Below are 57671 nucleotides of genomic sequence, written 5' to 3'. Positions count from 1 at the left end.
AGAAATGCTATCGTTGTAATTATTAAGATGAAGTCGCATCTCTATCGGAGAATTGCCAACCGAGCCAGTAAAATTTATAATAGATGTAACTCTTGCTTTTTGTGCATAAGTTTGGCTGAAAAACAGCACAAACCATAAAATGGTTAACATTCTTTTCATTTATGATAATTTTTAATACATAAAAGTATATGGCTCAAAAACAGTCAGGTTTGGCAAATATTTAATTAGTTCTTTGCTTTTGGTTTTATCCAGAATTTTATCATTTCCTATAGTTGTGTGTGTAATTACTTTATCTCCGGTTGATAAATTGAAATCCGTTTCTTCTATCATACCACCAGAAACACTTGCAGAACGAAAGCCAATCAGTTCGAATTTCTTGTTTTGATACCTGAATTGATGTGAAAAACTACCTCTTGTAAGCTCATGACTGATTATCAATGTTCCTTTTTTAATTTCTATGCCTGTAAAAGGTGCATCATTAACAGCATTATATTTTCCATTCGGATAGCGAACTACAATTGCACTATCTGATGACAGTATCAATTTAAGTTTCCGATTAGGCTGACTGAGGTAAGCCTGCAATCGATATGGTCTGTTGTCGTTTACAGTATCTTGCTTTACGCTTACTAAATCTGCAATACCATCTTTATTAAGGTCACCCCTAACTTTTTCAATAACTACATTAAAATTGTTAGGTTGTTCTTCTTCTAAAGGTTCTGTTATTGGTAAATTTTCTTTTACTTCAACCGTTGTTGTATCAACATTGGTCACATTTGCAATAGGCTTTTTATTACCATTTTTACATGATGTGATGAGTAAAAGAAATAGTACAATGTATATTTTCATAAATTCAATCTAAAACTATCTAAGGAATGTAAATATAGATGAGGTGATAGCTTATTAACTTACCCTTCCTTTTTTAATTTAACCCAGGTATTATAAGTTGCTTCGCCCCCAGTTCCTCTTATAAAATAAGTTTTGCCTTGTTTTTTAATCATAAAAGTTGGCTTTACCGACTTGCAATGGTCTTCTTTTCCATTATAGAAGAGTGTTAGTACATTATCTTTCTCTACTGTTTTGTAATTTCCATTGCACCTAATTGGTTCGTGATAAGTTGTTGTTATTAAGGTTGCATTGTCCTTTTTAATTTTAAAGAGATAGGTAATACTTGCAGTACCAGTTGTTGTTTCATCCGTTTCTACATATACAGAGTAACTACCTTCAAAATTTGACTTAATTGTTTGCGCATTAGAACTCATCATCGCAAAAAATAGGATAATAGTGAGTTTATAAAATCGTTTCATTTCTTAATTTTTAATACGCTGTAAAATTTAGCCCCTCATCGCTTTCGAAAAAGTAAGGCTTGTGTTTAGGTATTTTTTTTTGGCTAATCTTGCTCGGCATATCTTCTAACATGGTATTTACATCTTCAATCCTAACTATATTTTTTAGGTAATCAACATCAATGTAGGTTTGTCCGCCTGCACCTGCATTGTATAAATTCAAATTAATGAGTACCAATTTATTATCCTTGAATTTATAAGTATTAAACTGATTACCAATTGGTCCGCCATAACCATAAAGATTTACTTTTAACTTAGCGCTGTCTATTTCTACACTTTCTTGTACGTACTGCTGGAAATCGCCGTTTATATAAGCCGGACCAACCGTATGCCACGATACCCCGTACAATAAATAACCGCCAGTTTGCTGTTTTAACAATACCAAGGTTGGTCGTAAATCGGTGCTGTCGTTTTTGTTTGTGAGCACCAAAACTACATCTTCCAAACCATCATCATTAAGCAAACCTTCATCTTCCATGGCAATTTCATAGGGTTCCATTACAAAATCAGAAGCATTGCTTCCCGTTTTTGGGAAATTAGCATCAATAGGTATGTAGTTGTTTTTATTTAGAGCTGTATCCTCAACAAGGCTATTTGTATCAATCGGTTTAGTATTCACCAATTGCTTATTTTTATTTGTCCTTACTAGATAATCTATTTTACTCATTTTGTAAAGAAAAACACTCGCCAATATTAAAATTACGGACGTAACTGCAAGAATTATTTTTGTGCTTTTTTTCATTTTCTATTTTTTTGAAGCGCAAAACCTGTGGTGCTTTGGCTGGCGTTGTCCCGCCAACATTTCAATTTTTTTGTTTTTTCCTTCAACAAGCTCAGGATGTCAAAAAGCAAAAAGGATTTCCATTTTTGTCGGGGCTACTTAACTTCCTTTTATTGCTTTTGGGTTGGTTTTAATAGCATGTTTTAAAACATATAATTCTATTAAAACACCCCGGCCTTCGACCACCCCAATGGGTGGGGTGTTTTTTTTAAAAAAAAAAACTATTTCTTTCGCTCGTACTTATCAAATTCGGTTTGGGTAACTTTTTCGCCATTAAGGTAATAACTGGTAAAAACCACCGAGCCGTCTGGTTTGTACATGTGGCCAATGCCATGTTTTTTTCCATCTACAAAGATAAAATCCATGGTTTTATTGCCCATTGCAAACATGGTGGTTAAACCATGTTGTTTATCAGCCTTGTAATTAATTTCAGTAATCATTTTGCCATCTAAACCGTAAGTTCTACTTAAACCATCTCTCAAACCATCTAAATATTCGGTTTCAGAAAGTAATTTACCACTGCTATAACTTAATTGTTTGCCATGTTTTTTGCCATTTTTATATTCGGCTTCATTATTAAGTTGTCCGTTGCTAAACATTTCGCTCTTGCCGTTTTGCTTGCCATCTTTATATTCTTGACGAAGCCAAACCTTGCCATTGTTATCGTAATTTTCTTTTAAACCATTGCGAACGCCACGTTTATATTCCAATTTACATTCAAGCTGTCCGCCGTTGGTGTACCAAAATGCATCGCCAGTTATCATTCCATTTTTAATGTTATAAAGGGCATAACTTTTCTCATCCAAAGGGATTTTATATTTGCCATCTAAGTTTTTCCCATTTAGGCTTAACATCATATCGCTACTATCTGCAGTGTAGGTTTTAAGCAAATGTTTCCATTGTATTTCTTCTGGTATTTGAGCATAAAGCGATGTAGAAAGCAATATAAATGCTAAAATAGCAGTGAGTTTATAGGTGTTTTTCATAGGTATAAAGTTTGTTTTTTAATGGTTATGAAGTCATCATGATTTTATTCATTGGTGTTTGTGATAAAAAAAACCATGATGGTTTAATAGGTATAGTGAGGTTAAGGTGTTTCAGTATTAAATCGCATACTGTTTATTAATTTTTTCTTCGGGTTTGCTAGAGCAGAAATATAAAACCGTCAGAAAAAAATATTCTAGAGGTTTCATCAACCGATAAACCAGGTTAGAACTTTCTGGCGTGGTAATCTTTTTAGAAAGTGGATAGCCATATTTATCGTAAGCATTTCTAATAATTCGATGCAAACGAGGTGCATTTTCTTGTATCAATTCTTCGAAAGCATTAGCAATTAATAACTGACGGTTCACAACAATTTCTTTTCCATGCCTTTTACCCAAACGTAAAGGTTTTACGATTTCAGGATTACCACAAACAGCCACCGTACACAAGTAATGGCCTTTATGGTCTAAAGCTGGTGGGTGTGTTTTTTGCGAGAAATTCCAGGTTGTTGTTTCTGTAAAAACTTTGGTTATAGAATTATAATCTTGACCAAAAACCATTAAGATGGCTACAATTAAGGTAAATACAGGGATTAGTAAAACCAAAACATAAGCAGGCTGCAAGTTGGTTTTAGCTAATTTTGTATTCAGGTAATTTAAAAACTTGTTTTTGTAAACTCTAGTCGCAGCAATTTGGGCTTCGTTATTTGCAACCTTAAACATTAAAACAACCGAAATTAACAGGTAGCAAATTGGTAGTGGAAAAAGTATAATTTCTGTATCATTTCCACCAATGTTTACAGATAGCTGCAAAATTACAACAAAGCTGATAACCATACCAATGATTAAAAAAACAAATGCCAAAACAAATAGCAAAGGCGGTAACTGATTTCCTTTTAGCCACAAGGCAAAAATTGACCAAATAGAAAGCGCAAAAAATACAAGTAGTGTTAATACATGTTTGGAGGCAAATGGCGTATAGCCCTCATCAACAATATCAATAGCGGTATAATAATCGGCACTGCTCATCGAGTAGCCAAAACCAAATGCAAGTAAAGAAACTATAAAAAAAGTAATTAACAAAAACTCTACAATACGTGTTCTGGTACTTACTTTAGTACGGAAGTTCTTGTAAACAAAATAACCCAAAATAGGTGTTAACAGTAAAATAAGAAAAATGCCTGTCATGATTTACATTTGATTTTAATAATGCTACAATTAAAAATAGGTATATCTTTCTAGTCTGCTGAAACCTTTTATTATTCGTTAAAGTTTTACAATAATTTGGTGCAAATGGATTATTATTTGTTCGCTAAACATCATAAATATTTCCTTCTTTAGCTGCTAGTTTTTCACTTTGCATATTGTTTTCAACTAATTTTTTATAATTGAACATTAATGCCAAAGCTGTAACTGATACAATACTAATTACAATGCAAAATATTTTGTAATACTCTAATTCTATCATGTAAAACAGTATTATCAACGGAAAACTTAATAAACTACTAAAAATGCAAACCCCAGCCAGGTATTGAAATACTTGAGAAAACCAGTCTTTTTTATCTCTTCCAATTAGAAAAAACACCACAAATAATACGGGCAAACCGAATATAGATACAAAAGCAAAAACATCACTTTTAGGCATATCATTACTTGGTGCAAAAAAGAGGAAATAATTTACAATTAGATATAGCACACACATCCATGGAAATAACCTTACTAAAATTTGATAGTTTATTTTCTGGTCTTCGATTTTATTTCTTGTTGTTACAAAAAACAGTTCGTTGTTAAGCTTAGCAATTTCAAATCGCTGATAAATATTTTTGATAGCTGTGCCTATAATTACAATTTCATCATTGTTTTTCAGCAGGTATTCTGCATGGCCAATATCATTAATTTTTGGTTTCAAAGAATGTTCAGTGTATGTTCTTGGTTTTAATTTTTTAAAATCTAGCTCATTTCCTTTTATTTTTATGGTACCTGAGCTGGTACTTAAGGTAAAATCATTACATGCTGTTTTTGTTACTTTTAACTCTTCGTTATAATCGTCATCAGTAGGCACATACTCAATTTCTTTATATAAATAACCAATACAAGTTTCCCTAAAATAAGGGCTAATCAATTCAGCCTCTAATTTGATTACAGTACCCTCCACCAATACTTGCCCTTCGTTTAATTCATAAATTTTTTGCGGTTTTCCAAATGTTGATGCTCGCAGTTTATTAGTGGTGTAATAAGCTAAAAGACCGAGTGCAATTGGTACTATGGGAACCAAAAATTTGGCATAAAAAACACCAAAACCAATAATAAAAATGATTATTACGCAGCCTATATTATTAAGTTTATGCATCAATCATATTTTGATTAGTTAACCAGCAATATCCATTCTTACCAATGTTAGTTTTTTATTATCTATAATTTTAAAACGGTAAATGATATTGTGTTCGCCTTCGCTTACATAATCTCCGTTTTCATATTTATCGTTATTGCCAAAAGCCATGTTCAATATTAAAGTTTTGTCAGCTTCGTTATAATCAGCATGCATTTGGTAAATAATATCTTTCTCTATAAATGTTTTAGTGCTGCATGTATGTTCTGAAAATAATGCTTCCGATTTTATTTTTAAAACGGCATTGGTAAACCTACTATCGAAAACCTTTTTGTAATATTTTTCTAAATCAGTTTCGTAAAACAACTCTGGGTTTTTAAATTTCTTTTTCCTTAGCAACCAATCTTTTTCTGTTAACTCACAAACATGTAAAATTGTCTTTCCTTCATCATCAAAAGGAAAGACAAAATAGCTTTTTAGTCTGGGCAAATCGTTATTATAAATCGCCATGCGGAAGTTCTTAAAATCGTCTATCCAAGTATTAACCGCTATATATTTTAAAACTCCACTTCCCGAACTGCTTGTCTCATCAGTAATTGTCATCTTACTTAATCCCGTGGCTTCTTCCAGTGCTTTCTTGTTAGATTTATCACTCTTTTTTGTTTCGCTACAACTAAATATTAAGCCCAACAAACAGCTAATAGTTATAACATTTTTCATGCTTTTAAACGTAGATTTATTTAGCATAATTAAATTCATTTCTTATTCTCCTTTAAAATCTCACCTATCTTTTTATCTAAATCAAGCTCATCGGTTTCTTTAAATGCATTGCCAATTTGGTAAGGTTTATTGTTTACATTCAGTTTGTAAATGCTGTAGTAGTTTTCGCCAGACAAGGAATAACTAATAATTATCTTATGCTTTTTATCGTAGCTTGGATTAACGATTCTATTAAAATCCTTTACTTTTGTAAGGGTGTGATTTTTGTGATTTATTAAGTATAAATTATAGAAAGCATTACCACCACGAGCGCCAGTATCTTCAAAAATTAAGAGGTCTTTTACACCATCGCCATTAAAATCTTCGTAATTAACATTATCTTTCATGAGGCGCATAACGAGTTGTTCTTTCCAGAATATTTTATCTGTTTTACCGATTTTGCCGAAATAAAGATTGGTGGTTTTTGCACCATCTTCTTCGTTGTCTTTAACTCCATGCTGTATTGCCAAAACATAACTTTTATCAGCAAAAGGATAAATATATTGCCAAGTTCCTTTTGTATTAGGCTGATTAAAAACCTTCTTTTGCGCCATTAAATGCGTACTGTAAAGCATTAAAAATAGATACAATATCAACCTCATAGCTATTTGATTAGTTTTTTTTGTTCATCATTTTTGCCTTGGCTTTTTCGTATAAAGCTACACACTTATCTTGATATTGATTAAAAATGCCATCATCAAAATTGCTGAAATAGGTTACTGGAAATATCATTTTTTGCTTTATTGCTGGAATTTTAATCAATTCATCCTTGTTTAAATCCCAATAGTTCCAATTGCCAATATAACTGTTGGTGAGCAGGTTAATGCTACTCTCGCCACTACCATCGTTATTTGCCGGACCAAATTCGTATCGGCTCATACCAATTAATTGAATTTTTTTCTGATTTGGGTTGTACCTAAATTGAAAGGCGTAGCCGGCACGCATCCAGTTATTAGCAAATTCGAAACCTTCTCTTTTAGGCCTAATTCCGGCAGAAAATGGGTCGAATTCTAATTGCGTACTTTTTATTGGTTTAAACTTCTGTGTAGATAATTTAACTATGATAACTGCATTATCTCTATCAAAAATAACGAAGTCTTTTTTTAAATCTTTATCCAAATCGATGTTTAACGTATCAGACCTTTGCTTGTCTTGGGCCTTAGCAAAAATTGCAGAGGCAATTAAAAGAAGAGTTAAAAATGCTTTTTTCATTCAATTATATTTTTTGGTATTAATCACACTCCGATATGAGTTTTCGTCACCCTTGAATTCATTTCAGGTTTTTTTATACAAATAAACAGCGAAGCGCTCTTGATGCAAAAATCAATAAAAGCTACAGAAGAATTCAGCATGACGGCAATTCTTATTTCGTCAACTCCAACTCATCTAAATTGCCTTTGGTTTCTTTAAGCCCTTTAACTTCTTCTTGTAATTGTTTAATTTCTTTATCCAAAATTTCTAAGTTGGCTACCCTAACTAACTTCTCTTTTTTGGTGATGATTAAGGCAGGAAAGGCCTTAATGACCAAATCGAAGGGTTCGAAATTAGTTATAGGATATTTTGCAGTTTTCCAAAGGGTGCTATGATTTTGCGCCTTATTTAAAAGTGGTTGCGACCAAAAATATTCTTCATTAGGTTTAATGCCTTCGCCATCTTTATAATCATCACGTTTCTCAGAACTAGTGCCTTGTTGTTGCGAAGCGATTAATTCACCTGTTTTTTTTGAATAAATATTAATCTGTATCATATAATCGAAAATTTCAGCGCCAGTTTTATTTACAAAAGTTAAATCTAAAAAAGGAGATTTTTCATCAAAATACTCTTGTTCACTAATGCTTGTTTTGGTAAGTTTAAAATTATCTATAGCCTTGTTTTGCTCAATAAATTTGGCTTTTTGTATGGTCAAGCTATCAATTTCTTTGGTTTTATTTTCAATATTTTTGTCTCTATCCTCTTTTAAAAAATCTTCGGCATAACTTACAATACCAGAAAAAGTTTTACCATCTATCATCGTCATTACAATTACATCGAAAGACTTACCTTTATATTTAGCATCATCTGGGTTGTTCCACTTTTCTTTCATCGCTTTTGCAACTATAACCCGAAGTGCTATTTCTAACTTTTCTTTATCTTCCTTATCTAGCTTTTCTTCCATTTTAGCTTTCGAAGCCTTGAAAGATTGCTCATCCTTGCCAGAAATTGTTGGCCCACAGCTTGCAAAAAGCATAATTGCAAATAGTAGTAGTGTTAATTTAGTTTTCATATTTATGGTTTAATTTCAATCTTGGTTCCAATTTTTACGCTTGCATAAAGTTCATCAACCTCGTTATTGGTTACCGCAATACAGCCATTTGTCCAGTTTATCCACCGCTGAAATTTATTGATAAAGCCGATACCATTTTTAAGCGCATGAATTTTAACATCGCCACCAACAGGCTTGCCAATTGCTTTGGCATAAGCGCTATCTTTATCATTCGGATAAGAAATACCTAAGTTTTTATGGTAACCGCTTTTATCATTTTTGGCGTTAATAAAATAAATTCCTTCGGGTGTTTTTTCATCACCTTCAAATTCTTTATGACCAATTGGTGCATCTCCAAAAGATACTTTATAGGTTTTTAACAATTTTCCATCCGCGTAAGCCATCATTTTATATTGGCTCTTTTGCACCACCAATAAATCTACATTGCTATTTGCTGGCAGTTTTTGCTCAGGATAGTAATTGTAAATTAATGCAATAACCATTAGAAAGAAACCTATTAATATTATCTTTTTCATTTCTATTCTTTTTTGAAGCGCAAAACCAGTATACAACAATAAATTGGTTCCCGTTTTCCGCTTTACTTCGTGTTCGCTACAACCGGGGCTAAATGGCCAATGCAGTTTTTCATTTTATTGGTTTGCAGGGTGTGCAATCCTTTGTTCTTAAAACCCAGTTGCAATGAAAATCTTCCGATTTTTTATTGCGAATTGTCCCAAAGGGCAATGTCATTGAGTTAAGCAAAGTCCATTGTCAGTCTGAGCCTGTCGAAGACCTTTTTATAGTCAAAAATATTTGTCCTTTGACAAGTTCAGCATGGCAATATTTTTTGTTTTATCCTTAGCTTAATGACATTGAATGCCTTTAACTTAATTAAAACCGGAGCTATAAACCGCCATTAATAAAAACCTTTCATTTCCAAATCCTATTTTTTAAAATCTATAAATCCATTTTTCTGTTGATATTCCCATAACTCCCTATTTTTTTCTATGTACCGAGAAGGAGTATCAATGTAATTTGCATTTGCATCGAAGCCATTTTTGTAAACCGTTTTTAAGCTGTCGCTTAAGTTTTCGAAAGCGTATTTAAAGTACTCTTTTTTACTTAATGTTTTTTCGTAATATAAATCATCAGCTTGTGGCTCCACTGCCTTGAGTTTAACTTTCAGTAATTCTTTTTCAAAATAAATACCCCTTAACCAAATAATTACATTTCCGTTGTTCGCCAAGCCAATAACAAAACTCAATCCTTTTTTCGGTCCTGCGTATTGCGAAAGCATTAAAAATTGCTTGTTTTTTTCTGTTGATTTAAAAGCTGCTAACATTTGTTTTTGGGGCAAATTCAAAGTATCGGCATAAAAGTTCTTATCCCGATAAGAAAAATATTTTATAACCAATTGTGTGGGCAAACGTTGTGAGCTTGCATGGTTTGTAGTGCCATAATCAACTCCCCAAGTAGTTGTAAAATTATTTGTACTTTCTATATTTGCACCTTCAAAATCATCATTAGGCAACAAAAAATAGGCATTTACAACATGCATTGGGTAAGTGCTTGGTGTGGTAATACCTATAGCGTAATTATATCTTTCCCAGCCTTTATAGGCTATTTTTCTATAAATTGTTGTTACAAGCAATACAATTGCAAGGCCTATATAATATTTATTTAGCTTGTTTAATTTCAAGGCAATTAATTTTTAAAAGCATGTCCTAATTGCCAAGCATACCAAAGCAAAGCAAAAAGCAATAATGAAATAACCAGTAGAATGCCAAATAACCATTTTGCCCAACGGTAACCTTTACCATGGTAGGTAAATGCATATCCACCCAACAAAATAGTGCCCGAAATGGCTAGGATAAAAAATATCGATATACCATCGGGGTCGTCATTTTTGCTAACTGTAGTTGATAAAATTAGGGCTAGAAATATATTTAAAGCAATAAGACCGACAGACAAATTGCTGTTCTTTTGTTTATTTACTTCTGCTATTTCTTCCATATTTTTAAAGTTTATCGGCTTTAATGAGGCTATCTAATTTATAATTGAAAGTTTCGGTTTTGCCCCCACAACCGTTGTAAACCACTTTGCCATTGGGGTCTATTAAAATTTTTGCAGGTGTACAAAACACATTATCATTCACTTTGCTTTCTTTAGCTGGTCCTTGTGTATTGTCTATTTGCTTAAAATCGAATTTAGCACTTGCAAACATTGCTTTTAAAGCATTTTCATCATCAGAAAAACCATTAGCAATACCAATCATCGGAATTTTATCACCAAATAGTTGATGCGTTTGTTTCAGTTCTGCAACCATGTCATAACTTTCGGTTTTTGTTAAAGAATTTTTATCGTACACAAAAATTGCCCAATATTTTCCTTTATAATCTTTCGAATTAAAGAGCGTTCCATCAATTGTTTTTGTTGAGAAATCTTTGGGTGTAGCACCCATTAATAAATCAATCTTTGATTTATTAAGCTCTGCCAATTGCTCTTTCATCGTTTTTTCTTTTGGTGCCTCATTACAAGCCAAAATTAATATTGCCAAAAAGGCATAAACTACAGTAGTTATCTTATTCATAGGGTAATATTTAACAATCGAAATTTTGGTAATGTGTTTTTTCTAATCTTTCTTCCAATTCATCTAGATCTAATTTAGATACTTTTTTTGAGGTTAGTTTTACTTTCAGTTGCTTGTTACCGTCTGGACTAATCCAAATCCCTTCCCTTCCGTTAGCTGTTTTTTTGAGGATTAACGCACCAGTAAAACGAACTTCGGTAAAACAAAAGTTTCCTTTATCATTGGTTTGCATTTTCTATTACTGTACGAGTTGATTTCTACGTTGGTGCCAAATAATTAAACGCTCCATATTTTATGGCTTTAATTACAAAGTGGTTATAAGCAGTTATGAATTTAATCTTGAAATTTATTTCCTCAAGTTAATTTAAAATATCGAAAACGGTACCATTACTAATCTGGATATTGAGCAAAAAGAATTCTGGTTTAGCAGCTTTTTAAGCACCAAAGCATCTACCACATTCGTTGCTACGTCAATTGAATTCGCTATTTCTTTTAGTGGCCATTCGATTTCTTTTCAAACGGAGGGTTCATTTTCAATAATTAATGTTCTTATCATAGGTTTTGATCCTCTAAATGTCCATTAAAATGATTAAAAATGTTTTTGTTTGCCATTAAGAAATATTTGAATTATTGGTTAATTTTTAATTCTTGAGTGAGATAATTTTGCCCTATCAAGAATTATCCTGCCCAACCATCTCTATCCAAACTTCTATAATTTATGGATTCGGCTAAATGTTCGAGTTCTACGTTTTCGCTTCCATCTAAATCCGCAATGGTTCTGGCAACTTTTAAAATTCTATCGTAGGCACGGGCAGATAAACCCAAGCGTTCCATAGCCGATTTTAAGAGTGTTGTTCCCGCTTCGCTAATTTGGCAAACTCTGCGCACCATTTTAGGGCTCATTTGTGCATTGTAATGTAAATCTTCTTTATCCGCAAAGCGATGGTCTTGAATTTCTCTGGCCTTAATAACACGTGCTCTTATCAATTCACTTTTTTCCGCTTCGCGGGATGATGCCAGTTCCGAAAAATTGACCGGCGTAACCTCCACATGTAAATCAATTCTATCTAATAATGGTCCCGATATTTTACTTAGGTATTTTTGAACCACGCCCGGTGCGCACACGCATTCTTTCTCTGGGTGGTTGTAAAAACCACAAGGACAAGGATTCATCGATGCCACCAACATGAAACTAGCCGGGTACTCTACCGAAAAACGAGCTCTAGAAATGGCCACCTTTCTGTCTTCCAATGGTTGGCGCATCACTTCTAAAACGCTACGTTTAAATTCTGGTAATTCATCTAAAAACAAAACACCATTATGTGCCAAAGAGATTTCTCCAGGTTGCGGATTCATCCCGCCGCCAACCAAAGCCACATCAGAAATAGTGTGATGCGGCGAACGATAAGGTCTAACAGTCATTAAAGCATCAGCAGCCGAAAGTTTGCCTGCAACCGAATGAATTTTGGTCGTTTCTAAAGCTTCATATAAATTCAATGGAGGTAAAATTGTTGGCAAACGTTTAGCTAGCATGGTTTTTCCCGCTCCCGGCGGACCAATTAATATTACGTTATGACCACCTGCGGCGGCAATTTCTAAAGCACGTTTAATGTTTTCCTGACCTTTAACGTCCGAAAAATCGTGTTCGTAATTGCCAATGTTTTTTAGAAACTCTTCTTTGGTGTTTATTTTTATTTGTTCTAAAACTTCGCTTTTGTTAAAAAAAGCAATTACCTGAGCTAAAGTTTCAACACCATAAGCAATAAGTCCATCTACAATTGCAGCTTCTCGAACATTTTGTTTAGGAAGAATGAAGCCCTTGAATCCATCTTCCTGAGCCTGAATGGCAATTGGTAATGCACCTTTTATGGGCTGAATCGTCCCATCTAAAGAAAGTTCGCCCATAATAAAATAATTTTCCAATTCTTCTGATGGAATTTGTCCTGACGCAGCTAATATGCCAATGGCTATTGGTAAATCGTAAGCAGAGCCTTCTTTTCTAATATCTGCTGGCGCAAGGTTAACTACAATTTTTTGTCTTGGCATTCTAAATCCTGAAACATGAATAGCGCTTTCTACTCTTTGCAAACTTTCTTTTACAGCATTATCGGGCAGGCCAACCATGTAATATTTATTGCCGGCACTAATACTAACTTCGATTATGATGGTAAGTGCATTTACGCCAAAAACAGCGCTCCCATAGGTTTTTACAAGCATGAACTAAAAGCTGAAAATTTAACGGGATGTTATTTTATTCGGGGGATGAATAATTTGGTTTATGCTAATATATGAATATGATTAACATTTAGCACTTAAAAAGTGTAAGTGAGGGTTTACAATTGCCTTTGTTTATAAACCCGATTGTACGGATGCCGATTTAAGCATCTGTCATTTTGCTTTATTGGTATGCTTGCTTGTTTCACAGGTTTCATAGGCAGGAGGAGCGGGACTATTGTTGCCGAATAGCACAGGCTTTGCTTTCCAAATCAAAATTTATTTGTGCTCAAAAATTAACTAAAATAATTTTACCTTTGACGTCACAAAAAAAGAAATATAAAATCCCATTAAGGATAACATAATATGGCAAAAGCATCAGAAATTAAAACAGGTAATATTCTACGTGTAAACAATGAATTAGTTACTGTTGACGAATGGAATCACCGTACACCGGGTAAAGGCGGCGCTTTTTATACTGGTAAATTCCGTAACATTAAATCGGGTAGAATTGTTGAAGCTCGTATGAATACCGACGAGGCTGTAGAAATTTGCCGTGTTGAAACGAGCGATTATCAATATCTATACGAAGATGGCGACTATTTAGTTGTAATGGATAACAATAGTTATGAGCAATATAATGTTGAGAAATCGTTATTCGGGTCGGCTATTAAATTCTTAAAAGAAGGCATGAGTGTTATTGTTTCTATGGAAAGCGATGAAGCAATTATGGGGCAGTTACCAAACTTTGCTGAATTCGAAATTACTTATTCGGAGCCTGCTGTTAAAGGTGATACTTCTACCAACGCATTAAAAGCGGCAACATTAGAAAACGGTGTTGAGGTTAAAGTACCAATGTTTGTTAACCAGGGCGATAAAATTAAGGTTGATACGCGTACAGGCGAATACGTTGAGCGTGTAAAATAATATTTCAGTTCTATTTTTAAAGCCCTTGAATTAGTTTTCAAGGGCTTTTTATTTTTCGGGATTGTTGTAATAGAGTTGGTTATAATTATAAACTGGTTAAAAATAATCGCTTTGTAAACAAGTAAACTAAATATGTCAAATTGTCACTTTTAAATTTATTTATGTATTTTTGCAATCCCAAAATGTTTTTAAATAATGATTGATTTACAAGTACAGGATAAAACGCATGATGAAGCAAGGCAAGGTGAGGCTTTAATTTTAGATACACCGATAAAAGCTGATGCTCGTAAATTATACATAGAAAGTTATGGTTGTGCGATGAATTTTGCAGACAGCGAAATTGTTGCTTCCATCCTTTCTGAAACTGGATTTGAAACCACAGGAGATTACCATCAGGCTGATGTGATTTTCATAAACACTTGTTCTATTCGCGAAAATGCAGAAACAAGGGTAAGAAATCGCCTATCGCAATTTGGTGTAGAAAAACGCCGTAATCCTAAATTAATTGTTGGTGTTTTGGGTTGCATGGCAGAACGTTTAAAATCTAAATTTTTAGAAGAAGAACGTTTGGTTGATGTAGTTGTTGGGCCAGATGCTTACCGCGATTTGCCGAACTTAATTGAGCAGGTAGAAAGCGGACACAAAGCGGTTAATGTACTTCTATCTCGTGAGGAAACTTATGCAGATATTAGTCCGGTTCGTTTAAATAGCAATGGAATTACGGCTTTCATTTCGATTACCCGTGGTTGTAATAATATGTGTTCGTTCTGCGTTGTGCCATTTACCCGTGGTCGCGAGCGTAGTCGTGATGCACATTCTATTGTAGCAGAAGCACAAAGCTTATTCGAGGCTGGTTATCGCGAAGTTACACTTTTAGGGCAAAACGTAGATTCTTACACATGGACATCGGAAGATGGAACGGAAACGGTAAACTTCGCTCAATTGTTAGAGCAAACGGCTTTAGTTAGCCCTGATTTGAGAGTTCGTTTTTCTACTTCGCACCCAAAAGATATTACAGATGAGGTTTTATACACCATCGCTAAATACGATAACATTTGTAATTACATTCATTTGCCGGTTCAATCTGGAAACTCACGTATTTTAGAGTTGATGAACCGTACCTACACTCGTGAATGGTATATTAATCGCATCGATGCAATTAAAAGAATTATTCCGGGTTGTGCAATTTCTACGGATATTATTGCCGGGTTTTGTACCGAAACGGAAGAAGAGCACGAAGAAACTTTAAGTATGCTTGATTATGTGAAATATGATTTTGCTTATAACTTCACGTACTCTGAAAGACCAGGAACTTTAGCCGCCCGTAAATTAGCAGATGATATTCCGGAAGAAGTTAAAAAACGCCGATTGGCTGAAATTTTAGCAAAACAACAAGCACACTCTTTACTGCGGTTACAGGAATGGGTTGGTAAAACAATTCGGGTTTTAATTGAAGGAACATCCAAAAAATCGGATAAAGATTATTGCGGACGAGGGGATAGCGGTGCAATGGCAATTTTCCCTGCAATTGAAGGCGTTAAACCAGGTCAATACGCAAACGTGCTAATTGAAAAATGTACTTCAGCTACGCTGATTGGAAAGATAGTTTAAAAAAAGCTAAAGGACTAAAGCGAAAGCTAAGTTTCACAATTCAGAAATTTATGACTCCAAGTTTTGATATCACATCCCGGTCTCGATACTTGATACTAAATACTTGATACTAATAAATGGATACACAAAATATTAAACAACGGTTCGGTATTATTGGCAATTCGCCTTTGCTTAATCGTGCTATAGATATTGCAAGTCAGGTTGCACCAACAGATATGTCGGTTTTAATTACTGGCGAAAGTGGAAGCGGGAAAGAGGTTTTCTCTCAGATTATCCATCAAATGAGCGCCCGTAAACATGGTGCTTTTATTGCGGTAAACTGTGGCGCTATTCCTGAAGGAACAATAGATTCAGAATTATTTGGTCACGAAAAAGGGTCTTTTACTGGTGCTCACGAAGCTCGAAAGGGGTATTTTGAAGTTGCAAACGGGGGAACAATTTTCTTAGATGAGGTTGCAGAACTTCCTCTTGGCACGCAAGCTCGCTTATTAAGAATTTTAGAAAGTGGCGAATATTTACGTGTTGGTTCATCAAAAGTACAAAAAACAGATGTTCGTATTATTGCAGCAACTAACGTAGATGTTTATAATCGTGTTAAAAACGGAAAATTCAGAGAAGATTTATACTATAGATTAAATACCGTTCCGTTGCGTATTCCGGCTTTGCATGAGCGTAAAGAAGATATTTATTTGCTGTTTAGAAAATTCTCTGCCGATTTTAGTGATAAATATCGCAGTCCGGGATTGAATTTAGAACCTGATGCAGTTCAAATTTTAACTAATTACAGCTGGCCGGGTAATGTTCGCCAGTTAAAAAATATTGCCGAGCAGATTTGTGTTTTAGAAAAAGACAGAAATGTAACCGGACAGGCGATTTTAAACTACATTCCGAACGAAGCTGGTAGTAATTTGCCAATGGCTATAAATTCTCAATCGAAAGAAGATTTTACAGAAAGAGACATTTTGTACAAAGTCCTTTTCGATATGAAAAAGGATATGGTGGAGCTTAAAAAACTCGTTGCAGAAATTATTCAACACGGTGGAAATACGGCAACAGTTTTGGCTGATAATCCTCAATATATAAATCAATTGTACAGAGATGTAGAATTGCCTGCCGGACAAGAACATGGTTTTACCATTCAACAACCAACCACGAGTAGTAGCAATAACAACAGTAACGCAGATTACAATTTTGCACACGATGCTGAAGAAGTAGAAGAATCGTTATCGTTGGTTGATAAAGAATCAGACCTGATTAAAAAAGCACTTAAAAAGCATAAAGGTAAACGAAAGTTTGCTGCTCAGGAATTGGGAATATCTGAACGGACGCTCTACAGAAAAATTAAAGAATTAAGTTTATAAGGCGCAATCAATCAATTCTATGAAAATTAAAATATTTGGATTCTTGATTATTGCGGCATTAAGTTCTTGTGCTTATACTTTCAGTGGAGCATCTATCGCTCCAGAAATGAAAACCGTAACTGTTCGTTTTTTCGAAAATAGTGCGCCATTGGTGATACCGACTTTGAGTCAGCAATTTACTGAAGCTGTAAAAAGCCGTATTCGTAGTCAAACCCGATTAAGTATTACACCAAATGATGGCGATGCAATTTTTGAAGGTAGAATTACTGGTTACGAAATCAGACCGGTTGCTTTAACATCAAGCGCTACGCCAACAGCATCGAATAACCGTTTAACCATTACGGTTTCTGTGAAATACATAAATAATATGAAAGGCCACGAAAAAGAAAGCTTCGAGGAAAGCTTTTCGCGTTTTTACGATTTTCCTTTAAACGGCGCTTCAATTCAATCGCTTCAACCCGTAGCAATTGAAAATATTAATAAGCAATTAACAGAAGATGTTTTTAATCGTGCTTTTGCCCAGTGGTAGGTTAAACTGTTTTAAAAACCATCTGCATTATTTATCTTAGCAGCAAACCTCGATATGGATAACAAAAAGCTACTTGCGAATTTACTGGCACAACCTGGCAAGGTTGGGCAAGAGCATATACCCATGTTGCATGAAATGCTAGATCAATTTCCTTATGCACAACCCGTTCATTTACTTTTAGCAAAGGCTGATGCGACTAATGTTGTCAAAGCTGCATTATATAGTAATGGAAATGTTTTAAAGAATATATTGCAAACTGTAGCTGTTGATGAAGCTATTGAAAACGATATCGAGCTTGAGCTAAATATTGCTAATGATGCCGAATTTGCAGCGATTGATGCGGAAAGCACAGCAGACGAACAGGAAATTTTTGAGGAAATTGGCGAGGTAACCGAAGAATCAAATCATCAAATTACAAATGCGGTCAATATAGAAACACCAAACAATTTACCAGGTATTGATAGCCATTTGATGGATTTACCCGTTGAAGAGGATAATTTTATAGAAAGTGTAGCCGAAACTGATTTCTTTGCTTTCGAGCAAAAGTTAAGTACCGATGTAGTTACAATTGCGCCTGAAATAGAAACGGTCACTCCGGATGAGCCCGAAAACAGTTATGTTTCCAAATATGATGACGACCAATTACCTTACACATTTCTATGGTGGTTGGCTAAAACACGCAAAGAACATGAGCAAATTTTTCAGCCTTACGCACAGCCAAAGCCAGAACTTGCAAGACAATCACAAACTAAAAATCAGGAACGGGCAGAATTTCAACAACAGTATGTAGAGCATATTTTTCACATACAAACACCTTTCGAAGTTGCCGATCATTTAGCAGAATACCCCTCTGCAGATGTAAAGGATGTTAAAGGGGCAGAAATTATTGAGAAATTCTTAAAAGAAGACCCAACAATAAAACCACCCAAACCAGAACAAATAGATAACGAGAATAAAGCCAAGAAGAGTGCCGAAGACCATTACGACCTTGTTTCGGAAACATTAGCTAAAATTTACATCGAGCAAATGCTTTACCACAAAGCGATAGATACTTATAAAAAATTAAGTTTGAAATATCCAGAAAAAAGTGGTTACTTTGCCGACCTTATCCAATCTATAGAAAAGAAATTTTAAAAATATATTTTAATCATGATAACCTTTTTAATTATTTTATTAATTGTTGCTTGTGTTGCTTTAGGCTTGTTTGTATTAGTACAAAACCCTAAAGGTGGTGGTTTAGCAACAGGTGGTGGTACCAGCAACATGTTTGGTGTACAACGTACTGGCGATGTTTTGGAAAAAGGCTCGTGGTTTTTGTTGGCACTTATTGTGGTGTTAACCTTATCTATTACAACTATCGCTAAATCTGGTGGCCCTGCAGCTGCTACTGGTAACACAGAAATTCAGGATCGTTTAAATAAAATGCCTTCACCTTCTCCAATTGGTGGGGGTGCAACAAATAATGTAGCGCCTGCAAAACCTGCTCCAACTGCAGATACAACGAAAAAGTAATTTAGACCTACAAGATATTTAAAAGCTTTCCTCAAAAGGGAAAGCTTTTTTGCGTTTAGCTTTTTATATATGCTGTGTTAATTTTTGTTAAAAGTCAGCTTAAAGCCAGAGAGGCCAGAAACATAATGTTTGTTAGTTCTTATATTTAGAGAACTAATTATTGAAAAATGAAGGAGCTTATTGCCATTATAATACTTTCCATTACTTCTTTTGTATCGTTCGCTCAAGCCAGTATTTCAGAAACTACTAAAACTGAAACTTTTATTAAAATCTGGGGATTTCTAAAATATCATCACCCTGTTGTTGCTAAGGGTAAAATAGATTGGGATAATGAGTTTACTAAAAGAATTAAGGATTTTAACGCCTTAAATTCAAAGCAAGAAATTAACCAATATTACATCACATGGATTCGAAGCCTTGGAAAGCCTGATGTCTGTAAAGATTGCCAGTTTGAACCAAAATCAGGCTTAAAAGCGAATAGTAATTTTGAATGGCTTAAAGATTCATCAGTTTTTGACAGAGAATTGATTGATGAGTTAGTGAATATTAGAAATAACCGAAATCAAAAGTCTAATTATTACGTTAGCCAGGTAAAGGGCGTTGGAAATACGAATTTTGAGAATGAAAAAAAATATCCCGATTCCATTTATCCATCTGCAGAAATGCGGTTATTAACACTTTCCCGTTATTGGAATATTATCAGTTATTTTTTTCCTTATAAATATAAAACCAACCAGCCATGGAGTGCTGTTTTGGTGGAAATGATACCGAAATTTAAATATGCTGCTGACACAACTTCTTATCATTTGGCGATACTTGAGTTAACAGCAAGGATTGATGATAGCCATGGGAAATTTGCAACACAGTATACCAATAAATATTTTGGGTTTAAGTGGGTTCCTTTTAATTTTAAGATTATTGATGATAAAGCTGTTGTAACGGGCTTTCACAATGAAGAATTGAGCAAAAAAGATGATGTAAGGATTGGCGATGTTTTTGTGAAAATTGGTGGATTGAGTGTCGAAGATATTTTAAAACAAAATTCGAAATTTATAGGTGCTTCAAATCAAGCCATCAAGCTGCGAGACGCCGCCTATAATATTTTATTTAACGGCCAAAGCAACAAAGTTGAGACCGAGTTTGAGCGAGCCGGAAAAGTAGAACAGAAAATAATTTCAAGATATGGTTACAATGAAATAAATTATAAATGGAATATTAGTAATCGTGCAGATACTAGTAAAATACTTGAAGGTGATATTGGTTATGTTAACATGGGAAATCTTCAGCTCAAACAAGTAGATTTAGTTTTAAACGGTTTAAAAAACACAAAAGCAATTATTTTCGATTTAAGAAACTACCCTAATTTTATACTTTATGAGATCGCAAATTTTCATAATAAAGAAAAGAAGCCTTTCGTTAAACGTATTATCCCAGAAGTAAATAATCCTGGAAATTTTACTTATGCCGATGTTCTATTTTGTGGAAGTAACAATTCTGAATACTACCAGGGAAAAGTTATTGTGCTTTGTAATGAGCAAACCCAAAGTCGTGCGGAATTTACATTAATGGCCTTGAAAACTGCTCCCAATATAATTGTAGTTGGAAGTCAAACATCTGGTGCTGATGGTGACGCAAGTGAAATAATTTTACCTGGAAATTTAAGGACAATGATTACCGGTACAGGCGTGTATTACCCTGATGGAACCGAAACTCAAAGAATTGGAATTATTCCCGATGTTGTGGTACAACAAACTATCGAAGGAATCAGGGCAGGTAAAGACGAAGTTTTAGATAAAGCTTTGGCAATTTTGAATAGGAAATAACATTACCAATTGAACTCTGGCTGATGTTTAACTTTTGGTTGATGTTATCACCATAACAATCTATTACTTTTTAATAACACCAATAATAAGGTCAGAAGAAATTTTTATTATTTGTTTAGCATTTTGAGTGGAAACATTTTGAGATAGTACCGCAACCTAAGCCATTTAAAGCCGATTGTATCGTAAAGCCGGGAGTGTAACGAGGACTTGAAGTAAAAAGTGGGGTCAACCTTAACCGAAGCAATACTAAAGCACCTTTTCAAATCATAATACTTGTCAATTAAGAAAAAACTTCCCTGCCAAGCTGGCACTTTATATTCCTGTATCGTTTGCAATTTGACAGTACAGGTGTAAATTTGTCCCTGAATGGTACTTGGCATAAAAAGTGTAATTGTATGCTTAGTTAAAAAACTTAAAATCAAAATAAAAAATAATAAAAGTTATGGCGTTAAACCTTAAACCAATTGCTGGCAGTTCGAACAGAGTTATTGTTGAACCGGCTGCGGCAGAAGAAAAAACTGCATCGGGTTTGTATATCCCTGATACTGCAAAAGAAAAACCATCTAAAGGAACTGTAGTTTCTGTTTCTGAAGAGGATGCTGACGGTAAAAAAGCGAGCGTAAAAGTTGGCGATGTTGTAATTTATGGTAAATACGGTGGTACCGAATTCCCTTACGAAGGTAAAGATTACCTAATTATGCGTGAAACTGATATCTACGCTGTAGTTGGATAATAATAAGTAGAAAGTTAAATTTATAACACGATGAGATTTTAAAAATCGTAAATCGTAATTCTAAAATCGTAAATAAAAATGTCAAAACAAGTAAAATATAACGTGGAAGCACGTGACGCCCTGAAACGTGGTGTTGATATCTTAGCTAATGCTGTAAAAGTAACTTTAGGCCCTAAAGGTCGTAACGTAATCATCGATAAAAAATTCGGTTCTCCGGCTATTACTAAAGATGGTGTTACTGTTGCAAAAGAAATCGAATTGAAAGATGCGGTTGAAAACATGGGCGCTCAAATGGTTAAAGAAGTTGCATCTAAAACAGCAGATATTGCTGGTGACGGAACAACAACTGCAACGGTTTTAGCTCAGGCAATTATTACTACAGGTATTAAAAACGTTGCTGCTGGTGCAAACCCAATGGATTTAAAACGTGGTATTGATAAAGCTGTTGCTGCTGTTGTAGAGAACTTAAAAGCTCAATCACAAACAGTTGGTGAAGACAATAACAAAATTAAACAAGTTGCATCTATTTCGGCTAACAACGATGAGGTTATCGGTTCGTTAATTGCAGAGGCAATGAGCAAAGTTGGTAAAGATGGTGTTATAACTGTTGAAGAAGCAAAGGGTACTGAAACTGAAGTTAAAACAGTTGAAGGTATGCAATTTGATAGAGGTTATTTATCTCCATATTTTGTTACTAATGCAGATAAAATGGAAGCTGAATTAGAAAATCCTTACATTTTAATCTACGACAAAAAAATTAGCAACATGAAAGAATTGTTGCCAGTTTTAGAAAAAACTGTTCAAACTGGTAAGCCTTTGGTTATCATTTCTGAAGATTTAGATGGCGAAGCTTTAGCTACTTTAGTAGTTAATAAAATCCGTGGTTCACTGAAAGTTGTTGCTGTAAAAGCTCCAGGTTTTGGTGATAGAAGAAAAGCAATGTTAGAAGACATCGCTATTTTAACTGGCGGTATCGTTGTATCAGAAGAAAGAGGTTATAAATTAGAAAATGCTGATTTAACTTATTTAGGTTCGGCTGAAAAGGTTGTTGTTGATAAAGACAATACAACTGTAATCAACGGTGCTGGTAACTCAGAAGATATTAAATCTCGTGTTAGCCAAATTAAATCTCAAATTGAAACAACTACTTCTGATTACGATAAAGAAAAATTACAAGAGCGTTTGGCTAAATTAGCTGGCGGTGTTGCAGTTCTTTATGTTGGTGCGGCTTCTGAGGTTGAGATGAAAGAGAAAAAAGACCGTGTTGATGATGCTTTACATGCAACTCGTGCAGCTGTAGAAGAAGGTATTGTTGCTGGTGGGGGTGTTGCTTTCATTCGTGCGGTAGAAGCTCTTGCTGACCTTAAAGGTGCTAACGAAGATGAGAATACTGGTATTCAAATCATTCGTCGTGCTATCGAGGAACCATTACGTCAAATTTGCGAAAACGCAGGTATTGAAGGTTCTATCGTTGTACAAAAAGTTAAAGAAGGAACTGCAGATTTCGGTTACAATGCCCGTACTGATGTTTATGAAAATTTAATTGGTGCTGGTGTTATCGATCCAACTAAAGTTTCTCGTGTAGCATTAGAAAATGCAGCATCTATTGCAGCAATGTTATTAACAACTGAGGTTGTTTTAGCAGATGAGCCTGAAGAAGGTGGTGCTTCAGCACATCCTCCAATGGGTGGCGGTGGCATGGGTGGTATGATGTAATCAATCACTCTATAAATTTACGAGTAAAATTAAATCCCCCAAAACTAATGTCTTGGGGGATTTTTTGTAACAAAGAAATTGTTTAGGGGTCTATTTTTCAATTAATTAACTTTAAAAGTCATTATTCTGAATACCTTTTTAAAATAGAAATGGTTAAAATATTACCTCTTTTAATTTTAGCAATGGCTTTACCAATTATTACATTAAAAACTTTACCCATCTAATAGTCATTATTCAATTATAATTTTCGAAATTAGTCTTTATTGGAAACTGAAATGTATGACGCAAAACTTTTTTGAGCACGAATATTTTATCACACAAAGTGAAGTTAATAAATTCTTATTGGCTACATTGTTATGTGGCTTAATTGGCGCTGAACGGGAATACAGAAGTAAATCTGCAGGTTTAAAAACCATGATGATGATTGGCTTGGGCGCTACGTTATTCACTATTTTATCTATAAAAATTGGCCCAACAAGTCAAGATCGAATTGCTTCTAACATCGTAACTGGAATAGGTTTTCTTGGTGCAGGCGTTATTTTTAAAGAAGAAAACAGAGTGAAAGGATTAACCACGGCTTGCATCATCTGGATAGTGGCTGCAATTGGTATGGCTGTTGGTTCTGGCTACTACGAACAGGCAATTGGTGTTACAATTGTGGTGCTTTTAGCCTTAATTATTTTTCCCTTTATTGAAGAAATTGGAGATAGACGTTTTACCAAAAGGCTTTATCGTATTGTGAAAAAGCAGCATAAACATGGCAATTTAGAAAGCTATGAAGAAGTTTTTAGAGAAAGCAAACTAAAACCTCAGCGAGGCAAACATCAATTGGTAAATAATACAATTACCGGGAACTGGACTGCAACAGGAACGCCCAAAAATCATAAGATATTTGTAGAACGGATGTTAAAGGATGAGGATATCATAGAGTTTGATTTCTAGGCTGCGGTCAAGAACTATCTGATAACTGCCAGTATTGTAGAAAAAATCAAATCTTAACTTATTTCGAAGGCAATTTTTGCAAAAGATAACGATATCTATAAATCAATAGATGTGTAATTTTGAAGATTAATTTAGTCATTTAATTAAAAACTATTATAGCTTTGTTTAACGGGTTTACATGCAAAATTGATAATCTGTAACTAACTATTCATAATGATAAAGGAACAAATTTCAGTTTTCGATATTTTTAAAATCGGCATTGGTCCATCAAGTTCGCATACGCTTGGGCCTTGGCGAGCTGCACAGCAATTTACCGCTTCGCTAAAAGAGAATAATCTATTAGAAGATGTAGAAATGATAAAAATATTGCTTTATGGCTCGCTTGCTAAAACAGGCAAAGGCCATGGAACTGATGTTGCAATATTATTGGGTCTAAGTGGCGCCGATCCCGTAACTTTCGATGTTGATGCGGTAACACCAACTTTCGAAGCCATCCAAAGAGATAAAAAATTAAGCCTTGCAGGCGATTTAATTATCGATTTCGATTACGATAATGATTTACTTTTCTTATTTGCCGAAAGCCTTCCTTTTCACCCAAACGCAGTTACTTTTCAGGCTTTGTTTAAAAACGGAAAGGCTTTTTCTGAAACTTATTATTCTATTGGAGGTGGTTTTGTGGTAAAAGAGGGGGAAGATAATAGCCAAAAAGTTCAGGTCGATTTACCTTTTCCGGTAGAGAAAGCAAAAGAACTTTTGCACTGGTGTTTATCAACAGGTTTAAAGGTGAGTGAAATTGTAATGGAGAATGAACTTGCCTGGCGACCAGAATCGGTTACAAAGGCTGGTATCCTGCAACATTTCGCAGTAATGAGGGATTGCATTTATCGCGGTTGCCATACAACAGGTTTCTTGCCAGGTGGATTGAATGTTGCCAGAAGGGCTTTTCCTCTAAATAAAAGACTGATTAGTAAATCCGAATACCACGATTATAATTCATGGCTTGAAGCCATTAGAAAAGGAGGAAATGGTTTTAATTATACATTAGACTGGGTAAGTTGTTTTGCGCTTGCTGTTAATGAGGAAAATGCTTCATTCGGGCGAGTTGTTACGGCTCCAACAAATGGGGCAGCGGGCGTAATTCCTGCAGTTTTGCAATATTTTATCACTTTTTGCGATGGTTATTCTGAAGAAAAAATAATTCAGTTTATTGCCTGTGCATCAGAAATTGGAAGTATTTTCAAAAAAGGTGCAACGATCTCGGCTGCAATGGGCGGTTGCCAGGCCGAAATAGGCGTTTCTTCTGCGATGGCTGCGGCTGCTTTAACGGAATGTTTAGGCGGCTCTCAACGGCAGGTTTTAATGGCAGCAGAAATCGCTATGGAGCATCATTTAGGCTTGACCTGCGACCCAATTGGAGGCTTGGTTCAAATTCCTTGTATTGAGCGGAACACGATGGGTGCAATTAAAGCCATTACGGCAAGTCAACTTGCTTTGCAAAGTAATCCTGATAAGGCAAAAGTGAGTTTAGATGCAGTTGTTAATACGATGTGGGAAACCGCGCTGGATATGAACGCGAAATACAAAGAAACATCAGATGGTGGTTTAGCTACAAATATTCCGATTAGCTTGCCAGAATGTTAATTAGAATCGTTCTCCGAATACTTCTCTAATTTTACATAATATTCCAGCACTTTTAGCGAAAGCGTAATGCATATTTGATTTAAGTAGTCCTTGATCCTTTTTAATTGTATAAATGTCTTTTGTCCAATCATCAAAGTTTCTGGCATTCAATTGATCGAATATCAGTGAAATATTGTGCCCCATTCCAACAGTAGTATGCCATACACCGTTAGGAATAAATATGGTTTCACCTGGTTCAAGAATAATCTCTAACGGGGTTGCTTTTTTATAATCAGGATACTTCTCTAAATCAGGATTTAAAATGTTTATAGGCGAAAGGAAGCTATCGAAACCTTTTTCTCCCGCGTATAGATAATCATCTTGACCATGAGGAAAGACAACAAATTTTTTCTGCCCATATAATTGAGTGATCCACGCATTAGTATGAAAAAAATCTTTATGAAGGCTATATTGGTTGCCTTTGCCGCCAATAAATAATTGTATGTTTTTTCCATACTTGCCATAAGGAAAGTTTTTTGAAGCAAACCAGTTTGGCCTTGAATAATTAATGTGAATTGGATCTAAATACTTTAATAAATCTGGTAATTGTTTAGGTATTTCGAAAAGGATAGGATATGGAGCTGGATTTTCTGGAGTGCTATTCTTTGTGATTTCTAAAATCTCATTCATCGTGTAGTTGATACCGCCAGAAGTAGTTGTTTGATTTCCAAAGTTTTTACTAAAAAAATCAGGGGTGAATATTGTATTTGATTCCCATGCTAATGTAGCATTTTTAAAAACTACTGGGATTCTCTTTTTAAGATGTTCGTCTACAAATTCTTGATATGAAATATCATCTTTTTTTTCAACTTTTGTGAAGTGGGACATTATCGTTTATTTAGAATTACTAATATAGTTTATACAATTTTAAAATTGAAATTATAATTTTAAAGAACTAATTACCAGCCACCACAAGCCTGTTGTTACAAATGATAATAATATTCCAATTCCAACAACTAAATTAGAAACCTTTGGGTTTAAATTATACTGATCTGCAACAACGCCAGCAGTTAATAAAGTTGGCATTGCCATTTCAAAGATGGTAATTTTGGTTATCATTCCATTCATCCCTAAAAGCAGAGCAATAAGCAAAACAGAAAGTGGAGCCAAAATAAGCTTGTAAAGTAGCGCAAAGCTGATGTGTTTCAGTTCGCTAAACCAACCGCCAAATTTCAGTTGTAAACCAATAGAAAACAACGCCAGCGGGCCAACAGTTCCAGCGAGCTTATCAAATAAAGGATCTAAAGTGGTAATATCTAAATAGCGAGGAATAATCAGCGCTAAAAAACAGCCAATTAGTGGCGGAAAGGTTAAGACCTTTTTAAGAACCAATTTTGCACTTAACTTCTGTTGTTGCGACGAACGAATCGCTGTAATTATTCCAATGGTTGATAAAAGCGTAAAAGTAACCTGGTCGCAAATGATTGCAATGGCCAATTCTTTCTCGCTGAAATAAGCAACAATTAAAGGGAAGCCGATAAACGAAGTATTACTTAAAGAACTGACCAATTTTAAACCACCAGATGTAGCTTTACTTATTTTGCCAAAGCGACTATAAAACGTAATAAACAGCCAGCCAAGCATCCAGACACAAACTGGAGCAAGTGCTGGAAAAAGCAAATCTTTTGTCCAGTTAATGTGTGGCAAATACTTAAATGAAACAGCCGGCAAAGCGATATAAATTATCCAGGCATTAATGCCTTTGTGTGCATCTTTAGGTAGGGTTTTACTCTTTCTAAAAAGAATTCCAGCCAGAATGCATAAGCCGATAAGAATGAAGTTTGCCATTGATTGGGGCAAATATAATCTATAAAAGAAAAACGCCAATAAGAATAATCCCCATTGGCGTTCAAAAAAATAATTTAAATCTTATTTCAAATGGGCTCTTAAAAACCAGGCCATTTCTTCGTGGCTCTCCATTAAACCAGTAATAAAATCACTTGTTCCGGCATCGCCATAATCATTAGCTATTGGGCTAATATTTCCTCTAATAAACTCAATAATAGCTTCGTGGTCGGCTAATAAGTCTTTAATGTAACCTAAACTATCATTATGTCTTTCACTATACTCGGTTAAGTGAGTTAAAGCCAAAAAGTTTTTTAAGGTAGCTGGTGCATAATGACCAATTTTACGAATACGCTCTGCAACGCTATCAATAAATTCATCTAATTGATTATACTGATCTTCGAAAAACTTATGCTTTGCTAAGAAATCAGCACCTTCAACATTCCAATGTGCATTACGTGTTTTGGTGTAAAGAACATATTCATCGGCCAATAATTTAGCCAATTGTTCCGAAACAGCTTGCCTGTTTTCTCCGGTTATTCCAATTTTTGCATCCATTTTATAATTCTTTAATTAAGCTAATTTACTCTTAATTGTTTTAAAAAATGGATGTAAAATATCATGAAAGTGTTAAATAACTAGCTTGTTGGTTTTGGCTTTTTCTTATGCCAAACCTTTTTCTTACCGTTATTCTGATGCGGTCTTTTCTCTTCAACATTAGTAATTTCCATTGCTGCAATAGCCTCAGGCAAAGGCATGCGTGGAACTGGTTTTTCAATCAGTTTCTCAATATTATCAAACTTGCGTTTATCTCTGCCGTTAACCAAAGTAATCGCTGTTCCTTTTGTAGCCGCTCTTGCAGTTCTACCAATTCTATGAACATAATCTGCTGGGTCGCCCGGAACATCATAATTGATAACCAAATCAATTCCTTCTACATCAATACCCCGAGATAAAACATCTGTTCCGATTAAAATAGGCAATCTTCTATTCTTGAAGGCCAATAAAATATCTTCACGCTCTTTTTGACCCAAATCCGAATGGAAAGCTTCAGCTTTAATACCCAAACTCTTAAAGGTTTTGTAAAGCGCCTTAACTTTATCTTTTGTCGAAACGAAAATAATACTGCTCTTATATTGGCCGCTTTTAAAAATCTCAGTTAATAAAGCCTGTTTCTGTTGGTCGTGAATATTATAAGCCTGCTGGTCAATTCCTTCTGCAGGTTTAGCAATTGATATGGTAATTTGCTGTGGTTCATGTAAAATTTTAGCCGCCATTGTTCTAATTTTCGGTGCCATTGTGGCCGAAAATAATAGCGTTTGTCTTTTCTTTGGCAGGTAGCTAATGATGCGAATAATATCATCATAAAAACCCATGTCTAGCATTCTATCTGCCTCGTCTAAAATTAAATGCTGTAAATGCTCTAATTTTAAAACACCAGAGGATAAATGTGCCATTAAACGACCAGGAGTAGCAATAATGATATCAACACCATCACGCATTGAACGTTTCTGCTGTTCATACGCAATGCCATCGCCACCTCCATAAACCGCAAGCGAACTGATGTTGGTGAAATAAGCCAATGCCTCTACTTGTAAGTCAATTTGCTGGGCAAGCTCTCGTGTTGGTGCTAAAATTAAAGTATTATTGTGTCTATCAGCGGCACGACTAATTTTATCCATTACCGGCAAAAGGTAGCTTGCCGTTTTTCCTGTACCGGTTTGGGCACAAGCAATAAGGTCGTGATTATCTAAAATTACAGGAATAGCTTGTTCTTGTATCGGAGTAGCGCTTTTATACCCCATGGCCATCAGGCCTTCGTGTAAATCTGGGTTAAAGTTAAAGTCGTTAAAATTCAATCTGTTGTATTTATATCTTTTAGCAAAAGTACCTCAAATTAAGCCGAATAGCAAACGACATTTTTATCAAATTTTAATATGGATTTGGAAAGCAATGTTCTGTTCCTTTCGGAGAAATCAGTCCCGCTCTCACTACAATCTTTTTCCCCAAGTCCCCTTTGGGGATTTAGGGAATAAAAAGTATTTTCGTACAATCGGGTTTAGAGAACTAAAACTGTGCAAGCAACCTAGTTTGCACTTGTCCATACGAGTTACTCAGGATTACAAATCTCCAATAATAAAATAATTCCCAGCTTTCTGTGTTCCTTGGCAAAAAAACTGCAAAAAACATAACCTAAAAAAGTCCCGATTTTCGTCGAGACCCTGGGAAATTATAATAGACAAAAATTAATCCACCTGAATATTTTTCGCTGGCGTATTCGTTTCGGGGTTTTTCGGAAGGGTTACTTTCAAAATGCCATCAGTATAACTTGCTGAAATGCTTTCGGTAATTACTTTTCCGTTTAAAGCAAAAGCTCTTTCAAAAGCGCCGTTGCTGTATTCTTTTCTGCTAAATTTCTCTTTTGTGTTATCGTCATCTTTCGGGCTATAAGAAATGGTTAAAACATCATCTTTGGTTACCACCTTTAAGTGTTCTTTAACTAAAGCCGGGGCAAAAACATGAACGATAAAACTATCTTCAGTGTCTTCAATATTTGCAGGTACTTTTCTAAATGCGGCACCAAACATTTCTTGTGCATGTTGGGTAAATCTGCCGTGGCGACCGCCAAATCTTCCTCTCGGCCCAAAACCTCTGTAATCCATTTTGCCGTTGTGGCATCTATTTTCGTTGTACATTTTTTAAATTTTTATGGTATGCTAATTTGTTAATTCATTGGCCGTGGCCAATATTTTAATTGGAAACACCGTATTGTGTTTTCGAAATTCCCAACATTTGGGTAATGATATTGGCGAAAGGATAAGCGGGAGAGAAAACCGCGTAATCAAATTTCAATCCCCTTATTTGCCCTAGTATATCATCAATAAACCTCATAGGCTCTAAAAGCGCCGTAATTAAACCCGATTTTGGTTTTTCATTCTCATTTTCGTTCCTGTTGAAAATATCTAAATTATTGGTGTATGCCTTAAAATTGGCGCCAATCTCCTCAATGGGTTGTTTAAATTCTTCAGAACTAAAGAATGTTACTTGTTCGCCACGGGTAATCAATTCGCTTGCTAAGTTTAAAATTGGATTAACCTCGTTGTGCGATGGGCTGCTTAAAAATAGAACCTGCGACATTTTTACTTATTTGCTTTATTTACACTATCTATTGGAGTAATTGCACTATCTGCGCCTCCTTTTTTATGGTGACTGAAACCGTGATTTCTGCGATAATCACGATTACAATCTTCATCGTGATAGTGCCTGTTTTTAAAATCTAATCTATCGCGATAGCCGTTTTGAATAGCCAATACATTTAAGCTGTAAAATGTTGCTCCTGCTACAATTAGTGCTAATATTATTCTAAATGCTTTCATTGTTTTTAGTAGTTTACGTTAATGTTTTGAACCGGACTATTTCTCTCCACTGTTGGTGTGTACCACTGGTTATCAATCGGCGTAATCTGACTGAAATGATTGTTGTTTTGGTACATTTCAAAACGATGCATGAAATGTCTTCTTTTTGAATGCGCAAACATTCTAAAAACCATTCCGATGACCATTGCAATTAGAATAAACTTAAATATGAATGGAATGAAGAACGCCGTTGCACCAAGTACAATTCCGAATCCTGTAGCTTTTAATATCTTTTTCATCTTGTTATCTGTTGTTATTTAATACAGTAGACGGAGGAACTTTATTTTTACTTTAAGATTTTTGAAAATGTTTTTTAACCAGTTAAGAAAAACCTCACCCTATCAAAGCAAGATCGAAATTAAAAGTGTAGCGCAATCCATCATTGAAGAGAAGAAGCAAAAGATTGGGTTAAACAGAAGAAATGAGAATGCTTTAGGTTTTTAACAATAATAGCTCATAAAAAAAGCCAACTTTTCAGCTGGCTTTAAAATTATTCCTTATTCCGATGGCCCCAACCGCCGCAACGGCGCTTGTATTCTTCTTTAAATTTGGCTCTTTGTTCCTCATTCATGCCATCCCACTTAGAACGTAATGTCCATGCTTTTTCTCGGAAACGATTACCCGGACCGCCGCCGCCTTTGTTAAAATTGCCAAACAGCAATCTGCATAAAACCAATAAGCCAATTGCCTGCCAAAAATTCAATTGCCCACAGTGCGTCACTTCAGGCAAAATCCAGTTCCATAAATACATCACTATAAACCCCAAAGCAGCTGCAATTAATGCTACAACGGGTAAAAAGAAAATGAATTTCTTGCCCTTGCTAAACTTTCTATTTCTCATCTTCTGCAAATTAATAGTTAATAAATTCTTGATATAAATTTTGTAAACGGCTGCGCAAGTGTTTCACTGCGTAACCTTTTCTAGATATTAAGGTTTTAATGTTTTCGCCAGTTTCATCTGCCAGTTCCTGAAAAGTTCGGTCTTCCAATTCGTTCTGTACAAAAACATAGCGTTGATTTTCAGGTAATTCTTCCAGCGCCAGAAATAGCTGATCCCAGAAAAGTTTCTTTAAACTTTCCTCTTCGGGGGAGAAAGATTCGGCTAATAAAATCTCTCTGAAATTAATTTCACCATCTTCATCCTCATAGCTCAAATCTTCAATTAGAACATCTTTTTGCTTACGATAACGGTCGGTAATTTTATTTCGGGCCACACGATAAAGCCAGCCACCAATTTGTTCAATTGCACCAGCTTCCGGCTGATTGCTCAATTGATACCATACATCCTGCAAAATATCTTCCGCATCCTCATCCGTATTCACCCGACCTCGGATGAAACTGAACAAGCGTTTACCATAATCGGCAACCGTAGAAATGATATTTTGAGATTCGTTTGTTGGCACTAATTTTCGCTTTATAAACTAGTAGACGGATGAAGCTCAATATTACTTTAAATTTTTTTATTTTTTTTCGAAACCGTTGGTTAGGGTTTTTGTAACTGAAGATTAAAAATCCCCAAAAATGAGGAACATATAAATTTGTCATTCTGAGCTTGTCGAAGAACCTTTTAGATTCTACTTGCGGCATTTCGACAAGCTCAATGAAACAACTACTTCTAAAAACAAATCTATAAAAAAGTTAAAAATTACTTTAATGCACCCGTAGGGTTCGTTCCCTTGTCAACAACTGTTTTAATGTTGCCGCTTAAATCAGCAACATAAATCTTATTTTCTGTAAATGGTTTTTCGGCACCACTGTAAAAGATTCTATCATCAGCCGTAAGAAAAACGTAAGGAACATTCATCCCTTTTGGCGAAATACGTTCTACTTTTTTACTGGCTAAATCTAAAATATAAACGGCTTCACTAGGGCCAGTTAATCCATCCATAATATCTGTATTGCCAGCATTAAAAATCAACTTCTTGCCATCTTTCGAATAAAAAAAGCGATTACTACTCGATAAAGAAAATTCCTTTCCAATTAAATCAATGATAGATTTTGTCTCAACTAATTTTCCTGAAATATCGAAAGTGTAAAGATTGACTAAATCATGCGCAACTAATTGGGTTTCGTTTTTCCAGGTTGGCGAATACACATTAATTTTCGATTCATTATCCAGTATTATAAAACCCGTATTATCAGTTTTAATGATACCAACTTTCCAAAGTTTTTTATCGTTAAAAATATTAAAAGCAATTGCGTTTCCACTTGGCGACCACACCGCTTGATAGTAGTTATCATTATTTACCTTTAATTGCGATTGGCTTTTATTCTCCATATCAGCCACCCAAATAGTTCTGTGTTCCGCACTATCTAAAACAGTGTAAGCTAACTTATTTCCGTCTGGCGAAATCGCAGGATTAGTAGCGCCACCAAAAGAAATTTGTTTCAGGGTGTCGATGCTAGTCGCTACAATTTTGTTTCCATCTTGATAAGCCAAACCGAAATTTTTGGCGCTTAAAGAAATGGTATCAAGCATTGCTGTTGGTTTCTCCGTTGCTTTATTATTAGAATTACAAGCTGCAAATAAAGCTAGGCAAGGAATAAGAAGTGCTGCCAAATAGGTGTTAAACTTAGTCATATACAATTTTACAAATAGTTTTTAAACAAAAAAGATTCAGGCGCTTACGAAACCTGAATCTTCTGTTTTTATGATTTTAAATAGACTTAACTTTTTTTCTTGTCGGCATAGCCGAATACCTTTTGCAATAATGTAGAACTTCTTGAGCTAAAATTATCTCTAATTTTTAACTCCTCTTTCGCCACTTCTATAAATAAACCATCTATTGCTTTTTGAGTTACATATTCAGTTAAATTGGTATTTACTGGTTTTACCAAGGGCAAACGATTGTATTGAGAGGTTAAATCGCTGTAATATTTAGTTGCATTTACTTTGCTTAAGCTTGTTGTTACAATCGGACTAAACTTTTGTATTAATTGAGCAGTAGTTACCCTTTTGAAATATTCTGTAGCTGAGTTTTTATTACCTAGAAGGATGTTTGTGGCATCAGTTAAAGTCATGCCTTTAATTGCGGAAATAAAAATTGGTTTTGCTTCTGTGGCCGCATCTTCTGCAGCACGATTTAAACTGGTAATTACATTATCGCAAAGTGAATTTAATCCGATGCTACGAAGTGTTTTTTCTACCTTTTGTGCCTCAGGTGGCATGAGGATTTTAACAGCCAAATTACCTAAAAAACCATCTTTAACAGATAATCTGTCTGCTCCGGCAGAAACGCCAATTTGTAAAGCTTCCTTTATACCTTGTCCAATTTCTAAAGTAGATGGTGTTCCAGTAGCGCTCGTTGTTGTCGATTTTTCGGTTACTTTTTTAAAAATGTCGCTCAGTTTAAATTGGGCGTTGGCATTTAGACTAGTAAATAATATTAATGCTAGGGATGCAGATAGAATATTAATTTTTTTCATTTTGTGTGTATTTGGTTTTGCTATGCAAAACAACTGCCATAAATAATTATTTTCAAAGATAAAGGTTTGTGAAAAAGGAAAATGTTAAAATTTATTTTGAGCCATGTATTTTGCAATTAGCCATTAAATATTTAAAAGAAAGTGGCCACCCAATCCCACTGAAGTGGAAATGCTTTTATTAACCTATTAATTTTTAAAAGATTGCAACAAAAGGCGGGACTGCTGCAACCGATTAACACAGCAACCTGCTTTTCAAAAAAACAACAGGCGATTTATCCCTAAATATTTAGTTTATAACCCATCACTCAGAAATATTTTTTATACTTGAAAGATTATTCGATATAGCAACCCAATTTTTTTGAAGTTTATAAAAAACACAGCTGGAAACCACCAGCAGGACGATGCCAAATTAATTGCTGAGTATAAAAACTCAGGCGATTTAGACTCGTTGGGTACGCTTTACAATAAATATATGCATTTGGTTTTCGGAGTTTGCTTAAACTATTTTAAAGATGAAGAGCAAAGTAAGGATGCGGTAATGCAGATTTTTGAGGAATTGGTAACCAAACTTAAAATTCATGAAGTGCAGAATTTTAAAAGTTGGTTACATGTTTTAACCCGAAACCATTGTTTAATGGCACTGAGGAAATCTGCAAAGCAAAATAACGTTTCTATTGATGATACTTTTGTGGAAAACACGGAATTTGTGCATCTGGATATTGACAACACAAAAGAAACGCAACTTACCATTATGGAAAAGTGCATGGAAACCTTGCCGGAAGAACAGCGAAAAAGCTTAGATTTATTCTATCTGCAAGAGAAATGCTATAAAGAGGTGGCTGATATTACTGGCTACGAGATGCTTAAGGTTAAAAGCTATATTCAAAATGGTAAGCGGAATTTAAAGATTTGTATAGAGAAAAATAGCAGTGAATAACGATTGGTTAGATATTGATGTTCTGGAAGATTACCTGGATGGTAAACTTGATGCCAAGGCTATGCACTTTGTAGAAAGGCAGGCTTTGGATGACCCTTTCGTAGCGGAGGCCCTCGAGGGCTTGAAGCAAGCTCCGAAACGTAGGCAAATGCTTTCTATACTTCAAAAACAGCTTCATGATAGGGTTTCTGCTAAACCAGTTAAGCGCAAACTTTGGGGGATTACAACCCAACGTTTAAGTATTGCCGCAACCGCTACGGTTGCCTTTATCGCGGTTAGTATTTTGTTTTTTATGCGTGAAACAAATCGCAGAAATGCAGAAGTTGCTTCGCGAAAAGCAAGTGGTGTTGTCGTAAATTTAGATTCGAATACGGCTTTAGCAGCAATCGAATCCAAGAAAAGTGATTCTCCTGATAACGCTTCTAAAGCTGCCTTAATTGATAAGGCTATTGTTGACGCTAAAACGGGTGACCTGGCTAAAAATACAAAATCAGCTCCAGTTTTAAAAAATGCTGAAAGAGAATTTGTAGAAGAGAAAGTTTCTCAAAGTGTTGCGCTTAGCAAAGCTAAGGCAGAGAGTTTTTCTGCTAGAAAACCTGTGCAGGCTGATGAAGCAATAATTGCTGCTGCACCTACTCTTTCTGGAAATAGCATGATTTATAGTGGCAATGTAGTTACACAAAATGGTCTGCCTGTTCAAGGTGCGATAGTAAAATTAGAAAACTCTAAAGCGGTAACGGCGACTAATGCAAGTGGATTTTTTACTTTGCCTATTGATAGTGCAAGTAAACTTAATGAGGTTGTAATTACAGCCCAAGGTTTTAATGATAAAGCTGTTACTACCGACCCAAATGCAATTCGAATGGCGTTATCTGGTGATAAATCTTTAAATGATATTGCCATAATTACCGGCTCCAACGGCAGAAAGAAAGAATCTGTTGTGCCGCAAAAAATTGTTTTAAGAGCTGTAGAAAATTTAAATAAATCTGCAGAAGAAATAACAAAGCCCGTTCCTGTTTCTACAATTAATTACGAGCAATATTTAGAAAGTAATAACAAGCTTCTTAATTCGAAAGGGCCAGCGCAATATGTTATTGTTAGCTTTAAGGTTAAAAAGAATGGTAGGCCAACGAATGTTGTTGTGATTAAATCGCTAAATAAACAGGCTGATTCGGAAGCCAAACGGCTTATCCAAAGTGGGCCAGATTGGGTTTTACCAAAAAAAGGAACTGATTTGGTTGAGTTGAGCGTTAAATTCTAATTAAAGTATTACATCTTTTTCTCTTAAAAATCTTCATGTACAAATTACCATACTTCACAACTGATAATCAGGATGAGATTCTTGATTTTATGCATAAAAATACTTTTGTAACCTTAATTGGTTTCGATGGAGAATTTCCAGTGGCAACGCAGGTTCCGGTTAAAACTGTTATCGATGGTGATTCGGTTAAATTAATTGGCCATGTAATGACTAAAACAGACCACTGTAAAGCTTTTCAAGAAAACCCTAATGTGATGGCCATTTTTACTGGTGCTCATGCTTACATCAGCGCATCTGTTTACGAAAACCCCAAATCAGCTTCAACCTGGAATTATAAAACCGTTCAGGCAAAAGGAATTATTAAACTCTTAACTTCTGAAGAAACTTATCAGGTAATTAGAGATTTGACAGATAAATATGAAAAACCCGAAAGTAGTCCGGCGGCGTTTAACAAAATGGGAGAAGATTATATTCAAAAACATTTAAAGGCAATTACAGGTTTCGAAATATCTGTAACTAATATCGACCATGTTTTCAAAATGAGCCAGAATCATTCTGCGGCAAACAAAGAAAGCATTATTAAGAATTTAGAACAAAGTGATGATGTTTTGGATAAAGAAGTAGCTAAGGAAATGAAGGGGAGTTGGTAAGTTCTTCAAAATATAAGAATATCCGAATGAAACCTCTAACGTTCCTCTCTTCCTTACACGGTAGCAATAAAAAAAGACCAGAACTTTTCAGTTTTGGTCTTTCGAGTATTATTTAAAAGATTTTGTTTTTCTATTTTAAGAAATAAATTGCTGCGTAAATAATTGCAGCTAATGTTGCAGAAACCGGAATTGTTAAAATCCAAGCCCAGATTAGGTTAATTGTAACTCCCCAGCGTACTGCAGATATACTTTTTACAATCCCAACACCTACAATTGAACCAGTAATAGTGTGGGTTGTAGAAACGGGAATCGCAAAGTGTTCTGTAATACCGAGCGTAACAGCACCTGCAGTTTCAGCAGCAACGCCTTCAAGCGCTGTAACTTTTGTGATTTTAGAACCCATTGTTTTTACAATTTTCCAACCACCACTCATTGTGCCTAAAGATATTGCAGAATAACACGCAACAGGAACCCATCCTGGCATTGCCTCAAAATTAGGAATAACCTTAGCTGCAATAAGTGCCGTAGCGATAATACCCATAACTTTTTGCGCATCATTACCACCGTGAAAGAAACTTAGTGCCGCAGAAGATAAAAGCTGTAAACGTTTAAACCATTTCTCGGCAGTAGCAGGCTTGGCATAGCGGCAAATGTTAATAATAATTAATGTTATTACTACAGATATTACCATACCTATAACAGGCGCTAGTACAATAAAAGAAACAATTTTAACCACATAACCCATATTTACGGCATCAAGCGGACTTGCGCCTGTGAGTAAAGCATGTGTCATGCCCGCACCAGCAAAACCGCCAATTAATGTGTGCGATGAACTTGATGGAATGCCATACCACCAGGTTAATAAATTCCAGATAATTGCGGCAACCAACCCGGCAAGAATAACCTCTAAGGTGATATAGTTTTCGATTACCGTTTTAGCAACCGTATTGGCTACTTTATGGTCGGTAAAATAAAAGTAAGCTGCAAAATTAAAAAGTGCGGCCCACAAAACCGCCTGAAAAGGCGTAAGAACTTTTGTAGAAACGACAGTTGCAATCGAGTTAGCGGCATCGTGGAAGCCATTAATGTAATCGAAAGCAATTGCCAGAATTACAACAACAACCAATAAGGTAGTTACCATGTTTGTTTTTTATTAAGCGTTTTTAACTAAGATAGTTTCAAGCACGTTCGCTACATCCTCACACTTATCTGTTGCTTTTTCTATCGTTTGTAAAACCTCTTTTTGTTTAATTAATTCAATTGCATTGGTTTCGTATTCAAATAAGCGTGCAACTGCTAAAGTAAACACATAATCAGCCTGGTTTTCGCCGCTGTTAATACGGATACAAGCATCAGCAATAACGCGGATGTTTTTAAAACTGCGCAATTCTTTAATCGCTTTATCAATATCTGTACACATTTCTACCAGCAACTCTGCAATTTTAACAACTGGCTCGCTAATGCTATTCATGTTATACATTTGCATACGATTTGCAGTTCCGTAGATATAATCAGCAACATCATCAACGGCTGTAGCCAATTGGTGAATGTCTTCTCTATCAAACGGGGTAATAAAGTTTCTGCTTAATTCAAGAAAAATCGAATGGGTGATATCATCACCAACATGCTCTAAGCGTTCAATTTCTTTAAAAATTGTTTTTCTGCTTTCAGCATCTGCCGTGCTCACCATTTCTAAAAGGGATTCAGCAATCTTTAATGCATTGCTACCAGCTTGCTCAAAAAGCGGGTGAAATTTTTTGTCTTGAGGCGTAAAGAACTTAAAAATATTGTTCATCTTAATTTTTAATATGCCACAAAGCTACAAGCTCAATGTTAAGTTAATGTTAAGTTATCAATTATATTAAGAAATAGCACTTGGCATTTGCAATCTATCTGCCTCTAATTGTGTGGGTAAGGTTTGTAGCAGACTAAAATTAAACCGTTAAGCACTCATTTTTTGGAAATGAAAGACAGTATCTTTTAGGGAACTTCAGCCCCGCTGTACCTACTGCCGATAAAACCTGTACTTAAATTAAACAATTTGATAAAACGAAGTGGCAGATGGTTTAGTCAGCATTTGTGCCATCGGGTTTATAAAATTTAAAACAGTAGAAATTAGTTCCAATTTACAAAAAGAGGCTTTTTATTTCTTTGTTAGCTGTATTTTACTGCCAATCGCTGAAAATTTCATCTATAAATTTCCACAAATTCAAAAACTAACGCTCAAATTTCTGCAAAGTAAAAGCGAATGTTGTTCCAATTCCAGGTGTACTGCGAACAGAAATTGTTTGCTCATGTGCTTCCAATATATGTTTAACAATCGCTAAACCTAAACCTGTTCCACCAACTTCGCGGGCACGATGGGTATCTATTCTGTAAAAACGTTCAAACAAACGAAGCAAATGTTTTTCCTCAATACCAATTCCATTATCTGTAACCTCTATTAAAACCTGGTCATGAAGTTCGAAAATCTTAATAGCGGTTTCGCCGCCTTCAATGCCATATTTAATGCTATTAACCATCAAATTAATTAAAACCTGACGAATTTTTTCTCTATCTGCTAATACCGGAGTAAGAGCAGTATATTTATCCTTGAAGAAAAGTTTTATGTTTTTGGCTTTAGCTCTATCTTCGAGGTTTTCCATGACCTCTTTTGCCAATTGAACAAAATCGAATTTTTGGTAATTTATTGGTGCTTCACCAGTTTCAAGCTTTGCAATAACATCTAAATCGTTAATTAAATAACTTAAACGCTCTACATTACTTTCCGCTTTTTTAAGAAATTTCATCGCCATTTCTGGGTCGTCTACAATGCAATCCTGCAAAGTTTCAACGTAACCTTGTATGGCAAAAAGAGGAGTTTTAAACTCGTGAGATACATTGGATAAAAACTCCCGTCGAAACTGCTCCTGTTTTTTAAGCAGATCGATTTCTTTCTTTTTTGCGCCAGCCCATTCTTTTACTTCCTGCTCAACATCATTAATTGGGTCGGAACTCACGTATTCGCCAAGTGCATCTTTTAAATCTTTACCAAGCTTAAGGTTATGAATGAGCTTATAAATGAGTTTAATTTTGGTGTAAATATATTTCTCTAATAAATAATAGAAAACCAAAAAGCTACTTAGAAAAGAAACGCCAAAAGAAATGGCCAAATAATATAAACTATGCTGAAAGTAAAAGTTAACCATCCCGATGGATAGTGCAACTGCCAAAGCGGTAAATAATACTAGCACACTTAATTTCATGCTGCAATTTAGTGGTTTTTATGTTAATGGAATGTTAACTCAATTGCTTAAAAATTCAATGCTATTTGGATTTTATAAATAGCAGCTCTTCGCCGTTCGATTTACGCAAAGTAACACCTTTATCATCGCACTTTATAATTTTTAAGATATCTACCTGAGCTGGAATAATAACTGTTTTTTGCGGTTTAAAGTTAACAAAAATATCATTTTCCATACCTAAAAGTCTTCTATAAGGAATGACGACTTGGTTGTATCCAATAAAATCAATAGTTAAATATTGTACGCCTTCTATTTTGTTAACTGATAAAGATGTGGATCCATCGTTTAATGTTGTGGTGTATAAAATAATGTTAAAGTCTTGATCTCTTAGCGCAACGCTACATCCATTCATTTCTATTTTCTCATCAAATACCTTTACAAAAATTTTGGTATATTTTGAATACGATAGCTTACTGTCAATCTTATACAAAGAAGAATCATTATTTTTTATCAAATGGTAGTTAAGGAATAAGTTACTGTTTTCTAATTTAAATGAACCTGCTCCATGAATACCATTCATATGTCCCGTGCGCTCGTCGGTAAAATTTTGCCCTTCAAAGGTTAAGGTTCTCGTTCCGGCGTCTACTCCAAAAGAATGCGAATAAGAGCCATTTAATTGAGCAAAAGTAATTCCTTTAATAAGTAGAAGAATAAAGAAGAAGGATAGTTTAAGCGTCATGTTTGAAACTTACTTTAAGAATGATTAACTCAATTGCTTTTCGGTTAAATATTTCCAATACCTTTTGGGTACATGTTGCACATGCAATTTAGTATTTTTTCGGGCTACAATATTGGCGCTTTTAAAATAATCTTTCCAAAGGTTTGCATATAGTTCTTCCTTTTCATCCATTAAAACAGAAGCCGGATTAGCTTTATTAACACCATTTGTAAACTTTATCGTAATTTCGTCAACTGTGTTTAAATTATAGTGCAAGCCATATTTTCGTTTTAAATCATAAATAATCCATTGCTGGTCGGCGTAACGGTTTTTAAAGTGATTAGAAATTAGTGGTAAAACGTTAAAATCGGGGTCTATAGTTGCGTAAAACATTCCATCTCCTGTTTTTTGAAATCGGATAAAGGCTTCCATTCGATGTTTTTCCCGCTCTACACTTTTTGCATATTTAGATAAGGCGATTACATTTTCGTTGCCATAATTACTTTCTGCGCCGATTTGGTTCTCAAAAACATAGCAGGCAAATTGAAAAAGATGGTTATACGATTCAGGAATTTCGGAAAGATAGCTGCAATAAAATTTTCTTAACCAATCTTTTTTTAACTTCTTCTGTAATCCGGCCCAAACCCGGTCGGCTTTTGCTGCGTTAGTTTCCACCGTAAAACTTTCTGCAAAAGCCTCTGGCTGAAAAATATCGCTTGATTTAACCACAACTTTTCCTGGCTTACGCTCAAACCATTCGAAAACTGAAGTTAAAAGACCAGGCATTGAGCCATCGAAAATATAAGTCATTAAATTTCCTGATTTCTATGTGTACATTGAAATATTAAAATAAAATCATTTGATTGCTATCTGTTTTCAAATATTTACTCTGACTATCTGCCATAATAAAAGCTTTAATCTGTGTTCCCTGATAATCTCTTAATTGATATGGACTATCAACACAAGTAATAAAATGTTTGGCTCTGTTATATGCAACACCAATTTTTTTCAACTGGTCAATTCTGAGCTTTCCAAATTTTCTCGCTTGCACAATTTTCTTAGCCGACATAACACCTATTCCTGGAATTCTTAAAATCATTTTATAATCAGCTGTGTTAATATCAACAGGGAAATGTTGCATATTTCTAATTGCCCAACTTAGCTTTGGGTCTATATCAACATCTAAATTTGGGTTTGCATCATTTAATATCTCCTGAACTTTAAAGCCATAAAACCGCATTAACCAATCGGTTTGATAAAGTCTATTTTCTCGCAAAAGTGGTGGCTGTGTACCTAAAATAGGCATTCTACTATCGTTACTAATAGGAACATAACCTGAATAGTAAACCCGTTTTAATGCGAAGTTTTTATAAAACGCATTTGCGGTGTACATAATATCTTTATCACTTTCTGGCGTTGCGCCTATTACCATTTGAGTGCTTTGTCCTGCCGGAACGAACTTAGGAACATGTTTAATCAGTTTCTTTTCATCGGAAAGCTGAATCATTTGCTTATTCACAAAATCTAATGGCTTAATCACATCGGCGTGGCTTTTTTCGGGTGCTAAAAGTTTAAGTCCGGCTTCGGTGGGCATTTCCAAATTAATACTCATCCGGTCTGCATACAAGCCGGCTTCCTTAATCAACTCGTCGCTTGCGCCAGGAATAGTTTTTAAATGAATGTAACCGTTATAATTTTGCTCTAAACGAAGTTTTTTACAAACTAAAAGAAGTCGCTCCATCGTAAAATCGGCATTTTTGAAAATTCCTGAGCTTAAAAATAAACCTTCAATGTAATTTCTTCTGTAAAAATTCATCGTTAATTCAACAACTTCATCAACAGTAAAAGCCGCACGTTTTACATCATTGCTTTTGCGAGAAACGCAAAACAAACAATCGTAAATGCAGTGATTGGTTAAAAGAATTTTAAGCAAAGAGACACAGCGGCCATCTTCTGTATAGGTGTGGCAAATGCCTGAGGAATGGCTATCTCCAAGGCCTTTGGAATCATTTTTTCTCGTACCACCACTTGATGAACAAGATACATCGTACTTGGCTGCATCAGCCAAAATATTTAACTTTTCACGAATTCTATCAAATGACATAGTGTAGGAATTTACTAACAAATATAGCTTTATAAAACTAAAAATATTAGTAAAATAATACCTAAACATATTCTTTTTAGGAGTTATTCATACACAATCCAATTTTGAAAATTATTAGTTCTAATTTTTGAATTATCTGCCAGGAATGTCTCCTTATAATAATTCAAGTCATTAAAAAATTTATCGGCATCAGATTCAGTGTATTTTATTGCGCTAAAATTGGCTGTTATTTTTGGATTGATAAAAGTTATGCGATGAAAATTTCTACCCGTTTTTGAACAGAATATTTCAGAAATACTGCTCACATTTTCCCATGCAGAGAAAAATTCATTCGTTTTGTAAAGAAAGCTTCTTTTTTTGAGTGAGAAAAATATGCCTTCCTGGCTTATTGTTGCTTTACAAGGAACAATGATGAAGTTGTTAATTAACCATCTTAAGAAAGTAATCATAAAAATAAACGAAATGGCAATTATGGTTATGTAAACAAACTCAGATAATCCTAATGGAAGGCTAAGTAAAACCATTAACGCAGAACCAGCAATAATTAATGGAACTGCCACCATTGAAGTTAACAGTATGCTATTTTTATGATAATTGAGATTGAAGTTTTGCATGATGTTAATTTTTCCATAAATTTAATGCAAGAACAAATCCAATAAAATACCTGTTTTTAGGTATTTTACTTAGGGTATATATGCCCTACTCCTTTTAGGAGATTAATTCCCTTCCCACTCTTTATAAAAATGATCCAAATATTGTATCATGAAATGATGACGTTCTAGCGCAATTGATTTACCTGCTTCAGTATTCATCATATCTTTTAATAAAAGTAGCTTCTCATAGAAATGATTAATTGTTGGAGCACTGGTGTTTTTATAACTTTCTTTGGTTATATGCTGTTCTGGTCTAATTGCCGGATCGTACAAAACGCGGTTTTTAAAACCCCCGTAAGTAAATGCTCTTGCTATGCCAATGGCTCCAATAGCATCCAACCTGTCAGCATCCTGTACAATTTGCATTTCTTTCGATGTAAAACCAGCCCCATCAAAACTATTCTTGAAAGACATATTTTGAATAATTGATTTTACATGGGCAATTGTCTCCTTATCAACAAAAACAGATAATAGAAATTGTTCAGAAATGGCAGGCCCTATCTCTTCATCTCCGTTGTTAAACTTAGGGTCGGCAATATCGTGTAAAAGAGCAGCCAGAGCAATAACCAAGTCATCACCTTTTTCAATTTTATTGATGTTCACAGCTGTTTTATAAACCCTTTCAATGTGAAACCAATCATGACCAGCCTCGGCATTTTCTAATTTTTGCTTAACAAATTCTATAGTCTTTTTTACAATATCTTCCATGAAAAACAATTTCCACAAATGTATTGGAAATAAATGCAGAACAAAAAAAATGATTATGCTTTAGTTATAAAGGATAAGCTGCTAACTATTTGTGGTGCCATTTTTTTTCTCTTCAGAAGAGATGTTTTTAATTAGTTCAATGTGATCAAGAGTAAGTAGCTGTGTTACCTCTACTTCTAAAATTGCAGCAATTTGAAAAAGACGTTCTATAGTAAGTTTACTATAACCAAGTTCTATTTTACTATATGCATTTTGCGAAATTTTTAGTTTGGCGGCTAGATAATCTTGAGTGTAATCTCTATATTCTCTAATTTTTCTAATATTCCCGGCTACATTCTTCGTCTTTAAAGCCAATAAATCTTCCATAGGTAACGATATTTTTTATATATTAATACCAATAAGTACGAAAATTGTTCAGTTAGAGATTGTTAAAATTTAATTTTTGCCGTAAAAGAGGGGCTATTGATTAGTTTAACACGTTTTTAACATTTAAAAAAAAACGAATAAAGAATAAGAAAAGATAATTTTTTGCAATGCACTTCCTATCAAGCACCTCCAAAGTGATTGATAATTATGGTATATGTTAAGCTTTGGTTAAACCCTAGTTTTCAGTTTGTGGTAATCTGCGACTTCCATCATACAATTCGTATTCTAACAAGCGGCAGTCTAATTTTCCGTTGTAAAACTCTACTTTCTTCGATGCCTTTAGTCCGATTTTTTTTGCTAAATCAGGATTTCCCGTAAAAATATAACCTGTATATCCTTTGCAATCCTTTTTCATAAAATCGCCCATACGCTTATAAGTAAGTTCGAGTTTACTGTGAACACCTAATCGCTCGCCGTATTCAGGATTAAATACAACAACTCCGGCTTCACCTTCCGGAACTGGTGTTACCTCGAAATCACAAACCTGAAAATCTATTAATGTATCTACGCCCGCTGTTTTTGCATTTCTGCGAGTAACTTCTACTGCATCTTCAGATAAATCTGAAGCAACAATTTTTAGTTCAATATTTTTAATAACCTGGTCTTTCAAAATTCTACGCTCTGCGAAAAACTCTTCTTCATTATAGCCGATTATGTGCATAAATCCATAATTCATACGATACAAGCCCGGGGCACGATTGGTTGCAATTAGTGCAGCTTCGATAGCCAAAGTTCCAGAGCCACACATTGGGTTTATAAATGGCGATTTTTTGTCCCATTTGGTTGCATAAATAACCCCTGAAGCTAATGCCTCTAGCATTGGTGCTTTACCTGGTATTTTTCGGTAACCATGTTTAGCTAATGTTTCGCCAGAAGTATCCATAAATACATCAGCTTCTGCATCTTTCCAATATAAATGGACAACGGTTTTATTGGCATCAGAACCAGAATTTGGGCGAATGCCTTTTTTCTCTTTTAAACGATCTACAATTGCATCTTTAACTTTTAAGTTGGCAAAAAGCGGTGTGGTAATGTTCGGGTTGTCAACATTAGAAGTAACAGAGAAATAGCCTGTAAAATCTATCAGTTCCTCCCATTCAATTGCAGAAATTTCATTATACAAATCATCAGGCGTAATAGCCTTAAAACTTTTTATCGAATACAAAATCTGACTGGCACAGCGCAAGTTTAAATTTAGCTTAATACACTCTGTAAGTGTGATATTGAGCTCAACGCCAGTAGCAAAAGCTCTTTCTATTGTATAACCTAAAGCCGTAACCTCATCTTGTAGATAAGGCGAAAGGCGCTTGTTGCAGGTAATAATTACCTTGCTTTTATTGTGGAAAACTTGCATCATATTGTATGCGAAGTTATCAATAAAATTATAGAGATTTGATCTTTATAGTACAATTAAGTAGTATTTGATATGGAAATTAAAGGAAAAGTACACGAAGTAGGTGCCACACAGCAAGTAAGTGAAACGTTTAAAAAACGCGATTTAATAATAGAATACGCAGAAAACCCAACATATCCGGAATATATCCGTTTTGAGGCATTACAAGATAAAGCGGGGTTATTAGATAGTTTTAAAGCAGGCGATGAGGTTGAAGTTTTCTTTAATTTACGCGGTCGTCCTTGGACAGATAAAACAGGAAAAACATCATATTTTAATAGTTTGGTTATTTGGAGAATTAATGCGATAGCAGGTGGTGCGCCAGCTGCGGCAACTCCAGCTTATGCAGCACCTGCTGATGTGAGTAATACGCCAGGTGAAGATGATGACTTGCCTTTCTAAATAAAGAATCTTTTTTAAGTAAACAATTTTGATAAAATGCCGGAAGTTTTTCCGGCATTTTTTTTGGCAGAAAATTTTAGATAGATATTTGACTTTTGTAAACCCTTTATACCTTGCGTGTTAAAATATGTTAAATGCATACGCCTCAAAGCCTTATTGAGTATTTTTACATTCTGTTACATCTTTTAAATATTGAAGCGGATTGAAACTCATATCTTTCTAAATAAGATTGGCCAAGGTTAATGAAGAAAAAAAGTTTTTGGTTTATTACTGTTTTAATGACACTAGCCTTGCTTGGTGTGTTTGTAATGCAATTGTATTACATAAGGGAAGCATATAACCTCAAATCGCAGCTTTTTGATGAACAAGTGAACCAAACTTTAACATCGTTTGTAAATAAAATCCAACGTTTAAGTGCTGCCGACAGAATTACCAGAAAAGATGCTGAGAATAAAATAAAACGGAGCCAAGATGTTAGGCAACGTTTATTGGATATAAAAGATTTAAAACAGCAGTTTGCCCAGGCTTCGGAGCTTAGAGAAGCCGAACGCGAAAATGAAATAGAAAATTACCTTAATCAACAGGATAGTTTAATACGTTCTACATATTCTGCACCAAAAGTAATTACCGAAAAAGAATATGTATCGCTTTCGAGTTTTGATAAACCTGCTACAGGAGCAGCTAGGTTAGATATGCAAATGGATGCTGTTGTAGACATTAAAAGCCTGGTTATTAAAGGGTATAGTATGCGGTCTAAATTATTTACGCCCGATACTAAAACTTTTAACTTCAGGACATCGCAAAATTTGCCAGACACAATTAGATATCAGGTTTTTGAATTGAAAACCGGAAAGCCCTTATTAATCGGATTACCAAAAATTTCTGATGATTTAGAGAAAAAATTTAAACGGGAGGATATAATCGCAAAGCGTAAACTCGAAATACAAATTGCTGCTTTAGGTAGGGTTCCGGCAGATTATTCTAGATATAAAGTATTGGAAGAAGTTGCGAAAGAAATATCCGAAGAAAAAATACCGCTATTTCAACGTATTAACTTTACCACTTTAGATTCGCGTTTAAAAAAGGAATTTTTAAATCATAACATCACTCAGGATTACAATTTTCAGGTTAAACTTGCCGACAAAGATTCTGTTCTGTTTGTACAGGCCTCTAATCCAGGTCTGGCTTTTTTGCCAGAAAACACCTATCGAACTGAGCTTTTTAACAACGATTTATTTCGTGACCCTGGTGTACTTGAGGTTAGCTTTCCTAATAAAAAATCTGCTATAGTTGGCAATTTGAGTGCAACTTTAGCTTCCTCCGTTGGTCTTTTACTTGTGCTTGTTTTTATTTTTAGTTATACCCTTTATGCTATATTAAAGCAGAAAAAAATCTCTGAAATGAAAACCGATTTCATTAATAATATGACACATGAGTTTAAAACGCCGGTTGCAACGATTATGATTGCAAGTGAAGCACTTAAAGACCCTGAAGTTACCGAAGATAAATCTCGGTTAAAACGCTTGGCTAATATCATTTATGATGAGAATGTTAGGCTAGGAAGCCACATTGAAAGAGTTTTAAGTATAGCCAGATTAGAGAAAGGCGAACTGAAAATGGAAAATACAGAAGTAGATCTGAACGATTTGATTATGATCGTTTTGGATAGTATGAGTCTTCAGCTGCAAAAGAAAAATGCAATTTTAACCGTAAATACAGATGCAGAAAATGCCGTTATTTTTGGAGATGAACTTCACCTTTCTAATGTATTGTACAATCTGATTGACAACGCGAATAAGTATAGTAAAGACTCGCCTGAAATAACCATTTCCACAAGAAATACAAATAAAAATTTAATTATAGATATTTCAGATAAAGGCATAGGAATGACTAAAGAGCAGTCGAAAAGGATTTTCGATCAGTTTTACAGGGTGCCTACGGGTAACTTACACGATGTTAAGGGTTTTGGGCTTGGTCTTAATTATGTGCAGGATATTATTAAAAAACTAAACGGAACAATTAAAGTAAGTAGCGAAAAAGATAAAGGAACTACTTTCGAAATATCTTTACCTTTATAATAAAACAAATTAATTATCGGTACAAACAGATGTTTTATCGATACAATAGAAACAACGGTCATAATTTAACTATTTTGAACTTAAATTAAACCATGATGCAGAATCTCAATCAAATCTCAAGCGGTAGCGCTTACAGTAAAATAGCGTTTACACGAATAAACTAAAGAATATGAAAAAAATACTTCTGGTAGAAGACGATCCGAATCTGGGCTTATTATTGCAAGATTATTTACAACTGAAAGGTAAGTTCGATGTTGTTTTATGCACTGATGGCGAAGAGGGCCTTAAAGCATTTAATAAACAAGGTTTTGATCTTTGCATTTTAGATGTAATGATGCCTAAAAAGGATGGATTTACCTTAGGTAAAGATATTAGGAAAGTTAATGGCCATGTACCAATTATTTTTGCTACCGCTAAAACCATGCTCGAAGATAAATCTGCAGCATATGATTTAGGAGGGGATGACTACATTACCAAACCATTTCGAATTGAAGAGCTTTTGTTGCGCATAAATGCAATGTTTAAACGAGTGGCTAACAAAGCCAATAACGGAGAAGAAGAGGCTGAAAGCCAATTTTCTATAGGCAAATATAATTTTGATTATACAACACAGATTATTACGCATGATGATCAGATTCAAAAACTATCAACCAAAGAAGCTGAATTATTGCGCCTATTATGCTTAAAGAAAAATGCTGTTTTAACAAGAGAAGAAGCATTACTTACCATTTGGCATGATGATAACTATTTCAATGGGCGCAGTATGGATGTGTTTTTAAGTAAACTGCGTAAATACTTAAGAGATGATTCTCAGGTAGAAATAATTAATGTACACGGAAAAGGCTATAAACTTTTAGTTAACTAATTTCAAGGGTATTTAATATCTTACTTGAGTGGTTAACATTTACTTTTTTTGCTAGAAAAGATTATATATACAAATTTTGATTAACAGCAGGAATTAGATTTCTTTCCTGCGCTAAAGTAAATAAGGTGTCTATTGCTTTTCTGCCTTCTTCGCCTAAATTAATGCTGTACTTGTTAACATAAAGCTCGATGTGTTTATACATTACAGCTTCATCCATTTCCTGAGCATGCTCCCGAATAAATTCGATGCAAGATTTTGGATGTGCGAACGCATATTCTACCGATTGGCGAATTAAGCGGTTTACTTTTAATTGAATCGTCCTATCTAAATTTCTGTTAATCACAATTCCGCCTAAAGGAATGGCGCATCCAGTTAGTTTCTCCCAGTAATCGCCTAAATCAACAATTTTGCTTAAGTCTTTATCCTGATAAGTAAAACGGTTTTCGTGAATAATTAATCCTAAATCTATCTTTTCATCAATTAAAGCAGATTCAATTTCTGAGAAAACCATTATTTCTTTATTCTGTAATTGTGGATAAGCAATACCTAAAAGAAAATTTGCGGTTGTGTATTTCCCCGGGATACCGACTTTTAAATCTGAGCTTAGCTCGCCTTCAAATTGGTTCTTGCTAATTAATAACGGACCAACCCCAAAGCCTAATGCACTCCCTGCATCGAGCAAAGCATATTGGTTGGCAACGTATGCAAATGCATGAAAACTTAATTTAGTAATATCTAATTCGCCTTTTAAAGCCTTTTGATTTAATGTTTCCACATCATCAAAAAGAACGTCAAACTCTAAACCTTCGGTGTCAATTTTATGATGAATTAAGGCATCAAAAATAAAGGTATCATTAGGGCAAGGAGAAAAACCGAGTGTAAGTTTCATAATTCAAAATTAAGGGCTTTGGTGAATTACTTCGTCATAATCAATTCATATCTGTCAGAAAAGCAATAGCCCAATCGTTTAAGTTTTTTATAGCTAAGCCAATTTTCCACTTATCTCTATTTCGTGGCTCTACATAATTAGATATGCTCCGTATTTGTAAACAATCTATCCTTTCCTGGTGGCAAGCATATAAAACCGCAGCGCCTTCCATGCTTTCTGTTTTGGGGTTTAGTCGTTTTACTAAGTTTTTGATGTTCCTTTCATTTCCACTAACACGGTTAACGGTAACGCCCGAAACCTTCGGCAAACCAATCTTAATACTATTTTTGCTATTATAAGCACTTTCGCCAAAACCTAAATCGGTAATTGTAAGGAAATTTTCTCCATCTTCCGCACCCAGTTCCGCAAAAATATCTTCAGTAATATTAACAATTCCACCTAGTTCAATAGATCTATCGAAAGCACCAGCAATACCCAGGTTTAAAACCAGATTATACTTTGGCGATAAATGCTTTCCCAGTGCAAAAGCTGTAGCAACCATCCCAACCCCAGTAATTAGAATATCAAATTTTTTATCTTCAATAAAATCACCTTCCTGTAAACTAAAATGTTGGTACAAGAAAGTAAGCTCTGCTTTGGTAGCGGCAACCACTAATATTTTCATAGTTTAAAGTTAAGGAATGCGCCTCGAAAGATTCGAATCTAAAACGGTTAAGTTCATCATTCATTTTACATCTTCTATAATTATCGTCAGCCTTTCGTGGTAATACGTATATTTGTGCTTTATTTTTTTATAATGATTTATATAACAAGAAAAGCATCATTTAATGCAGCACATAAGCTGGCCCGAACCGATTGGGATGATGATAAGAATACTGAAGTTTATGGTAAATGTGCTAACCCTAATTGGCACGGACATAACTATTGGTTATATGTAACTGTAAAAGGTGAAATTAATCCGGAAACAGGTTTTTTGGTGGATTTGAAATGGCTTAAGGATGTTATGAATACTTATGTAGTAGATAAGGTTGACCACAGAAACTTAAATCTTGATGTAGATTTTATGAAAGGCAAACTAGCTTCGACAGAGAATTTGGCAGTTGCGGTTTGGGCACAACTTTTGGCTCCAATTGCTGAAAGTGGTGCAGCTTTGCATTGCGTTAAAATCTACGAAACCGAAAATAACTATGTTGAATATTTTGGTTAAAACCTACATTAATGAGCAATAAAGACGTATTAAAAGGCGAATCGAGAGATGGCTATGTAAAAATAGATCGCTATAACGAAGAGAAAATAGAGGCTGTAGCTACCCATTATAAAGATATTTTAGGTCAGTTAGGTGAAGACCCGGAACGTGAAGGGTTATTAAAAACGCCTGAACGAGTTGCAAAAGCGTTACAATATTTAACACATGGTTACGATTTAAAGCCCGATGAAATTTTAAAATCTGCAATGTTCGAAGAAGATTACAGCCAAATGGTTGTAGTTAAGGATATCGAAGTTTATTCGATGTGTGAGCACCATATGCTTCCATTCTTTGGTAAAGCACATATCGCCTATATCCCAAACGGACACATAGTTGGTTTAAGTAAAATTCCCCGCGTTGTTGATGCGTTTGCCCGCAGACTGCAAGTTCAGGAACGGTTAACCAATGAAATAAGAGATTGTATTCAGAATACTTTAAGCCCCATGGGTGTTGCTGTAGTGATGGAATGCAAGCATTTATGCATGGCTATGCGTGGTGTTCAAAAGCAAAATTCGGTTACCACAACTTCGGCATTTACAGGTACTTTTTTAAGTAACGATAAAACAAGAGCCGAATTTTTAAGGTTAATAACCGCAAGTTTGGATTAATCCATAAGTCTCTAAAAGAGCTTATTGCATCTAAAATAAATTATTTAATTAAACATTTAACTTCCCTTTTAGGGGATTAAGGGTATGAAAGCATATATTTTTCCCGGCCAGGGAGCGCAGTTTGTAGGAATGGGTAAAGATCTTTACGAAAATCCAAAAGCTGCAGAATTATTTGAAAAAGCAAACGAAATTATTGGTTTTCGCATTAGCGATATAATGTTCGGCGGAACCGATGAAGAGTTAAAACAAACTAATGTAACCCAACCTGCAATCTTTTTGCATTCGGTAATTTTAGCAAAAGTTTTAGGCGATGACTTTAAGCCAGACATGGTTGCTGGTCACTCTTTAGGTGAGTTTTCTGCATTGGTTTCTGCAAATGCGTTAAGCTTTGAAGATGGATTAAGACTGGTAATTGCCCGTGCAAATGCAATGCAAAAGGCCTGCGAAGCACAACCATCTACAATGGCTGCAATTTTAGGTTTAGCGGATGAGGTTGTAGAAAAAATCTGCGCAGAAATTGATGCTGTCGTTGTTCCTGCAAATTATAACTGCCCCGGGCAATTAGTTATCTCCGGAAGTATTGAAGGGATTGATTTAGCTTGTGCAAAATTAACAGAGGCAGGTGCAAAAAGAGCTTTAAAATTAAATGTTGGGGGCGCTTTTCATTCTCCGTTGATGGAACCAGCAAAAATAGAACTTCAGGCTGCAATCGAAGCAACTAATATTTCAGAGCCAATTTGCCCGGTATATCAAAACGTTGATGCAAAACCATATACCAACCCTGCTCAGATAAAAGAAAACTTAATAAAACAATTAACTGGTGCCGTACGTTGGACACAGACAGTTGAGAATATGCTGGCTGGCGGAGCAACCGAATTTGTTGAAGTTGGACCCGGAAATGTTTTACAAGGCTTAGTTAAAAAGGTAAGTCGCGAGGTTATGACAAGCAGCGCAAGAGTTGCTTAGAATATCCTAAAAAATAACTAGTTTCAACGCCATAAACAAAGCTGTTTATGGCGTTGTTTTTTATCAATATTTAATATCTTTATCTAAATCGATGAAATTGAGCTTTGGTGTAAAAATAAGATTTCTATTGCTCGTTTTGGGTTGCTGCCTTATAGCAACCTCTATATCATTAAGCCGGTTTACAACCAAAGATGAACTTTTAGAGCGTGATGCAAAAAAAGTTCAGGAAAACCTTTTAATAAAAGAGAAAATTGTAAGTGATTTCCTTTCGGATGCAAAGCAAATTTCGGAAGCCAGGAAATTCGATTCTGATGCTAAAAAAGGCTTGGATTTTCTCGAAGCTTATCGAAAATATGGAATTAATCTTCAAACTTTTCAAAACAACAGATTAAAATTCTGGAGTACAATCAAGATTTCTGATATCAATCCTTCGTCCATTAAGGAAGGCAGTTCCGTTTTGTTTTTTTCAAACGGATGGTATGAAGTAATCAAGAAAACTGAAGGTGATTTTACGCTAATATTTCTAATTTCTATCCAATCTCAATATGGTGTTCCTGAAAATAAATATTTCAAGAATGACATGGATGCGCTTCTATCCGATTCTAAAATTATAACACTTGCATCTTATAATGATAAAGATATCTATTCGATTAGAAGTCTTGATGATACGTTTCTGTTTGGGTTAAAAATTAAACCAGGGTATGCTGATGATTATTACTCTGAAACACAACTCTGGCTTTTTATTGCAGGTATTCTTTGCATCTGTATGTTCTTTAACTCCTTATGTTCTTTAATTGCAAGAAAAGGTTATTTAGTTTTGGGAAGCCTATTATTTCTCGGCTTTTTCTTAATAGGAAGACTAACTGATATCAGTTATGGATGGTTCAATCACCATTTTCCATTGGAATTATTCGACCCAAAAATTTATGCAAATAGTGATCTGGTACCTTCACTTGGCGATTTTTTAATGAATGTAATCGCCGGAACCTGGTGGTTATTGTTTGTTTATAACCATAAAGAACAATATCAATTTAGCAAGTGGGTAAGAGAAAGCAAATGGTTTGGGTTGTTAATTCATATTGTTTTATTGGCTCATATTGGCATAGTAGCTTTTTTTGTTGATGATTTGTTTTTTGGTTTAATAAACAATTCTAAAATCAATTTCGATATTATAAATATTCTTAAACTCAGCGGAAACAGCTGGGTTAGTATTGTGATTTTGTGCTTGGTATGGTTCCAGATTTACCTAATTACTATTGTTTCTATTCAGGTTAGTAAACAGTTAAATGTTAGTAATAAAGAGCGACTTATCCTTTTTTTAATGGGTTTTGCAAGCGTTTTTGTTTACCGACTAATACATGATTTTACTGCTTTCTTTATTGTTTATGGCTTAGTTCTGTTTATGGTTGGCAGAATTTCTTATCTAAAGGGAAAGCAATTTTCAGTTGGTTTATTGGCAATATTATTCTTCTGTCTCGCATTTAATACTTCGATAAAATATATTAAATATAAAGATATTAAAGAGCGAAGTGAGCGTGAATTGCTTGCAAGGAAAGTTCAGTCATCAGAAGATCCAAATGCAATTATTGCCTTGGGTAAATTAGAACGGCAACTACTCGAAGATGAATTTTTGGTGAAATATTTTACTAATGGAACAGCAAATTTCGCGGTATTAAAGAATCATATTAGAGGCTATTTAGATGGTTACCTAAGCCGCTACGATTATAATATTTATGATTACAATAAATTTGAAACCGTACTAAATAATGCGGAAGCGCTGCCTATTGAAAAGTATAAAAAGCTTGTTGAATCTGGCTCGATTAAAATAGAGGCTTCCAACTTCTTCTATCAGGTTAACAATACCTTTGGCTATCAGGATTATTTTGGAATTGTACCTGTTATCAAGAATAATAACTTATTAGGAACATTAATTGTCGAACTCCGTTCTAAACCTTACAATTACAATAACCGATTACCTGATCTTTTAGCCGAGCAAAAATATAGCAAGGATGAAGAATTTAAAGATTATTCAATTGCTTTATACAGCAATAATAAATTACTTAACCAGTCTGGTGCTTACACTTATCCATTAAATGGAAGTATTTTTAAGGGTAAACTAGATGATTTTATAACTGAAAATGATGATGCTTTGCGTTACAGCCATCTTATTTTTAAGCCTACGCTAAGTAAAATGGTTATAATCAGCAAAGAAAAAGTTGGTTACGTTGAGCGTTTGGCGGCACTATCATTTTTCTTTCTGGTATTTATTATATTTTGTATTATTCTCTACGGTTTAGTTTGGCTCATCAAAAACCTCGATGACGACCGTGTGGGTTGGTTTAGTATTAACCGATCTTTAATGATAAATGCGAACAAGATTTTATATAAAACCCGTATTCAGGTTTCAATTGTGTTAACTGTTGTGGCTACACTACTTGTTGTTGGTTGGACAACCTATCTATATATGAACAACGAATATCGTGGGCAACAAGATATTTTGATCAAAGATAAAATTAGAAAGGTTCAGCAAAATTTTGAAAAACAGGTTTTTAATGACGGAAAAATAAGTACTGATGAAAATGCTATAGCTGATTTTAATAATTTTGCTGATGTTAATAATGCCGATTTAACACTTTATGATACCAAGGGCGATGTGATAATGACTACCTACCCTAAGCTTTATAATTTTAAAATAATAGGGCGAAAAATGGGTACAAAAGCTTATTTAAATTTAAATGGACTACAGCGTTCAGAATTTATAAATCAAGGCGAAAAGGTTGGTAATCTAACTTATGCAGCAGCTTATGCGCCGATAAGAAATGCACAGAATAAAACCATAGCTTATATTGGCTTACCTAATTATTCTAACGAAGATGAATACAAAGATAAAATAGCGCTTTTTGTAAGTAATCTGATAAATCTTTACGCATTGGTTTTTGTAGCAATTGGCGTGCTTGCGGTGTTTCTTGCCAATCAAATAACTAATCCATTAACATTTTTACAAGAGAGTTTCAGCCGTACTAAAATCGGACAGAAGAATGAGCCAATTGTTTGGCGTAGGCACGATGAAATAGGTTCTTTGATTAAGGAATACAACAGTATGATTGCTGCGCTAGAAGATAGTGCAACTAAGCTTGCTCAATCTGAACGCGAAAATGCCTGGAGGGAAATGGCGAAACAGGTAGCTCATGAAATTAAGAACCCTTTAACACCGCTTAAATTAGGTGTTCAGCTATTGGAAAAATCATGGAAAGAGAAAGATCCAAATTTTGAGTTGAAATTTAATAAGTTCAGTAAATCTTTTATTGAGCAGATAGATAGCCTTTCTAAAATTGCTTCTGAGTTTTCGAATTTTGCAAAAATGCCAGATACTAAGTTAGAGCAAACACCGGTTTTGGCGATAATTGAACAAGCCAGAGAAGTTTTTAAAAGTGCCGAAAACGTTGAGATAAGTGTAAACAATAAGTCAGAAATAAACGTTTATATTCAAGCTGATAGAGACCAATTATTGCGAACATTTAATAACTTATTTAAAAATGCAATTGAGGCGAATGATAATGATTCGGATTGCATTATCAGTGTGTTAGTCTACAACGATAACAAAAATGCTTTTATCGAAATTAGAGATAACGGTAAGGGTATCCCAGCGGTTTTACACGACAAAATATTTGTTCCAAACTTTACAACAAAAACATCCGGTACTGGGTTAGGTTTGGCATTTGTTAAGCAAGCAATTGAAAATGCTGGTGGAAACGTAAGTTTCACTTCTGTGATGGGAAAAGGTACTACCTTCTATTTGGATTTTCCTTTAGTTTAAAGAGAGGATGGAGCTTATCTAAGT

63 protein-coding genes (2 of these 63 cut by a window edge) are annotated in these 57671 nt (G+C 34.8%); 21 read left to right on the top strand and 42 right to left on the bottom strand.

Going from position 1 to position 57671, the window contains the following annotated elements; genetic code table 11:
• The 17 genes from ACFOUY_RS05200 to ACFOUY_RS05120 form a co-directional block, all read right to left on the bottom strand.
• Positions 1–159 carry the start of an XAC2610-related protein gene (locus ACFOUY_RS05200; RefSeq protein ID WP_378959414.1) on the bottom strand. 789 nt of this gene lie to the left of the window's left edge, so the window shows 159 of its 948 coding nt (coding positions 1–159); it begins with the start codon at positions 157–159; the stop codon falls past the left edge of the window.
• 12 nt (positions 160–171) lie between these two features.
• Complete coding sequence (locus ACFOUY_RS05195; RefSeq protein WP_378959413.1) at positions 172–846, bottom strand: hypothetical protein; 675 nt, start codon at positions 844–846, stop codon at positions 172–174.
• Positions 847–905: 59 nt separating this feature from the next.
• Positions 906–1304: a hypothetical protein gene (locus ACFOUY_RS05190; RefSeq protein ID WP_378959412.1), complete on the bottom strand. Its 399-nt coding sequence runs from the start codon at positions 1302–1304 to the stop codon at positions 906–908.
• A gap of 10 nt (positions 1305–1314) precedes the next feature.
• A complete protein-coding gene (locus ACFOUY_RS05185; RefSeq protein WP_378959411.1) occupies positions 1315–2085 on the bottom strand; it encodes a hypothetical protein in 771 nt (256 codons plus the stop codon).
• Between the two features lie 260 nt (positions 2086–2345).
• Positions 2346–3110: a toxin-antitoxin system YwqK family antitoxin gene (locus tag ACFOUY_RS05180; RefSeq protein WP_378959410.1), complete on the bottom strand. Its 765-nt coding sequence runs from the start codon at positions 3108–3110 to the stop codon at positions 2346–2348.
• A 117-nt stretch (positions 3111–3227) separates the two neighbouring features.
• Positions 3228–4295, bottom strand: a complete 1068-nt coding sequence (locus ACFOUY_RS05175; protein ID WP_378959409.1) for a DUF6688 domain-containing protein — start codon at positions 4293–4295, stop codon at positions 3228–3230.
• Between the two features lie 124 nt (positions 4296–4419).
• Entirely contained in the window at positions 4420–5457 is a 1038-nt protein-coding gene (locus tag ACFOUY_RS05170) for a hypothetical protein (RefSeq protein WP_378959408.1), read from the bottom strand.
• 18 nt (positions 5458–5475) lie between these two features.
• The gene (locus ACFOUY_RS05165; protein ID WP_378959407.1) at positions 5476–6156 is read right to left on the bottom strand and encodes a hypothetical protein; all 681 of its coding nucleotides are present in this window, start codon (positions 6154–6156) and stop codon (positions 5476–5478) included.
• A 35-nt stretch (positions 6157–6191) separates the two neighbouring features.
• The gene (locus ACFOUY_RS05160; protein ID WP_378959406.1) at positions 6192–6797 is read right to left on the bottom strand and encodes an XAC2610-related protein; all 606 of its coding nucleotides are present in this window, start codon (positions 6795–6797) and stop codon (positions 6192–6194) included.
• A gap of 10 nt (positions 6798–6807) precedes the next feature.
• Positions 6808–7407 carry a hypothetical protein gene (locus ACFOUY_RS05155; protein WP_378959405.1) on the bottom strand — a complete coding sequence of 200 codons (600 nt, stop codon included), beginning with the start codon at positions 7405–7407 and terminating at the stop codon, positions 6808–6810.
• Positions 7408–7558: 151 nt separating this feature from the next.
• Positions 7559–8458 (bottom strand): hypothetical protein, encoded by a 900-nt coding sequence (locus ACFOUY_RS05150; RefSeq protein ID WP_378959404.1) that lies wholly within the window; start codon positions 8456–8458, stop codon positions 7559–7561.
• A 2-nt stretch (positions 8459–8460) separates the two neighbouring features.
• Complete coding sequence (locus ACFOUY_RS05145; protein ID WP_378959403.1) at positions 8461–8973, bottom strand: L,D-transpeptidase family protein; 513 nt, start codon at positions 8971–8973, stop codon at positions 8461–8463.
• A 407-nt stretch (positions 8974–9380) separates the two neighbouring features.
• Entirely contained in the window at positions 9381–10136 is a 756-nt protein-coding gene (locus tag ACFOUY_RS05140; RefSeq protein ID WP_378959402.1) for a DUF2931 family protein, read from the bottom strand.
• 5 nt (positions 10137–10141) lie between these two features.
• A complete protein-coding gene (locus ACFOUY_RS05135; RefSeq protein ID WP_378959401.1) occupies positions 10142–10450 on the bottom strand; it encodes a hypothetical protein in 309 nt (102 codons plus the stop codon).
• Positions 10451–10454: 4 nt separating this feature from the next.
• Complete coding sequence (locus ACFOUY_RS05130; protein WP_378959400.1) at positions 10455–11027, bottom strand: peroxiredoxin family protein; 573 nt, start codon at positions 11025–11027, stop codon at positions 10455–10457.
• A 10-nt stretch (positions 11028–11037) separates the two neighbouring features.
• A complete protein-coding gene (locus tag ACFOUY_RS05125) occupies positions 11038–11259 on the bottom strand; it encodes a hypothetical protein (RefSeq protein ID WP_378959399.1) in 222 nt (73 codons plus the stop codon).
• 446 nt (positions 11260–11705) lie between these two features.
• On the bottom strand, positions 11706–13244 hold the full coding sequence (locus ACFOUY_RS05120) for a YifB family Mg chelatase-like AAA ATPase (RefSeq protein WP_378959398.1): 1539 nt from the start codon (positions 13242–13244) through the stop codon (positions 11706–11708).
• 363 nt (positions 13245–13607) lie between these two features.
• Here ACFOUY_RS05120 and efp point away from each other — a divergent pair, with 363 nt between their 5' ends.
• From efp to ACFOUY_RS05065, 11 genes are all read left to right on the top strand, one after another.
• Positions 13608–14168, top strand: a complete 561-nt coding sequence (gene efp / locus ACFOUY_RS05115) for an elongation factor P (RefSeq protein ID WP_378959397.1) — start codon at positions 13608–13610, stop codon at positions 14166–14168.
• Between the two features lie 195 nt (positions 14169–14363).
• Positions 14364–15779 (top strand): tRNA (N6-isopentenyl adenosine(37)-C2)-methylthiotransferase MiaB, encoded by a 1416-nt coding sequence (gene miaB, locus ACFOUY_RS05110; RefSeq protein ID WP_378959396.1) that lies wholly within the window; start codon positions 14364–14366, stop codon positions 15777–15779.
• 116 nt (positions 15780–15895) lie between these two features.
• Positions 15896–17140 (top strand): sigma 54-interacting transcriptional regulator, encoded by a 1245-nt coding sequence (locus ACFOUY_RS05105; protein ID WP_378959395.1) that lies wholly within the window; start codon positions 15896–15898, stop codon positions 17138–17140.
• Between the two features lie 19 nt (positions 17141–17159).
• Positions 17160–17669 (top strand): LptE family protein, encoded by a 510-nt coding sequence (locus ACFOUY_RS05100; protein WP_378959394.1) that lies wholly within the window; start codon positions 17160–17162, stop codon positions 17667–17669.
• Positions 17670–17723: 54 nt separating this feature from the next.
• A complete protein-coding gene (locus tag ACFOUY_RS05095) occupies positions 17724–18803 on the top strand; it encodes a hypothetical protein (RefSeq protein ID WP_378959393.1) in 1080 nt (359 codons plus the stop codon).
• 15 nt (positions 18804–18818) lie between these two features.
• Positions 18819–19181 (top strand): preprotein translocase subunit SecG, encoded by a 363-nt coding sequence (gene secG / locus ACFOUY_RS05090; protein WP_378959392.1) that lies wholly within the window; start codon positions 18819–18821, stop codon positions 19179–19181.
• 167 nt (positions 19182–19348) lie between these two features.
• On the top strand, positions 19349–21004 hold the full coding sequence (locus ACFOUY_RS05085) for a S41 family peptidase (RefSeq protein ID WP_378959391.1): 1656 nt from the start codon (positions 19349–19351) through the stop codon (positions 21002–21004).
• 442 nt (positions 21005–21446) lie between these two features.
• Complete coding sequence (locus tag ACFOUY_RS05080) at positions 21447–21737, top strand: co-chaperone GroES (protein WP_029281770.1); 291 nt, start codon at positions 21447–21449, stop codon at positions 21735–21737.
• 78 nt (positions 21738–21815) lie between these two features.
• Positions 21816–23453 (top strand): chaperonin GroEL, encoded by a 1638-nt coding sequence (gene groL, locus ACFOUY_RS05075; protein ID WP_378959390.1) that lies wholly within the window; start codon positions 21816–21818, stop codon positions 23451–23453.
• A 279-nt stretch (positions 23454–23732) separates the two neighbouring features.
• A complete protein-coding gene (locus ACFOUY_RS05070) occupies positions 23733–24395 on the top strand; it encodes an MgtC/SapB family protein (protein WP_378959389.1) in 663 nt (220 codons plus the stop codon).
• 213 nt (positions 24396–24608) lie between these two features.
• A complete protein-coding gene (locus tag ACFOUY_RS05065) occupies positions 24609–26036 on the top strand; it encodes an L-serine ammonia-lyase (protein WP_378959388.1) in 1428 nt (475 codons plus the stop codon).
• On the opposite strand, the gene ACFOUY_RS05060 is transcribed toward ACFOUY_RS05065, so the two are convergent.
• The 12 genes from ACFOUY_RS05060 to ACFOUY_RS05005 form a co-directional block, all read right to left on the bottom strand.
• On the bottom strand, positions 26037–26903 hold the full coding sequence (locus ACFOUY_RS05060) for a cupin-like domain-containing protein (RefSeq protein ID WP_378959387.1): 867 nt from the start codon (positions 26901–26903) through the stop codon (positions 26037–26039).
• Between the two features lie 51 nt (positions 26904–26954).
• Positions 26955–27863, bottom strand: coding sequence for an AEC family transporter (locus tag ACFOUY_RS05055; protein ID WP_378959386.1), 909 nt, complete (start codon positions 27861–27863; stop codon positions 26955–26957).
• Positions 27864–27944: 81 nt separating this feature from the next.
• Positions 27945–28418, bottom strand: a complete 474-nt coding sequence (locus tag ACFOUY_RS05050) for a Dps family protein (protein ID WP_378959385.1) — start codon at positions 28416–28418, stop codon at positions 27945–27947.
• Between the two features lie 80 nt (positions 28419–28498).
• A complete protein-coding gene (locus tag ACFOUY_RS05045; protein WP_378959384.1) occupies positions 28499–29719 on the bottom strand; it encodes a DEAD/DEAH box helicase in 1221 nt (406 codons plus the stop codon).
• Between the two features lie 387 nt (positions 29720–30106).
• Positions 30107–30556, bottom strand: coding sequence for an Hsp20/alpha crystallin family protein (locus tag ACFOUY_RS05040; protein ID WP_378959383.1), 450 nt, complete (start codon positions 30554–30556; stop codon positions 30107–30109).
• Positions 30557–30611: 55 nt separating this feature from the next.
• A complete protein-coding gene (locus ACFOUY_RS05035; protein WP_378959382.1) occupies positions 30612–30998 on the bottom strand; it encodes a glycosyltransferase in 387 nt (128 codons plus the stop codon).
• 2 nt (positions 30999–31000) lie between these two features.
• Positions 31001–31237, bottom strand: coding sequence for a hypothetical protein (locus tag ACFOUY_RS05030; RefSeq protein ID WP_378959381.1), 237 nt, complete (start codon positions 31235–31237; stop codon positions 31001–31003).
• Positions 31238–31242: 5 nt separating this feature from the next.
• Positions 31243–31515: a hypothetical protein gene (locus ACFOUY_RS05025; protein WP_378959380.1), complete on the bottom strand. Its 273-nt coding sequence runs from the start codon at positions 31513–31515 to the stop codon at positions 31243–31245.
• Between the two features lie 251 nt (positions 31516–31766).
• A complete protein-coding gene (locus ACFOUY_RS05020) occupies positions 31767–32117 on the bottom strand; it encodes a hypothetical protein (protein ID WP_378959379.1) in 351 nt (116 codons plus the stop codon).
• A gap of 10 nt (positions 32118–32127) precedes the next feature.
• The gene (locus ACFOUY_RS05015; protein ID WP_378959378.1) at positions 32128–32679 is read right to left on the bottom strand and encodes an RNA polymerase sigma factor; all 552 of its coding nucleotides are present in this window, start codon (positions 32677–32679) and stop codon (positions 32128–32130) included.
• Between the two features lie 242 nt (positions 32680–32921).
• Positions 32922–33857, bottom strand: a complete 936-nt coding sequence (locus ACFOUY_RS05010) for a TolB-like translocation protein (protein WP_378959377.1) — start codon at positions 33855–33857, stop codon at positions 32922–32924.
• Positions 33858–33943: 86 nt separating this feature from the next.
• Complete coding sequence (locus tag ACFOUY_RS05005; protein ID WP_378959376.1) at positions 33944–34702, bottom strand: DUF4197 domain-containing protein; 759 nt, start codon at positions 34700–34702, stop codon at positions 33944–33946.
• Between the two features lie 358 nt (positions 34703–35060).
• Here ACFOUY_RS05005 and ACFOUY_RS05000 point away from each other — a divergent pair, with 358 nt between their 5' ends.
• The 3 genes from ACFOUY_RS05000 to ACFOUY_RS04990 are packed head-to-tail and all read left to right on the top strand — an operon-like array spanning position 35061 to position 37550.
• Positions 35061–35639, top strand: a complete 579-nt coding sequence (locus ACFOUY_RS05000; protein ID WP_378959375.1) for an RNA polymerase sigma factor — start codon at positions 35061–35063, stop codon at positions 35637–35639.
• On the top strand, positions 35632–36900 hold the full coding sequence (locus ACFOUY_RS04995) for a hypothetical protein (RefSeq protein WP_378959374.1): 1269 nt from the start codon (positions 35632–35634) through the stop codon (positions 36898–36900). The genes ACFOUY_RS05000 and ACFOUY_RS04995 overlap by 8 nt, the downstream gene beginning before the upstream one ends.
• Positions 36901–36935: 35 nt before the next feature.
• Positions 36936–37550, top strand: coding sequence for an FMN-binding negative transcriptional regulator (locus tag ACFOUY_RS04990; protein WP_378959373.1), 615 nt, complete (start codon positions 36936–36938; stop codon positions 37548–37550).
• A 130-nt stretch (positions 37551–37680) separates the two neighbouring features.
• Here ACFOUY_RS04990 and ACFOUY_RS04985 read toward each other — a convergent pair whose 3' ends face one another.
• The 10 genes from ACFOUY_RS04985 to ACFOUY_RS04940 form a co-directional block, all read right to left on the bottom strand.
• Positions 37681–38691 carry an inorganic phosphate transporter gene (locus ACFOUY_RS04985; RefSeq protein WP_378959372.1) on the bottom strand — a complete coding sequence of 337 codons (1011 nt, stop codon included), beginning with the start codon at positions 38689–38691 and terminating at the stop codon, positions 37681–37683.
• 12 nt (positions 38692–38703) lie between these two features.
• Positions 38704–39345, bottom strand: coding sequence for a DUF47 domain-containing protein (locus tag ACFOUY_RS04980; protein WP_378959371.1), 642 nt, complete (start codon positions 39343–39345; stop codon positions 38704–38706).
• Positions 39346–39766: 421 nt separating this feature from the next.
• A complete protein-coding gene (locus tag ACFOUY_RS04975; RefSeq protein WP_378959370.1) occupies positions 39767–40795 on the bottom strand; it encodes a sensor histidine kinase in 1029 nt (342 codons plus the stop codon).
• A gap of 61 nt (positions 40796–40856) precedes the next feature.
• Complete coding sequence (locus ACFOUY_RS04970) at positions 40857–41513, bottom strand: hypothetical protein (RefSeq protein ID WP_378959369.1); 657 nt, start codon at positions 41511–41513, stop codon at positions 40857–40859.
• Positions 41514–41537: 24 nt separating this feature from the next.
• On the bottom strand, positions 41538–42302 hold the full coding sequence (locus ACFOUY_RS04965; protein WP_378959368.1) for a TIGR03915 family putative DNA repair protein: 765 nt from the start codon (positions 42300–42302) through the stop codon (positions 41538–41540).
• A 34-nt stretch (positions 42303–42336) separates the two neighbouring features.
• A complete protein-coding gene (locus tag ACFOUY_RS04960; protein ID WP_378959366.1) occupies positions 42337–43596 on the bottom strand; it encodes a putative DNA modification/repair radical SAM protein in 1260 nt (419 codons plus the stop codon).
• A gap of 83 nt (positions 43597–43679) precedes the next feature.
• Positions 43680–44210, bottom strand: coding sequence for a hypothetical protein (locus ACFOUY_RS04955; RefSeq protein ID WP_378959365.1), 531 nt, complete (start codon positions 44208–44210; stop codon positions 43680–43682).
• Between the two features lie 102 nt (positions 44211–44312).
• Positions 44313–44957 (bottom strand): HD domain-containing protein, encoded by a 645-nt coding sequence (locus ACFOUY_RS04950; protein WP_378959364.1) that lies wholly within the window; start codon positions 44955–44957, stop codon positions 44313–44315.
• Between the two features lie 81 nt (positions 44958–45038).
• The gene (locus ACFOUY_RS04945; protein WP_378959363.1) at positions 45039–45323 is read right to left on the bottom strand and encodes a helix-turn-helix domain-containing protein; all 285 of its coding nucleotides are present in this window, start codon (positions 45321–45323) and stop codon (positions 45039–45041) included.
• A gap of 235 nt (positions 45324–45558) precedes the next feature.
• Positions 45559–46737: a THUMP domain-containing class I SAM-dependent RNA methyltransferase gene (locus ACFOUY_RS04940; protein WP_378959528.1), complete on the bottom strand. Its 1179-nt coding sequence runs from the start codon at positions 46735–46737 to the stop codon at positions 45559–45561.
• Between the two features lie 72 nt (positions 46738–46809).
• Between ACFOUY_RS04940 and ACFOUY_RS04935 the strand changes: the two genes are divergently transcribed.
• The 3 genes from ACFOUY_RS04935 (at position 46810) to ACFOUY_RS04925 (ending at position 50121) form a co-directional block, all read left to right on the top strand.
• The gene (locus tag ACFOUY_RS04935; RefSeq protein ID WP_378959361.1) at positions 46810–47178 is read left to right on the top strand and encodes a DUF3127 domain-containing protein; all 369 of its coding nucleotides are present in this window, start codon (positions 46810–46812) and stop codon (positions 47176–47178) included.
• Positions 47179–47420: 242 nt separating this feature from the next.
• Positions 47421–49256, top strand: coding sequence for a sensor histidine kinase (locus tag ACFOUY_RS04930; protein ID WP_378959360.1), 1836 nt, complete (start codon positions 47421–47423; stop codon positions 49254–49256).
• Positions 49257–49425: 169 nt separating this feature from the next.
• A complete protein-coding gene (locus tag ACFOUY_RS04925; protein WP_378959359.1) occupies positions 49426–50121 on the top strand; it encodes a response regulator transcription factor in 696 nt (231 codons plus the stop codon).
• Positions 50122–50182: 61 nt separating this feature from the next.
• On the opposite strand, the gene ACFOUY_RS04920 is transcribed toward ACFOUY_RS04925, so the two are convergent.
• A complete protein-coding gene (locus ACFOUY_RS04920; RefSeq protein ID WP_378959358.1) occupies positions 50183–51010 on the bottom strand; it encodes a menaquinone biosynthesis family protein in 828 nt (275 codons plus the stop codon).
• Between the two features lie 40 nt (positions 51011–51050).
• On the bottom strand, positions 51051–51674 hold the full coding sequence (mqnB, locus tag ACFOUY_RS04915; RefSeq protein ID WP_378959357.1) for a futalosine hydrolase: 624 nt from the start codon (positions 51672–51674) through the stop codon (positions 51051–51053).
• Positions 51675–51806: 132 nt separating this feature from the next.
• On the opposite strand from mqnB, the gene ACFOUY_RS04910 reads away from it, so the two are divergent.
• The 4 genes from ACFOUY_RS04910 to ACFOUY_RS04895 all read left to right on the top strand — a co-directional run bounded on the left by ACFOUY_RS04910 (position 51807) and on the right by ACFOUY_RS04895 (position 57647).
• A complete protein-coding gene (locus tag ACFOUY_RS04910; protein ID WP_378959356.1) occupies positions 51807–52217 on the top strand; it encodes a 6-pyruvoyl trahydropterin synthase family protein in 411 nt (136 codons plus the stop codon).
• Positions 52218–52228: 11 nt separating this feature from the next.
• Positions 52229–52864: a GTP cyclohydrolase I FolE gene (gene folE, locus ACFOUY_RS04905; protein ID WP_378959355.1), complete on the top strand. Its 636-nt coding sequence runs from the start codon at positions 52229–52231 to the stop codon at positions 52862–52864.
• Positions 52865–52948: 84 nt separating this feature from the next.
• Positions 52949–53830: an ACP S-malonyltransferase gene (fabD, locus tag ACFOUY_RS04900; RefSeq protein ID WP_378959354.1), complete on the top strand. Its 882-nt coding sequence runs from the start codon at positions 52949–52951 to the stop codon at positions 53828–53830.
• 91 nt (positions 53831–53921) lie between these two features.
• The gene (locus tag ACFOUY_RS04895) at positions 53922–57647 is read left to right on the top strand and encodes a sensor histidine kinase (protein WP_378959353.1); all 3726 of its coding nucleotides are present in this window, start codon (positions 53922–53924) and stop codon (positions 57645–57647) included.
• Between the two features lie 14 nt (positions 57648–57661).
• On the opposite strand, the gene ACFOUY_RS04890 is transcribed toward ACFOUY_RS04895, so the two are convergent.
• Positions 57662–57671 carry the 3' end of a hypothetical protein gene (locus tag ACFOUY_RS04890; protein ID WP_378959351.1) on the bottom strand. Its footprint extends 893 nt past the window's final position, so 10 of the gene's 903 nt are visible here — the last part of the coding sequence; its start codon lies beyond the right edge, outside the window — the gene reads right to left on this strand; it ends in the stop codon at positions 57662–57664.

This window comes from Pedobacter jamesrossensis, from assembly GCF_042650905.1.
In the GTDB taxonomy this organism is placed as follows: domain Bacteria; phylum Bacteroidota; class Bacteroidia; order Sphingobacteriales; family Sphingobacteriaceae; genus Pedobacter; species Pedobacter jamesrossensis.
This window is presented reverse-complemented; position numbering and strand designations above follow the sequence as displayed.

What these genes read in the sequence shown, in the direction of transcription:
- ACFOUY_RS05195 (WP_378959413.1), bottom strand. Translation starts at nt 846, where the DNA reads ATGAAAATATACATTGTACTATTTCTTTTACTCATCACATCATGTAAA.
- ACFOUY_RS05190 (WP_378959412.1), bottom strand. Translation starts at nt 1,304, where the DNA reads ATGAAACGATTTTATAAACTCACTATTATCCTATTTTTTGCGATGATG.
- ACFOUY_RS05185 (WP_378959411.1), bottom strand. Translation starts at nt 2,085, where the DNA reads ATGAAAAAAAGCACAAAAATAATTCTTGCAGTTACGTCCGTAATTTTA.
- ACFOUY_RS05180 (WP_378959410.1), bottom strand. Translation starts at nt 3,110, where the DNA reads ATGAAAAACACCTATAAACTCACTGCTATTTTAGCATTTATATTGCTT.
- ACFOUY_RS05175 (WP_378959409.1), bottom strand. Translation starts at nt 4,295, where the DNA reads ATGACAGGCATTTTTCTTATTTTACTGTTAACACCTATTTTGGGTTAT.
- ACFOUY_RS05170 (WP_378959408.1), bottom strand. Translation starts at nt 5,457, where the DNA reads ATGCATAAACTTAATAATATAGGCTGCGTAATAATCATTTTTATTATT.
- ACFOUY_RS05165 (WP_378959407.1), bottom strand. Translation starts at nt 6,156, where the DNA reads ATGAAAAATGTTATAACTATTAGCTGTTTGTTGGGCTTAATATTTAGT.
- ACFOUY_RS05160 (WP_378959406.1), bottom strand. Translation starts at nt 6,797, where the DNA reads ATGAGGTTGATATTGTATCTATTTTTAATGCTTTACAGTACGCATTTA.
- ACFOUY_RS05155 (WP_378959405.1), bottom strand. Translation starts at nt 7,407, where the DNA reads ATGAAAAAAGCATTTTTAACTCTTCTTTTAATTGCCTCTGCAATTTTT.
- ACFOUY_RS05150 (WP_378959404.1), bottom strand. Translation starts at nt 8,458, where the DNA reads ATGAAAACTAAATTAACACTACTACTATTTGCAATTATGCTTTTTGCA.
- ACFOUY_RS05145 (WP_378959403.1), bottom strand. Translation starts at nt 8,973, where the DNA reads ATGAAAAAGATAATATTAATAGGTTTCTTTCTAATGGTTATTGCATTA.
- ACFOUY_RS05135 (WP_378959401.1), bottom strand. Translation starts at nt 10,450, where the DNA reads ATGGAAGAAATAGCAGAAGTAAATAAACAAAAGAACAGCAATTTGTCT.
- ACFOUY_RS05130 (WP_378959400.1), bottom strand. Translation starts at nt 11,027, where the DNA reads ATGAATAAGATAACTACTGTAGTTTATGCCTTTTTGGCAATATTAATT.
- ACFOUY_RS05125 (WP_378959399.1), bottom strand. Translation starts at nt 11,259, where the DNA reads ATGCAAACCAATGATAAAGGAAACTTTTGTTTTACCGAAGTTCGTTTT.
- ACFOUY_RS05120 (WP_378959398.1), bottom strand. Translation starts at nt 13,244, where the DNA reads ATGCTTGTAAAAACCTATGGGAGCGCTGTTTTTGGCGTAAATGCACTT.
- efp (WP_378959397.1), top strand. Translation starts at nt 13,608, where the DNA reads ATGGCAAAAGCATCAGAAATTAAAACAGGTAATATTCTACGTGTAAAC.
- miaB (WP_378959396.1), top strand. Translation starts at nt 14,364, where the DNA reads ATGATTGATTTACAAGTACAGGATAAAACGCATGATGAAGCAAGGCAA.
- ACFOUY_RS05105 (WP_378959395.1), top strand. Translation starts at nt 15,896, where the DNA reads ATGGATACACAAAATATTAAACAACGGTTCGGTATTATTGGCAATTCG.
- ACFOUY_RS05100 (WP_378959394.1), top strand. Translation starts at nt 17,160, where the DNA reads ATGAAAATTAAAATATTTGGATTCTTGATTATTGCGGCATTAAGTTCT.
- ACFOUY_RS05095 (WP_378959393.1), top strand. Translation starts at nt 17,724, where the DNA reads ATGGATAACAAAAAGCTACTTGCGAATTTACTGGCACAACCTGGCAAG.
- secG (WP_378959392.1), top strand. Translation starts at nt 18,819, where the DNA reads ATGATAACCTTTTTAATTATTTTATTAATTGTTGCTTGTGTTGCTTTA.
- ACFOUY_RS05085 (WP_378959391.1), top strand. Translation starts at nt 19,349, where the DNA reads ATGAAGGAGCTTATTGCCATTATAATACTTTCCATTACTTCTTTTGTA.
- ACFOUY_RS05080 (WP_029281770.1), top strand. Translation starts at nt 21,447, where the DNA reads ATGGCGTTAAACCTTAAACCAATTGCTGGCAGTTCGAACAGAGTTATT.
- groL (WP_378959390.1), top strand. Translation starts at nt 21,816, where the DNA reads ATGTCAAAACAAGTAAAATATAACGTGGAAGCACGTGACGCCCTGAAA.
- ACFOUY_RS05070 (WP_378959389.1), top strand. Translation starts at nt 23,733, where the DNA reads ATGACGCAAAACTTTTTTGAGCACGAATATTTTATCACACAAAGTGAA.
- ACFOUY_RS05065 (WP_378959388.1), top strand. Translation starts at nt 24,609, where the DNA reads ATGATAAAGGAACAAATTTCAGTTTTCGATATTTTTAAAATCGGCATT.
- ACFOUY_RS05060 (WP_378959387.1), bottom strand. Translation starts at nt 26,903, where the DNA reads ATGTCCCACTTCACAAAAGTTGAAAAAAAAGATGATATTTCATATCAA.
- ACFOUY_RS05055 (WP_378959386.1), bottom strand. Translation starts at nt 27,863, where the DNA reads ATGGCAAACTTCATTCTTATCGGCTTATGCATTCTGGCTGGAATTCTT.
- ACFOUY_RS05050 (WP_378959385.1), bottom strand. Translation starts at nt 28,418, where the DNA reads ATGGATGCAAAAATTGGAATAACCGGAGAAAACAGGCAAGCTGTTTCG.
- ACFOUY_RS05040 (WP_378959383.1), bottom strand. Translation starts at nt 30,556, where the DNA reads ATGTACAACGAAAATAGATGCCACAACGGCAAAATGGATTACAGAGGT.
- ACFOUY_RS05035 (WP_378959382.1), bottom strand. Translation starts at nt 30,998, where the DNA reads ATGTCGCAGGTTCTATTTTTAAGCAGCCCATCGCACAACGAGGTTAAT.
- ACFOUY_RS05030 (WP_378959381.1), bottom strand. Translation starts at nt 31,237, where the DNA reads ATGAAAGCATTTAGAATAATATTAGCACTAATTGTAGCAGGAGCAACA.
- ACFOUY_RS05025 (WP_378959380.1), bottom strand. Translation starts at nt 31,515, where the DNA reads ATGAAAAAGATATTAAAAGCTACAGGATTCGGAATTGTACTTGGTGCA.
- ACFOUY_RS05020 (WP_378959379.1), bottom strand. Translation starts at nt 32,117, where the DNA reads ATGAGAAATAGAAAGTTTAGCAAGGGCAAGAAATTCATTTTCTTTTTA.
- ACFOUY_RS05010 (WP_378959377.1), bottom strand. Translation starts at nt 33,857, where the DNA reads ATGACTAAGTTTAACACCTATTTGGCAGCACTTCTTATTCCTTGCCTA.
- ACFOUY_RS05005 (WP_378959376.1), bottom strand. Translation starts at nt 34,702, where the DNA reads ATGAAAAAAATTAATATTCTATCTGCATCCCTAGCATTAATATTATTT.
- ACFOUY_RS04990 (WP_378959373.1), top strand. Translation starts at nt 36,936, where the DNA reads ATGTACAAATTACCATACTTCACAACTGATAATCAGGATGAGATTCTT.
- ACFOUY_RS04985 (WP_378959372.1), bottom strand. Translation starts at nt 38,691, where the DNA reads ATGGTAACTACCTTATTGGTTGTTGTTGTAATTCTGGCAATTGCTTTC.
- ACFOUY_RS04980 (WP_378959371.1), bottom strand. Translation starts at nt 39,345, where the DNA reads ATGAACAATATTTTTAAGTTCTTTACGCCTCAAGACAAAAAATTTCAC.
- ACFOUY_RS04975 (WP_378959370.1), bottom strand. Translation starts at nt 40,795, where the DNA reads ATGAAATTAAGTGTGCTAGTATTATTTACCGCTTTGGCAGTTGCACTA.
- ACFOUY_RS04970 (WP_378959369.1), bottom strand. Translation starts at nt 41,513, where the DNA reads ATGACGCTTAAACTATCCTTCTTCTTTATTCTTCTACTTATTAAAGGA.
- ACFOUY_RS04965 (WP_378959368.1), bottom strand. Translation starts at nt 42,302, where the DNA reads ATGACTTATATTTTCGATGGCTCAATGCCTGGTCTTTTAACTTCAGTT.
- ACFOUY_RS04960 (WP_378959366.1), bottom strand. Translation starts at nt 43,596, where the DNA reads ATGTCATTTGATAGAATTCGTGAAAAGTTAAATATTTTGGCTGATGCA.
- ACFOUY_RS04955 (WP_378959365.1), bottom strand. Translation starts at nt 44,210, where the DNA reads ATGCAAAACTTCAATCTCAATTATCATAAAAATAGCATACTGTTAACT.
- ACFOUY_RS04950 (WP_378959364.1), bottom strand. Translation starts at nt 44,957, where the DNA reads ATGGAAGATATTGTAAAAAAGACTATAGAATTTGTTAAGCAAAAATTA.
- ACFOUY_RS04945 (WP_378959363.1), bottom strand. Translation starts at nt 45,323, where the DNA reads ATGGAAGATTTATTGGCTTTAAAGACGAAGAATGTAGCCGGGAATATT.
- ACFOUY_RS04940 (WP_378959528.1), bottom strand. Translation starts at nt 46,737, where the DNA reads ATGCAAGTTTTCCACAATAAAAGCAAGGTAATTATTACCTGCAACAAG.
- ACFOUY_RS04935 (WP_378959361.1), top strand. Translation starts at nt 46,810, where the DNA reads ATGGAAATTAAAGGAAAAGTACACGAAGTAGGTGCCACACAGCAAGTA.
- ACFOUY_RS04930 (WP_378959360.1), top strand. Translation starts at nt 47,421, where the DNA reads ATGAAGAAAAAAAGTTTTTGGTTTATTACTGTTTTAATGACACTAGCC.
- ACFOUY_RS04925 (WP_378959359.1), top strand. Translation starts at nt 49,426, where the DNA reads ATGAAAAAAATACTTCTGGTAGAAGACGATCCGAATCTGGGCTTATTA.
- ACFOUY_RS04920 (WP_378959358.1), bottom strand. Translation starts at nt 51,010, where the DNA reads ATGAAACTTACACTCGGTTTTTCTCCTTGCCCTAATGATACCTTTATT.
- mqnB (WP_378959357.1), bottom strand. Translation starts at nt 51,674, where the DNA reads ATGAAAATATTAGTGGTTGCCGCTACCAAAGCAGAGCTTACTTTCTTG.
- ACFOUY_RS04910 (WP_378959356.1), top strand. Translation starts at nt 51,807, where the DNA reads ATGATTTATATAACAAGAAAAGCATCATTTAATGCAGCACATAAGCTG.
- folE (WP_378959355.1), top strand. Translation starts at nt 52,229, where the DNA reads ATGAGCAATAAAGACGTATTAAAAGGCGAATCGAGAGATGGCTATGTA.
- fabD (WP_378959354.1), top strand. Translation starts at nt 52,949, where the DNA reads ATGAAAGCATATATTTTTCCCGGCCAGGGAGCGCAGTTTGTAGGAATG.
- ACFOUY_RS04895 (WP_378959353.1), top strand. Translation starts at nt 53,922, where the DNA reads ATGAAATTGAGCTTTGGTGTAAAAATAAGATTTCTATTGCTCGTTTTG.